The organism is Arthrobacter sp. UYP6 (genome assembly GCF_040547315.1).
Classification (GTDB): Bacteria; Actinomycetota; Actinomycetes; order Actinomycetales; family Micrococcaceae; genus Arthrobacter_B.
Map to the genome: position 1 here is coordinate 1 of NZ_JBEPPM010000021.1, position 57,059 is coordinate 57,059.

Genomic DNA, 57,059 nt, shown 5'->3' on the forward strand with positions numbered 1-57,059 from the left:
CCATACCCACGGGGTGGGCGGTAACAGCCAGTTCAACCAATTAAAATAATTGGTATCAATAAACTTGGCACACTATTGAGTTCTCAAACAACAGACTGCTTCCGGCACCAACAGGCTGAGATCCAAGGGATCTTCCGCTCTGCATCGCTCCGGAGCAACTTTTCAATCTTACCGCTCTGATCAGAGTCTGTCAAAACGGCTGTTCGTCCTTCCGGCGAACCGGATGAAGCCGAAGCTTCGTGACGCTCAGCTGTTCTCGTTGCCTCGATCAGCGCGGTTATTAACTCTAGCACGGTTTCGGGGTCGTGATGAACCTGCCCTCAACGGTTGCCTCTCGAGCAGGTTCACCACGGGGTGGGCCCCCTAGCTCAGGCGCCCTTGGGCTTCAGATACAGCACGCCCAGGGGGGGCACGGTCAGCGTTGCCGAGGCGGGCTGCCCGTTACAGGCTCCGTCTTCAGCAGTAACAATGCCCATGTTCCCGACTCCGGATCCCCCGAACTCAGCGGCGTCGGTATTGAGCGCCTCCACCCATTCGCCGGCCCACGGCAGGCCCAGCCGGAAATTCTCATGCGGAGTACCGGCGAAGTTAGCGATGCAGACCAACGGATTGCCCTGGTGGTCGAACCGGATGAAGGAGAGCGCATTGCGGGCGCCGTCGTTCTCATTGATCCATTGGAACCCGGCCGGCTCATTGTCGCGCTCCGAAAGAGCAGGTGTGCTCCGGTAGATCTCGTTCAGCTGGCGGACCAGCAACTGCACGCCCTTATGCTGCGAGGTGTCGGTCAGGAACCAGTCCAAGCCGTACTGCTCGGACCATTCCGCCTCCTGGGCAAACTCCGTGCCCATAAAGATGAGCTGTTTGCCGGGATGTGCCCATTGGAACGCCAGGTAGGCCCGGACGTTTGCCAGCTGCTGCCACCGGTCACCCGGCATCTTCCGCAGCAGGGAGCCCTTGCCGTGCACAACTTCGTCGTGGCTGATTGGCAGCAAGAAGTTCTCCGTGTACGCGTAGACCAGGGAGAAGGTCAGCTTGGCGTGGTGGTACATGCGGTTGATGGGATCCTCGGACATGTACTCGAGGGTGTCGTGCATCCACCCCATGTTCCACTTCAGCCCGAAGCCCAGGCCACCGCTGCTGGTGGGCTGTGTGACGCCCGGGAAAGCAGTGGACTCTTCAGCGATCATGACAATGCCGGGTACCCGGCGGTACGCGGTGGCGTTGACCTCCTGCAGGAAGGAGATCGCCTCAAGGTTCTCGCGGCCGCCGAAGGCATTGGGGCGCCACTGATCCGCCGGACGGGAGTAGTCCAGATAGAGCATGGAGGCAACGGCGTCCACGCGCAGGCCGTCAATGTGGAATTCCTCGAGCCAGTAGATGGCGTTGGCGACGAGGAAGTTGCGGACTTCCCGGCGTCCGTAGTCAAAAATCAGCGTCCCCCAGTCCGGCTGTTCGCCGCGGAGGGGATCGCCGTGTTCGTACAGCGTCTGCCCATCGAAGTTGGCCAGCGCCCATTCATCCTTGGGAAAGTGCCCGGGAACCCAGTCCAGGATGACGCCGATGCCGGCCTGGTGCAGCTTGTCCACCAGATAACGGAAATCGTCGGGGTGCCCAAACCGGGCAGTCGGCGCGAAGTAGGACGTGATCTGGTAGCCCCAGGATCCGCCGAACGGATGCTCGGCAACAGGCATGAACTCCACGTGCGTGAAGCCCTGCCACTTGACGTATTCCGCCAGCTGATCGGCTAGCTGGCGGTAATCCAAGCCAAGCCGCCAGGACCCGAGGTGGACTTCGTACACACTCATGGGTGCATTGTGCGGGTCTGTGGCCGCCCGAGCTTCCATCCATTCGGAGTCTGAGAAGGCATACGTCGACTCGACAACCCGGGACCCGGTCAGCGGCGGCACTTCGGTGGCCTGTGCCAGCGGATCGGCCTTCTCCCGCCAGATCCCGTCGCTGCCAAGAATTTCGTACTTGTAGCGCGCACCCGGCTGGACCCCGGGAATGAAGAGCTCCCAAACTCCGGAGCCGCCCAGTGAGCGCATGGCGTTGATCCGGCCGTCCCAAGCATTGAAGTCGCCCTTGACGCGAATTGCACGGGCATTCGGAGCCCAGACGGCGAAGCTGACGCCGTCAATATCTCCCAGGACCGACTTGTAGCGGTGGATATTGGCACCGAGCACCGTCCAGAGCTTCTCGTGCCGGCCTTCCCCGATAAGGTGCAGGTCGATTTCCCCAAGTGACGGCAGGAACCGGTAAGGATCGTCGAAAAGCTGGGCGTCAAGGCCGTCGTAGGTTACTTCGAGACGGTAATCGGGAACCTGCCCCGGCCGGTCTGCGGGTAGCGTTCCGACCCAAATCCCGTTGTGTTCGTGCTGGAGCTCAACCCGTCCCTCAGGGGTCACAGCCACTACCTTTTGGGCGAGCGGCCGCAGAGTGCGGATCGTCACGAGACCCTGGTCGTCCACATGTGCACCCAGCACCGCGTGGGGCTGGTGGTAGCGGCCTTCGGACACCGCCTGCAGGACTTCGGTGGAAACGGGCAACGGGTTCCGGTGCGCCGGCACGGGCGCCGGGGCAGCCTCGCCGGTTACGGGTACGACGACGTCGTGCGGCTGGGCAGGCAGCTCAGGTTCCGCACCTGCGCCTGCTGAATCCGGACGGGCGGGCAGCGCAGGCTCCGAAGCGGCAGTCTTGGCCTCGTTGTCGTGCTGTGGTGTCATATTCACTGAGTTCTCTTCCTGGCTGCTCGTCCCGTGGGCCTGCTTGCGCGCCTGCTCCAGAATCTGCCGGACAGCAGCTACGGGCACGCGTATCCAGTTGGGACGGTTGCGGATTTCATAAACAACTTCGTAGAGCGCCTTGTCGAGCCACAAGGCAAGGTACAGCGGGTCACTGCGGTTGATCTGTGTTCCGGTTTCTTTCTCATAGCCACGCAGGAAGGCTTCGGAGGCCGTCGCGGCCCAGCGTGCGGCCTCCAGGCTCCGGCGCTGCTGTTTCTGTCCGGTTCCGGCGGTACCGTCTGCCTCGTCGCCGGACTCCACAAGCGCCACGCCGGCCGCGTAGTCAATGGATCGGAGCATGCCCACCACGTCGCGCAGCGGGGCATCCGGAACACTGCGTTCGGCGGCCGGCCGCAGCGGCTCCCCTTCAAAGTCCAAGGCCAACCAGCCGTGGCTGCCTGATTTCAGCACCTGGCCCAGATGATAATCAGCGTGGATGCGCTGGAGGTTGGGAAGCTCCTCCAAGTTGCCGATTTGTTCAAGCAGATATTCCAGCGGTTCGTCGTACTCCCCGACATAGGCCCGGGCTTCCTTCCACGCCCAGCGAATCCGGTTTCCAAGCGACTCGAGGAATTCGGTGCGCTCCCCGGCAGTGGGCGGCCGGCTGCCAAAAGCCTGCGCCAGCTGCTGGTGGATGCGGCCGGTGACGGCGCCGAGCTCTTCCGCCTCGGCGGTGAAATCGGAGTTTTCCACAGCTGCCGCAGAGGCCGTCCGCCAAGCGTCTTCGCTGTTGGGGATGAATTCCCGCAGGACGCTGAGGTGCCCCGTAACCCAGGCATCGCCGTCGTCCGCCAGCGGATCCTGCCAGCTGCCGGTCACCCAGCCGAGGGTGGCCGGGACGTCGCGGGAGCCGGTGGCGGTGAGTTTTGCGCTCACCTCCACATCCGGGCTCACGCCGGCTGCCAGGACCCGGTAGAACTTGACGATCAGCTGGCTCGGCTCGGAGGCCACCACCACTGAAGTGTTGGACTGTTCGCCCTTCAGGAGTTTGGCGGGAACAACACCCTCAAATGGCGGCCACTGCTCGAATCCCGCCAGCGCAACTCCGTGCGTATGGCCGTCAAGCGACGCCGACTGGCTACGCATCATTTCCAACCAGGCGCACACGAACACCGGATCGGCAGCGCCGTCATACAGCCAGCGTTCCCCCAGCTCCGTGTGCTGCGCATGTCCCAGCAGCGAAGCTGCCAGTTCCGGAACCGGTGCGCTGTGGTAGCTCACCGGCACGCTGATGACATCGCTCCGGTGCCCCGAGCCCACAGCGATGAGGTGGACCTCCAGCTCCACCGCCCCGGCAGGGTCCTCCAGACGGATTCCACCCACCCGGTTAAGGACAACTTCACGACCCTTTGCAGGGAACCAGCGCTGCTGCGGCAGCCATCCGGTCAGTAGCTCCGGCAGGGACGGGGTCAGCTGGGTCATTTCTTCACGGCCTCCGAGATGGGAATCAGGGGAATGGCTTCGGTTTGGGGTGAGGACATGTTGGATTTCGGGGAGCGGAGGCGGAGCCAGTAGAAGTCGTGGCTGCCCAGCGTCAGGGTCACTGACCCGTCATCACCGAAGGCCGGGAACGGGGTGCCGCCGAAGGCGTCCCGTAGGCCGCGGCCGGCAAACTCCGGCAGACTCACCGTGGCGGAGACCGGGTGCTGGGACAGGTTGAAGATGCAGAACATGACCTCCCCGACTTCGCCTTCGGGATTGTCCGCCGGCAGCTCCCGCAGGAAGGCCAGCACGGACTCGGCCTCGGTGGGAACGTTCCGGTAGGAACCCAGTCCGAACGCGGGATGCGTCCGGCGAACCATGATCATTTGCCGGATCCAGTGCAGGAGCGAGCTGGAGCTGGCCAGCTGGGCCTCCACGTTCACATGGTTGTAGTGGTAGACCAGCGACTGCACCACCGGCAAATAGAGCTTGCCCGGGTCAGCGGTGGAGAAGCCGGCGTTCCGGTCCGGATTCCACTGCATGGGAGTGCGCGAGGAGTCCCGGTCCTCGAGCCAGATGTTATCCCCCATGCCGATTTCGTCGCCGTAATAGAGGAACGGGCTGCCGGGCAGCGAAAGCAGCAGCGCGTGGATCAGTTCCACTTCGGACCGCGAATTGTCCAGCAGCGGAGAGAGCCGGCGGCGGATGCCGATGTTGGCCCGCATCCGGGAATCCGGCGCGTACCAGCCGAGCATGGCCTGGCGCTCCTCATTGGTCACCATTTCCAGGGTCAGTTCGTCATGGTTGCGCAGGAAGGTTCCCCATTGCGCCCCCGACGGAATGGCCGGGGTTTCCTCCATGGTCTGCACGATCGGTGCGGCCTTCTGGTCCCGCAGCGCGTAGAAAAGGCGGGGCATGATCGGGAAGTGGAAGGCCATGTGGCACTCCGGTCCGGTTTCGTCACCGAAGTACTCCACCACCTCGTGCGGCATCTGGTTCGCCTCCGCCACAATGACGCGGCCGGGATAGTTCTCATCGACCATGGTGCGCAGGTCCTTGAGGAACCGGTGCGTCGCCGGCAGGTTCTCGCAGTTGGTGCCGTCCTCCTCGAACAGGTACGGGATGGCATCGGCGCGGAAGCCGTCGATGCCCTGGTCGAGCCAGAACCGCACCACGTCGAAAATTGCCTCAACCACTTTGGGATTCTCAAAGTTGAGGTCCGGTTGGTGGCTGAAGAAGCGGTGCCAGTAGAACTGGCGCCGGACCGGGTCAAACGCCCAGTTGGATTCTTCCGTATCCACGAAGATAATCCGGGCGTCCTCATATTTCTGGTCGGTGTCTGACCAGACGTAGAAGTCGCCGTAGGGACCGTCCGGGTCATTGCGCGATTCCTCGAACCAGGGATGCTTGTCGGAGGTGTGGTTCAGCGGCAGGTCAATAATCACGCGCACGCCGCGGGCGTGAGCTTCGGCCACCAGACGCTTGAAGTCACTGATGGTTCCAAATTCGTCCAGGACATCGTAGTAGTCCGAGATGTCATATCCGCCGTCCCGCAGCGGGGACTTGAAGAACGGAGGGAGCCACAGGCAGTCGACGCCCAGCCACTGCAGGTAGTCGAGTTTGTCGATCAGGCCCGTGAAGTCGCCGGATCCGTCTCCGTTTGCATCAGCGAAACCGCGCACGAGAACTTCATAAAACACCGCTTTGCGGTACCAGTGGGGATCGTTGGTAAGACCGGGAGCGTGCAGCTGAAACGGGTTGGGCACTAGGAGTTCCTCCGAACTGACAAGATGTGTGCAGGCTCAAAATGTGCATCCAGCCGAACATAGTTGTGCGCCCCCCAGCGCCAGCTTTGCCCGCTGATCAGATCGTCCACCCAAAAGGTGCCGTCCTCGTTGAAGTCCTGCGGATTGAGGTGCAGGGCGTCCAGATCCAGCGACACACCGCACTCGCGGGCGCTGTGCGGATCCGTATTCACCACAATGATCAGGGTGTCCTTGCTGGACGGAACCCCCGGCAGGACCTGCTTGTGCTTGGAGTACACCACAGTTGCTTCGTCAGTGCTGGAATGCACACTCAGGTTTTGCAGGTCCCCCAGGGCGGGATGAGAGCGGCGGATTTCGTTCAGCCTGGTGATGTAGGGAGCCAAGCTGCGGCCTTCTGCCTCGGCTGCCGCAAAATCGCGCTGCTTGTATTCAAACTTTTCGTTGTCGATGTATTCCTCGGCGCCGGGGCGGGCTACGTGCTCGTACAGCTCGTAACCGGCGTAGACACCCCAGAGCGGGCTGGCGGTCGAGGCCAGCACGGCGCGAATCTTGAAGGCCCCGGGTCCGCCGTACTGCAGGAACTCGGTCAGGATGTCCGGGGTGTTCACGAAGAAGTTGGGGCGGAAGAACGCGGCGGTCTCCGATGAAACCTCGGTGAAGTACTCCTCTAGTTCCTTACGGGTATTCCGCCAGGTGAAGTAGGTGTACGACTGCTGGAAGCCGGCCATGCCCAGAGCATGCATCATGGGCGGGCGGGTGAATGCCTCAGCCAGGAAAATCACTTCCGGATGCTTGTCGTTGACAGTCTTGATCAGCCATTCCCAGAACATCAGGGGCTTGGTGTGCGGGTTGTCCACGCGGAAGATCTTTACCCCGTGGCCGATCCACATCAGCACAATCCGGAGGATCTCTTCGGACAGACCGGTGAAATCGTTGTCAAAGTTCAGCGGATAAATGTCCTGGTACTTTTTGGGCGGATTCTCGGCATAGGCGATTGATCCGTCCACCCGAGTGGTGAACCATTCCGGATGGCTCGCGACCCAGGGATGGTCCGGTGATGCCTGCAGCGCCAGGTCAATGGCAACTTCAAGGTTCAGGTTGCGGGCCGTGTCCACAAAGGCGTCAAAGTCTTCGAAGGTGCCCAGGTCCGGGTGGATGGCATCGTGGCCGCCTTCCGCCGAGCCGATGGCCCAGGGCGAACCGGGATCGCTGGGCCCGGCCACCAGTGTGTTGTTCGGGCCCTTCCGATGGCTAAGGCCGATGGGGTGGACCGGCGGGAGATATATGACGTCAAAGCCCATGCGCGCAACACGTTCCAGGCTGCGGGCCGCAGTGCGGAAGGTTCCGGAGGTCCACTCGCGGGTGGCCGGGTCCAGGACCGCCCCCTCGGAGCGGGGAAAGAACTCGTACCAGGCCCCCCGGCCGGCGAGTTCACGCTCAACGTGCAGGGGGTAACGGGCGCTGCTGGTGACAAGATCGCGGATAGGTTCCCGGCCGACGACGGCGAGTACGGCTTCGGAGCTTCCCGCGGCCAGTCGGTCGGGCACCGGCAAACCGGTGTCGGCGAGCGCTGCTGCCGCCGCTTCGAAGACACGAGCGTCATCGCCGCTGCGCTGCTGCGCTGCATGGGTGAATAGGGCGGCGCCTTCGGCCAGCATCAGCTCAACATCCACGCCGGCGGCGATCTTCACTTCTGCGTTATGCTGCCACGTGGCGTACACGTCGGCCCAGCCCTCCACGGCGAAGCTCCAGTTGCCGGTCGACTCCGGCCGAAGCAGCCCACCCCAGCGGTCCAACCCGACTCCCACCGGGTGCAGGCGGACCCGCTGGATCTCCGTGCCTTCCGGGTCATACAGCACAGCACTGACGCCCACGAGGTCGTGCCCTTCGCGGAAGACTGTGGCTCCCACAACCAGGTCTTCACCCGGGATGGCTTTGGCCGGGATGCGGCCGCATTCCACCACCGGGGTCACATTGATGATGGGAATCCGGCCGAACCGGAGTTCCTCAGCGGGCAGGTCATTAGATGGCATCGCACTGGAACTGGTCACAGACTAGACGTTAGCGACAATCCGGGCAGAATGCTAAGGCAACGTACTTTCGGGTGTTTTCCCAAAGGTCGTACCCCGTATTGCAACATTCCGGGACGCCACCGCCAGAGAGTGAGAAGTGGCCGTCATTTCATCGATTCTTTGACTCATCCATCCCTTTGGACTTCGGTTTGCGCTAGCGTAACCGTGGTGAAGGCAATTCGAAGGTTTACCGTCCGAACCGTCCTCCCGGACAGCATTGCTCCGCTGAGCAAACTGGCCTCAAACCTGAGGTGGTCCTGGCATGAGCCGACCACCCGGCTCTTCGCCGACCTTGATCCTGCAGCTTGGCGGGCCAGCGGCCAGGACCCGGTCAAATTCCTCGGGTCGGTGAGCCGCAGCAGCCTGGAACGCATGGCGCAGGATGCCGGTCTGGTCCAACGGATCCAGGATCTGGGCTCCGATCTGGAGACCTATCTAAGCGCGCCCCGCTGGTATCAGTCTCTGGGCGAGGATGCTCCGCGCTCCGTGGCCTATTTCTCTCCCGAGTACGGAATCAGCGCCGTCCTGCCGCAGTACTCCGGCGGACTGGGCATCCTCGCAGGTGACCATCTGAAGTCGGCTTCCGATCTTGGCGTTCCGCTCGTTGCCGTTGGCCTGCTCTACCAGGCCGGCTACTTCAAGCAGGCGCTCTCCCGGGACGGCTGGCAGCTGGAGACATATCCCGTGCTGGACCCCAACGGCCTGCCGCTGACCCTGCTCCGGGAAGAAGACGGCTCGCCGGCCCGGGTGAGCCTTCCCTTGCCCAACAACCGTCGGCTCTCCGCGCAGATCTGGCGTGCCGACGTCGGGCGCGTTCCCCTGTTGCTGCTCGACTCCGACGTTACCGGCAACGACGACGCCGCCCGCGGCATCACGGACCGGCTTTACGGCGGCGGCGGTGACCACCGGCTGCAGCAGGAACTGTTGCTGGGAATGGGCGGAGTGAAGGCACTGCGTGTTTATGAACGCCTCTCCGGCACAGCGGCACCCGAGGTTTTCCATACCAATGAGGGCCACGCCGGCTTCCTGGGTATTGAGCGCATCCGCGAACTGATGGACAGCGGCCTGGGCTGGGAGGAAGCCCTGACGGCAACCCGAGCCAACACGGTGTTCACCACGCATACTCCGGTGCCGGCAGGCATCGACCGGTTTGACCAGAACCAGATCCGGCATTTCTTCAGCGCCGGACTGGCGCAGTCGGTGCCTACCGATAAGGTGCTGGGCCTGGGCGCTGAGAGCTACGAAGGCGGTGACCCGGCCAAGTTCAACATGGCGGTCATGGGACTGCGTCTGGCGCAGCGGGCCAACGGCGTGGCCAAGCTCCACGGCGAGGTCTCCCGGGAGATGTTCTCCGGCCTTTGGCCGGGGTTCGACGTCTCAGAGGTTCCCATTACGTCGGTGACCAACGGCGTGCACGTCCCCACCTGGATTGATCCGGAGGTGACGAAGCTGGCCGCGGAGAAGTTCGGCGTTGCCACCGTCCATGACCGCGACTGGAGCCGAGCTTATGAGATCAGTGACAAGGACCTGTGGGACCTGCGCCGGCGCCTGAGATCCAATCTGATCGCGGATGTCCGCCGGCGGGTGCGGGCTGCGTGGCGCAAGCGCGGGGCCACCGACGCCGAGCTGGCCTGGACCGAGAATGTCCTGGACCCGGACGTCCTGACCATCGGATTTGCCCGCCGGGTCCCCACCTACAAGCGGTTGACGCTGATGCTGCGCGATCCCGCCCGGCTCAAGGCGCTGCTGCTGCATCCCACCCATCCGCTCCAGGTGGTGGTGGCCGGCAAGTCTCACCCCGCGGACGAGCAGGGCAAGCGCATGATCCAGGACCTGGTCCGTTTCACCGATGATCCCGAGGTCCGGCACCGGATCGTCTTCCTGCCCAACTACGACATTGCCATGGCCAGGACGCTTTTCCCCGGCTGCGATGTGTGGTTGAACAACCCGCTGCGACCCCTCGAGGCCTCCGGCACTTCTGGCATGAAGTCGGCCATCAACGGCGGGCTGAACCTCTCGATCCTGGATGGCTGGTGGGATGAGATGTTCGACGGCGACAACGGCTGGGCCATTCCCTCAGCCAACCCCACCAAGGGTGCCCACACCCGGGAGGTGTACAGCCCGGATCAGCGCGATGATCTGGAGGCTTCAGCTCTGTACGACCTGCTGGAGAACTCGGTGACGCCAATGTTCTACGGCAATGAGCCCCCCACCGACGCCGGTGCTGCCGGCCCTTCGGCCGCACCGGCGGGTGCCCTGCCGAGCGAGTGGCTGGAAATGGTCAAACACACCCTGGCCGATCTGGGCCCGGCCGTCTCCGCCAACCGTATGCTGCGCGACTACGTGAACACGCTGTACCGGCCGGCCGGGCAATCCGGGCGGGCTGCAGCCGCTGACGGCTTTGCTGCGGCGAGGGAACTGGCGGCGTGGATTACGCGGATCAGGGACGGCTGGTCCGGTGTCTCGGTGGAACACGTTGACTCCATCGGCATCAGTGACGACCCGCAGATCGGTGACCAGCTGACGGTGCAGGCTTACATCTCCCTGGGCTCGCTGAGGCCGGAAGATGTCAGCGTTGAAGTTGCGTACGGCAAGGCACTGGAAAACGATCACCTGGCGGATCCCCGCACCACGGAACTGACTCAGTCCGAGGATCTCGGATCCGGGCGGCACCTGTTCTCCGGCGCAATAGGCATTGAACAGGCTGGACCGTTCGGTTACACCGTTCGGGTACTCCCGGAGCACTCGGGGCTGGCGTCCAAGGCCGAGCTGGGGCTGGTGGCCAACGCCTAAGCGCGGTAGAGGCTGACGGAGTTGGCTGGAAGGACGTCCCGCTCGCCGCCGCGCAGCCGCGCACCGGTGTGCCCGTCAGCGTCGGCCGCTGTGCTCAGCAGCAGCTCATACGAGTGATTCTCGTCGCGGACGGCGCCGGAGCCTTCCAGCGCAGGCGCGTCGGGGAGAGTGATCTCGGTGTCCTGCAGCGAGCCGTTCAGAACCAGAAGGCCCCTGAGCTCGCCGCTTTGGGAGCCGACCAGCAGCTGAACAACGCGGTTGTTGGGATCCTGCCACTGGTCCTGGGCCATGGGCTGGCCCTGGGCATCGAACCACAGCAGGGATGATTCCCGAGCATCCGCCGGGAACCGGTACGGCTGTGAGGCGAGGAACTCCCGGCGCAGGCGCAGAAGTGTACGGGTGGTTTCCAGCATCCGGCGGGCGCCGGCGTCGAGGTCCCAATGCAGCCAGGTGAGGGGTCCGTCCTGGCAGTAGGCGTTGTTGTTTCCCTGCTGGGTGCGGCCGAGTTCGTCGCCGGCAGTGATCATGGGAATGCCCAGGGACATCAGCAGAGTGGCCATAACGTTCCGTGCACTTTGGGCGCGGCGGGCTGCGATCTGCCCGTCCTCGGTGGTGCCTTCGACGCCGTGGTTATAGCTGCGGTTTTCGCTGCTTCCGTCCCGGTTGTCTTCACCATTGGCTTCATTGTGCTTGTGTTCGTAGGACGTGAGATCCGCAAGCGTGAATCCGTCATGGGCAGTGACCATGTTGACCGAGGACAGCGCTGTGCGGCCGGATCCGGCGAACAGATCCGCGGAGCCCGCCAACGAACCAGCGATCCGTGCCACAGATCCTCCCGTGCCGCCGGCAACAAGCGAGGCCTGGTCCCGCAGCCAGAAGTCCCTGACGGTATCCCGGAACCGGTCATTCCAGTCAGCCCATCCGGGCGGGAAATTACCTGTCTGCCAGCCGTCGTGGCCAATGTCCCAGGGCTCGGCAATGAGCTTGATTCCATGGAGCACGGGATCTGCCGCCACCGCCACCAGGAACGGATGCCGGCGGTCAAACCGGCCGTCCGCATCACGGCACAGCGCCGGGGCAAGGTCAAAGCGGAAGCCGTCCACTTGGTAGTCCTGCACCCAGTGCCGCAGGGAATCCAGGGCCATCTGGATCACTCGGGGTTCGCTGAAGTCCAGGCTGTTGCCGCAGCCGGTGGTGTCCAGGTAGCGGCCGTCGCCGTCGTGGCGGTAATACGTGCTGTCGCCCAGTCCCCGCCAGCTCAGCGCCGGCTGATCCTTGGTGCCTTCTGCAGTGTGGTTGTACACCACGTCCAGAATTACCTCGAGCCCGGCTTCATGCAGGGACCTGATCATGGCCTTGAGCTCATCCTGCACGGCCTTCGGCCCTTCCGCCCGCGCCGACGCAGTGGCGTAGGCGCTGTGCGGTGCAAAAAAGCCCAGGGTGTTGTAACCCCAGTAATTAGTCAGGCCGAGCTCACGCAGATGGGCTTCCTCGGCATGGAAATGCACGGGCAGCAGCTCCACCGCCGTGACGCCCAGTTCCTTGAGATAGTCCACCATGACCGGATGGCCCATGCCGGCGTAGGTGCCGCGCAGCTCTTCGGGAATCCGGGGGTGGAGCATGGTCTGTCCGCGCACATGCGCCTCATAAATGACGGTGTCCCGCCAGGGAATGTGCGGCTGTGCAGAGTTGCCCCAGTCAAAGGACTGGTCAACATGGACGGAGAAGAACAACGGTACTTCGCCGGAGCGCGGAACCTCGTCAATTCCCCGCCCGTAAGGGTCCAGCAGAAGCTGGAATGTGCCCGGCTCTCCGGGCAGCTCCCGGTCCGACGGCCAGAACCCGTATCGGCTGCCGTAGGACAGCCCCGTGACGCGGCCGTGATGGATTCCCGCCACGGACTCGTCCAGCGGCGCCGAGGACCAGACTCCCGGCGCCGTTTCAAAATGGATGTCGACGCCGGAAAGCCCCGGCGCATAAATGGAGACATTGGCGGTTCCGGGCACTTCGTCGACGCCGGGAACAGAATTCCTTACGCCAAGGGGAAAGGGCCGGGAAACCCGCCGTGCGGCGGCTTGGCCCTGCGGAACGCTGGTGAGGTCTGCCATGCTGCCTCTCGGATTACTCCGGCTTGGGTCAGGCGGAACGCTGCCGTGAAATTTCGTACAGGCTGATGCCTACCGCCATGGAGGCGTTGAGCGATTCCATGGCCGAGTCAATGGGAATAGACACGATCTGGTCGCAGTTTTCGCGCACCAGCCGGGACAGACCCTTGCCTTCAGAACCGACAACAATGCAGACCGGATCCTTGGCCAGTACGATGTCCGGCAGCGAGACGTCGCCGTCGCCGTCCAAACCGAGAACGAAGATGCCCATTTTCTTGAACGTCTTCAGCGTGTTGTTCAGGTTTCCTGCACGGGCCACCGGCACGCGGACGGCTGCACCGGCGCTGGTCTTCCACGCGGAGGCGGTCATGCCCACCGCACGGCGTTCCGGAACAACGACGCCGTGGGCGCTGAAGGCGGATGCGGAACGGATGATGGCGCCCAGGTTGCGGGGGTCCGTGATGCCGTCCAGTGCCACGAACAGCGGCGCATTGCGGATGTGGCCCTTTTTCCAGGCCTCGATGGTTTCCGCTGCCAGATCGGTGGGATCAGCGTATTCATACGGCGGGATCTGCAGGACCAGGCCCTGGTGCACGGCCTCATTGGTCATGCGGTCCAGCTCGGGCTTGTGCGTCTCCATGACGGGCAGGCCGCGGTCTGCTGCCATCTTGAGGGACTCGCGCACGCGGTCGTCCATGTCAATCCGGACGGCGATGTGCAGGGCCTTGGCCGGAATGCCTGCGCGCAGGGCCTCGACTACCGAGTTGCGGCCGGTGACGACTTCCTCAGCCACCTTGCCGCGGACGTTGGTGCCGCCGCGGCCGCCGGCAGCGCGGGTATCGCGGGTGTCGCCGCGCTTGGCAGCCGAGCGCTCGGACAGCTGCTTGTTTTTGTACGCCTTGTGATAGGGGCGCTCTTCAGCCTTGGGTGTGGGGCCTTTGCCCTCAAGAGCCTTGCGGCCCAATCCACCGGTGCCCCCGCTGGGGCCCTTTTTGGCTTTACGCATTGCGCCGGGACGTCCGTTGTTGGCCATCGATTACACCTTAAACCTAGAAGAAAGCATTACTTCTAGTCTACGCAGGGTCGCGGCCCGCCGCGTTACACGCCCGGCAGTGTACTCCGAAAGCAAAATCCGGACGGCATCTGGGGCGCGGTTCCGCCGTGGGCTCAGCTCTGGCCGAGGCTCCAGCTGGCTCCGTCTGCCGTGTCCTCCACGGTGATGCCCGCTGCGGCCAGCGAATCCCTGATGGCGTCGGCACGGGCCCAGTCCTTGGCGGCGCGGGCAGCGCGGCGCTCTTGGAGCTGCGCCTGAACCAGGACGTCCAGGGCCCGGTATTGCGCACCGCTGCCCGTTTCCGGCTGCCGGACGTCATCCAGGCCCAAAACACCAGTCATCATCAGCACCGCATGAAGCGCGTCCCGAACAGCGTCCGTATTACCCTCGGCCAGTGCGGTATTGCCGGCGCGGACGGTGTCGTGCAGCACTGCCAGGGCCTGCGGCACGTTGAGGTCATCGTCCATCGCATCGGCGAAGGCCGCCGGCATGGCATCACTGTTCAGCACAAAACCAAAGTCCCCGGTGCCGTAAACCTTGGCGTGCGCCTTGGCGATAAAGCCGTCGATGCGTTCCACCGCCGCGGCGGCTTCCTGCAGCGAGGTAGGCCGGTAATCCAGCACCGACCGGTAGTGTGCCTGTCCCAGGTAATAGCGCACCACCCGGGGCGAGGCAGCAGCGAGCATTTCCTCGGGGCTGATCGTGTTGCCGATGGACTTGGACATCTTCTCGCCCTCGAAGGTGACCATGCCGTTGTGCATCCAGTAGTTGGCAAAGCCGTCGCCGGCAGCCTGCGACTGGGCCATTTCGTTTTCGTGATGCGGGAAGCGCAGGTCCAGGCCGCCACCGTGGATGTCGAACTGCGGGCCGAGGTACTTGGTGACCATGGCCGAGCACTCCAGGTGCCAGCCGGGACGTCCTTTGCCCCAGGGGCTGTCCCAGGCGGCGGTCTCCGGCTCGCCCTCCTTGGAGCCCTTCCACAGCGCAAAGTCGCGCGGATCGCGCTTGCCGCGGGGTCCGGCGTCGGGCGCCGCCTGCATGTCATCAATGTTCTGCCGGGTGAGGGAGCCGTACCTGCTCCAGGAGCGGACATCGAAGTACACGTCGCCGGAGTCATCCAGCGCCGGGTAGGCGTGGCCGGCCTCGATCAGCCGGGCGATCAGCGCATGCATTTCCGGGATGTGGCCGGTAGCGCGCGGTTCATAGGTGGGACGCTGAACGCCAAGGACGTCGTAGGCCTTGGCGAACTCCTGTTCAAACCGGTAGGCCAGCGCCCACCAGGGCTCGTCCGGAACCACATCGGGACCCGGCTCTGCGCCCATGGAGTCCGCGGACTTGGCGAGGATCTTGTCATCAATGTCGGTGACGTTGCGGACAGTGGTCACGCGGTAGCCGCGGAACTGCAGCCAGCGGGTGAGCTGGTCGAAGGCGATCGCTGAGCGGATGTGGCCCACGTGCGGCCGGCCCTGCACCGTGGCGCCGCAGTAGTACAGGCTGACCTCGCCCTCCTTCAGGGGAACGAAGTCACGGACCTGCGCGGAAGCGGTGTCATAGAATCTCAAGCTCACCGCTCTAGGCTATCGCGCGGCGCCTGCGGAGGCCGCAAGCAGCGCAAGGCGGAGTCATCTACAGATGGACGACGACGGCGGTCGCCACGGCGGCGATGCCCTCGCCGCGTCCCGTGAATCCCAGGGTGTCCGTGGTGGTGGCCGAGACGCTGACCGGGGCACCGGCCGCGTCGCTGAGCACCGCTTCAGCCTCGGCGCGGCGCGGCGCGAATTTGGGCCGGTTGCCGATCAGCTGCACCGCCACGTTGCCGATCTCAAAGCCCGCGCTGCGGACAATCCGGGCGGCCTCGCCCAACAGCGTCAGTCCGGAGGCTCCGGCATATTCGGGCCGGTCAGTGCCGAAGTGTGTGCCAAGGTCTCCGAGTCCGGCTGCCGAGAAGAGGGCATCCGCTGCAGCGTGGGCCACCGGATCGCCGTCGGAATGGCCGGCCAGCCCCCGTTCGCCATCCCAGAGCAGTCCGGCCACCCACAGGGGGCGCGGGGCATCGATGGGAGCAAAGGCGTGGACGTCTACGCCGATCCCGGTTCGGGGCAGGTTCACTGCGGGCATGGGCTAGTCCTCCTGGAGGTGGTGTTCACGGGCCAGCACCGCTTCGGCCAGCAGCAGATCCAGCGCAGTGGTGATTTTGAGTGAGCGTTCGGATCCTTCAACGACGTAGACCACGGCACCCAGGGACTCGACGAGCATGGCATCATCGGTGACCGCTGCCGCCTGTTCGGCGTCAAAATCCTGCACTGCACGGTGGGCCCGGCGCAACAGCTCCGCCTCAAAACCCTGTGGGGTCTGAACGGCGCGAAGCGCGGCACGGTCAGGGGTACCGGTGACCGTGCGGGACGCGATGCCGGACTGCTCAGGGGCCGTCGTGGCTGTGCTCTTAATGGTGTCTGTGACGGGAACTGCAGGGATGACGGCCGCGGCGCCGGCTGCCAGCGCCTCAGCGACCCGGCGGAACACCTGCGGCGGAGTCAGCGCCCGGGCTGCGTCGTGGACCAGGATGGCGTCGAGGTCCGAGGGGAGGGCGTCAAGGGCTGCGCTGACGGACGCGGAGCGCGTGGCGCCGCCGTCAACCACCGTCAAGGGAACGGTGAGTTTTGCCTCCCGGCACAACGCGCGCATCACGGTGTCACCCGCGGGCACCGCCACACTCACAGCGGCAGCAATTCCGGATGCTTCCACCCCCTGCAGAGCCCGGGTCAGCAGCGTTACGCCGGACAGCAGTACCTGGGCCTTGGGAATGCCATAGCCGAGCCGCTGGCCGGATCCGCCCGCTACAAGAATGACGCCGATCCGCTGGTTGCGGGAAATTGGTGAAGACACTCCTTCAGCCTAATGCCCCGCCGCAGTGCGGCGTTAAAGACAAAATGCCGGTCCCGAAGGACCGGCAGCGTGCCGTGATGCTGCGTTCTACTGCTAGCTTGCCAGAACCTTGTCCAGGACAACTGCGGCCTGATCTTCGTCCGTCTTTTCGGCCAGCGCCAGTTCTGAAATCAGAATCTGCCGGGCTTTTGCGAGCATGCGCTTCTCACCTGCGGAGAGGCCGCGGTCGTGGTCCCGGCGCCACAGGTCGCGAACGACCTCAGCCACCTTTACCACGTCACCGGAGGCCAGCTTCTCCAGGTTTGCCTTGTACCGGCGCGACCAGTTGGTGGGCTCTTCAGTGAGCTCGGCGCGGAGTACGTCAAAAACGTGCTCCAGACCTTCCTTGCCCACTACGTCCCGAACCCCAACGAGGTCGACGTTCTCTGCCGGTACTTCTATGGTCAGATCACCCTGTGCCACCTTAAGCTTGAGATACATCTTCTCTTCGCCCTTGATGGTCCGCATCTTGATCTCTTCGATCTTCGCGGCACCGTGGTGAGGGTAAACAACTGTTTCGCCAACCTCAAAAACCATGTGGACTTTCCCCTTTCCCAACCGCTAGTTTAGCATGTGTGCAACACGCCGAGAAGAGTTTTCGCAGGTCAGGTACCTGATCGTGATCTGACTAGGTAACATTCGGGTTCTTCCCCTCCATCCCACCTGCGGCGATGCCCTTCCCGCGGCATCTTCGGCAACCTCGGCATGCGTCCGAAAATCCAACATTTCGGGGGTTTGCCGATAGGCTAGGCACAAAAGATAGCCGTAGGTCGAAAGACCGCAATACCCCAGGAGTTTGTGCTGTGAGATTCACACCCAAGAACCGGGCGCAGCGAGCAGCTGCCACCGGTGTAATTGCGCTGGCCGTACTGGGAGTCTCCAGCTGCAGCGCAGTGAACGAACAGGCAACAGTTCGCGAGTACTCCCCCTCGGACGGCATCGTCGAAAACGTCGGCAAGGTGGAGCTGCGCAACATCCTGATGGTCAGCAACGGCAACGGCGAAGCGGGCCGCCTGCTCGGCACCGTGGTGAACGCATCTCCGGAGGACATCAACTTCTCGCTGGCCACCGGCGGAACCACTCTGAACTGGAGCATTGCCGCCGGAGACAAAGTCATCTTCGAAGACGCCCCTGACGCCGAAGTGACAGTGCCTAACGTGGATACGCTTCCCGGCACCGGCCTGCGCGCGGACGCGGGCAACGGCACCGAAACCGTGGCAGTGGATATCCCCGTTGTGAACGGAACCCTGAAGGACTACCGCGAGTATCTGCCGACGCCGTCTGCGGTGCCCACGGACGTCGCAACCATGATTCCCTCCGACCAGGCCGCTGAGCAGGAAACCGGCGCAGAAACCGGCACCGCCGAAACGGCTCCGGCAGAATCCTCCAACTGACGTAGCGGATTCACGGCACAGCGCCGGCATGAAAAGGGACCACGGCCTCTGGCCGGGTCCCTTTTTGCTGCTCAGGTTGTTTTGGCTGCTCAGGTTGTCAACGGGTCAGGCTTCAAACTTGTAGCCCAGTCCCCGCACGGTCACCAGATGGCGGGGCAGGGAAGGATCGGGCTCGATTTTTCCGCGCAGCCGCTTGACGTGTACATCCAGGGTCTTGGTGTCACCGACATAGTCTGCACCCCACACGCGTTCAATCAGCTGGCCCCGGGTCAAAACCCGGCCTGAGTTGCGCAGCAGCATCTCCAGCAGCTCAAATTCCTTGAGCGGCAGCGGGACATCCGCCCCGTTGACGCTTACCACATGGCGGTCCAGGTCCATGCGCACCGGCCCGGCCTCAACCGCGGGACCTGTCAGCTCACCGCCGTCGTTCCGGCGGCGGAGCACGGCCCTGATCCGGGCCAGCAGTTCGCGGGAGCTGTAGGGCTTGGTGACATAGTCGTCAGCCCCGATCTCCAGGCCCACCACTTTGTCGATTTCCCCGTCCAGCGCGGTCAGCATGATGACCGGAACATCGGAGCGCTGGCGGATCTGCCGGCACACCTCGGTGCCGGACTGGCCCGGGAGCATCAGGTCCAGCAGGATCAGGTCCGCTCCCCGCCGGTCAAACTCGGAAACGGCATCGTTCCCGTTGTCCACCACGTGGACGTCAAACCCCTCCCGCCCGAGCAGGTAGGAAAGAGGGTCGCTGAAAGACTCCTCGTCTTCAACGATCAGGATCCTGCTCACGCGCTGACTCCTTGCTCATGTGTGCCGCCACCGGCTGGCGGGTCCGCCCTCCGGGCTTTCATACGTTCTGTTCCGGGGTGCTGCCGGCCCGCCGCCGGCGGCTCGGGGGCCTCCATCTCGGGCAGCCGGACGGTGAAGGTGGACCCCTGTCCCGGCTGGGACCAGAGACTCACCTCGCCGCCGTGGTTGGACACCACATGTTTCACGATGCTTAGCCCCAGGCCGGTGCCGCCGGTGTGCCGCGACCGTGCACTGTCAATCCGGTAGAAACGTTCAAAGATCCGCTCTTGGTCTTCAGGTGCAATTCCCGGCCCCTGATCCGTGACGGCCACCTGCGCCATCCCGTCGCGGGACCGTAGGCCCACACCCACCCGGCTCCCCTCAGGTGAATAACGGATCGCGTTGTCAATCAGGTTGCGGAAGGCCGTGGTCAGCATTTTGGCATCGCCGTAGACGGAGCCTTCCACGGAGCCGCCGACGACGATGGTGGTGTTCTTGTTCTCGGCCGGCAGCCGGTTGGCTTCCACCGCCTCGGTGACCAGCTGATTAATATCCACTTCCCGGGCGCGGTCCACCATGTCGGTGCTCTGCAGGCGCGACAGCTCAATGATGTCCTGCACCAGCGCGGTGAGCCGCGAGGATTCCTTGCTCATCCGGGCCGCAAAGCGGCGCACTGCCACTTCGTCTCCGGCGGCGTCGTCCAATGCCTCGGAAAGCAGCGAGATGGCCCCCACCGGGGTCTTTAGCTCGTGTGACACATTGGCCACGAAGTCGTTGCGCACCTCCTCGGTGCGGGCAATCTCGGTATGGTCGTCGGCGAGGATGAGGATGTATTCCTCCCCCACCGTGGCCACGCGAACCTGCAAAATGGTGCTGCCCTGTCCCAGTGGCCCGCGCTGCAGTTCCAGCTGGCGTTCCTCGATCACCCCGTCCCTGCGGACCCGCGCCGTCATCGCCAGCAGTTCGGCGGGAACGAGGGTATGCCCCCGGACGAGTCCCAGGGCGTAGGCGCCAGGGCTGGCCCGGACCACGCCGTCGACCGCGTCCACCACCACGTAGGCACGACCGATAACGGCCAGCACTTCAGCGGCCCCGTTGGGGAAGGCAGGGTCGTCGCTTGCGGCGAGTTCCTGGCGTTGGTGCCTGCTGGCCACATACGCAAGCACCCCGGAGACACCCACGGCCAGGCCGAGGATCCCGGCAATCAGGCCCAGCAATACAGGATTCACTCTCCTAGCTTAGGCGGAGCCCCGGGCGCGGAAGGCCCCGCGGTGGCATAAGCGCTTCCGTTAAACTAACGTTCATCAAAAGAAGCCCAACGGTTAACCCTCAGCTGAAATCCTGCCAGCACGGCTGTGACACACAGCTGTGGACACCACAGCAGAATGCTGCACAAGCGAAAGGACGCCGAAGTGCGTAAGGTTTTTCAAGCCGAGCTTCATCAGATTGGCGAAGAGCTGACCCAGATTTCCGAGCTCGTCACCGAAGCGATGCAGAAAGCCACACTCGCCTTCGAAGGTGCTGACACCGAGCTGGCTCAGGATGTCATTGCAGCTGACGCCCGGATCGATTTCCTCCAGAACGACCTCGACGAGCGAGCCATCGACGTCCTGGCCCTGCAGGGGCCGGTGGCCAGCGACCTGCGCATGATCGTGGGGTCCCTGCGGATGAGCGCCTCGCTGGAACGGATGGGCGACCTTGCCCGGCACATCGCCCAGTTGGCCCGCCTGCGCTACCCCGAGCCTGTAGTGGCGGAGCCCATGGTGGAGACCTTCAGTGAAATGGCGCGGCTGGACATCCGGATTTCCGAGCTGCTGACTGAGCTGCTTGAGACGCGCAACTTGGAGTTGAGCACGGACATCTACGCCTGCAACAACCGGATCAACGAGCTTCACGCCAGCGTTTTCAAGGCCATCGCCTCCCCCGACTGGAACGTTTCCGCTGTCAGCACCGTGGACCTTACCCTCGCCAGCCGCTACTTTGAGCGTTTCGCGGACCACGGGGTATCGGTGACCCGCAAGGTCAACTACCTGGTGACGGGTGAATGGCAGCCGATGTCGGAGTCCAGCCGGTAGGCACACCGGATACCACTGAGCAGAAAAAACTGGAGGGCGGCCCTGTGGGGCCGCCCTCCAGTTTTGCTGAGTCTGTGTGTTTGCTACTTCTTCTTGCCCTGATTGGCTACGGCCTTGATGGACGCCGCGGCGGCTTCCGGATCCAGGTACGTACCGCCGGCCTTGATCGGCTTCAGGTTTTCATCGAGTTCGTAGACCAGCGGGATGCCCGTGGGGATGTTGACCGCAGCGATATCGGCGTCGCTGATCCCGTCCAGGTGCTTGACCAGGGCGCGCAGCGAGTTGCCGTGCGCGGCGATCATCACCGTCTTGCCGGCCTTGATGTCCGCGGAGATATCTGACTCCCAGTACGGCAGGAACCGTTCCAGAACGTCCTTGAGGCATTCCGTGCGGGGCAGCTCATCCTTGGACAGATCCGCATACCGCGGATCATGCGCCTGGGAGAACTCACTGTCATCAGGCAGGGGCGGCGGCGGGGTGTCGTAGGAGCGGCGCCAGAGCATGAACTGCTCTTCGCCGTACTCGGCTAGGGTCTGAGCCTTATCCTTGCCCTGGAGGGCGCCGTAGTGGCGCTCGTTCAGGCGCCAGCTGCGCTTCACATCAATCCACATGCGGTCCGCAGCGCCCAGGGCGATATTGGCGGTGTTGATCGCGCGCTGAAGACGCGAGGTGTAGAGGATATCCGGGAGGATGTCCGCTTCCACCAGCAGCTCGCCGCCCCGGAGGGCTTCGGCCCGGCCGAGATCCGTCAGATCCACATCCACCCAGCCGGTGAACAGGTTCTTTTCATTCCATTCGCTCTGGCCATGGCGCAGAAGGATCAGTTTGTAAGTCATATATGTCATGGTATCGGAGGACCCGACGCCGGCGGCAGGCCTGCGCCGCGGCCTACACCGTTTTTGCCCCACAGTGAGGCCTGAGATCTGCTTGGATGCCGCCGCCTTGAGCCCCGCGTCCGAAGCAGTGGTGACTGGCAAGTAATATTGTTCAGTGCAAAAGCAGCAAAAACCCGTAGGTAATGTGACCAGGGGCACTACAAACCCCAATAGGCTCCGGCGGGTGGACCGCTGGCTGGCCGGCCCTCAGGGCTGGCGACTGCGCCGGGCTGCCGACCCGCTGATTATTGACCTTGGTTACGGTGCCGCACCAACCACCGCCGTCGAACTTCATACCCGGCTGGGCCGGGTCCGGTCCGATGTTGAGGTCATGGGGATCGAAATTGATCCGGCACGCGTGCGTTCGGCGAAGTCCCTGGAACGCAGCGGCCTCTCTTTTCGACAGGGCGGCTTCGAACTGCCCGTAGACGGACGGCGCCCCGTCATGGTCCGTGCCTTCAACGTCCTGCGCCAATACTCCGAGGACGAATACCGGGCGCACTGGGACATGGTGGTCTCACGGCTGGCGCCCGGCGGGATCTTTGTGGATGGAACCTGCGATGAAATCGGCAGGCGGTCCACCTGGGTGGAACTGGATTCCACCGGGCCGCTGTCCCTAAGTATCTCGCTCCGTTTCGGAGCCTTCACGCTGCCCTCGGACGTGGCCGAGCGGCTTCCCAAAGCCCTGATCCACCGTAATATTTCGGGTGAAAAAGTCCATGCCCTGCTGCAGGCCATGGATCAGGCCTGGCTCGAGGCGGCGCCACAGGCCTCTTACGGCAACCGGCAGCGCTGGCTGGCCATGTGCGAAAACCTGCGGGCGGCCGGATGGCCGCTGCTAACCGGGCCGGCCCGCTGGCGGTTGGGGGAAATCACCGTGGGCTGGGACGCCGTAGCGCCCAGCTGAGCCCGTGCGGTGTGGTTACCAGCGGCCGTACGGGCCGGAGGATCCCCGGCCGGAGCCGCTGACCGAAGGCTTGACGTCAGCCAGATAGACGCTGGCCGCCACCAGGGCGGCCAGTGTGAAGGGCAGCAGGCCGCCCGGGGTCAGGGAACTGAGCACTCCGACCGCGGTTGCGCCTCCGGTCATGCCCAGCCAGAATCCTTTGGTGCGCTTGTCGGCAGCCTCGAACACGTGGGGCTTGCGCCGCAGTGCATCTGAAAATGCCCAGGCCGCGATGATCAGCGTAGCCAGGCCGAGGGCTCGGTACAGAGTGGACTCAAGGAGGACAACGAAGATCATCACCGCTCCAGCCTACCGTGCCAGCGCCTGGGACAGGTCTGACCAGAGGTCTTCGGCGTGCTCGATTCCCACCGAGAGCCGAAGCAGGTTTTCCGGGACGGAATGCGGCTCACCCGGCTGCCGCCGTCGTCGTTCAATCAGTGATTCCACTCCCCCCAGCGACGTGGCCGGCAGCCACAGACGCACGCTGCCGGCCACGGCTTCCGCCGCCGCTGCCCCGCCGGCAACCTCAATGCAGAGGATGGAACCGAATCCGTTCATCTGTTTGGCGGCCCGTTCGTAGCCGGCATCACCCGGCAGGCCGGGATAACGCACCGCCTCCACGGCCGGATGGCCAAGCAGGCGTTCGGCGAGGAGTCCCGCGGTGGCCTGGGAGCGCTCTATGCGAAGCGCCAGGGTGCGCAGACCGCGCAGGGCCAGCCATACCTCGAAGGGTCCCGCAACCGCACCATGCAGGGACCGGTAGCTGTGCAGGCGGGCGTGCAGTTCCTCGTCGGAGGTGGCCAGTGCCCCGAGCACCACGTCGGAATGCCCGGCAAGGTACTTTGTGACCGAATGGAGTACGACGTCGGCGCCCAGTTCCAGCGGGCGGGTCACCAACGGCGTGGAAAAGGTGTTGTCCGCCACAACCAGCGCTCCGGCATCGTGTGCCGCCCGGGCCAGGACGTCTATTTCCGCCACTTCAAGCATGGGATTGGTGGGGCTTTCGATCCACAGCATGCTGGCCGGCTCCGCGCCTCCGTCCGGCCCCGCCTCCGCTCCCTGAAGTGCTCGCAGCACCTGGTCCGTGTCGGCAATATCGACGGTCCGGACGGCAAAGCGTCCGTTCGCCGCTTCTTCCGCAGCCAGCAGCAGGGAACCCTGGTAGCTGTGACGGGGCATCACCAGAATTCCGCCGGTGGGAACCAGGGACAGGGCCGCCGCCACTGCGGCCAGGCCCGAAGAAAAAACCAGCGCCGGAAGGGCAGCACCTTCAAGCTCGGAAAGCGCTGTTTCGAAGGGGTCCCAGGTGGGGTTGGAGAAGCGGCCGTACACCCGCTCGCCGGGGGCCGGGATTCCCGCACCGTGAAAGGTGGAGGAGAGCACTATCGGAGGGTTGACCGGTGCATCCGGTTCCCGCGGCGGACGGCCGGCAGCAACCACAACGGTCTCGGGGGAAAGGTTCGCGGTGGGGTGGCTCTTCGACGCTGGCATCATGTCCCCAGCCTAATGCGCGACCCCGGGACAGTGCTTTTGTTGCGTCCGCGCACCCGCAGGTTTCCCGCCCGTTCCAGCTCGCCGGACACCCCGGTTCACCGACCCTGTTCCGGCGGCCACCAGCAGGGGAACAAAAACCGTGATGATGACGGTCATTTCCATCACCGGCAGGATCCTGGTGAAGAGCGCACACAGGCCTGCCGTACCTGCTGGCCCGGCCCCGCACAGGCAGGTTTCCCCCGCATCGGCTTCCCAGCCGGACTAGGTAGGCTAGGCGGGTGAGTATTTCTGATGTTCCCGTCCGCGAGGCAGGCCTGTTTATCACCTTCGAGGGCGGCGATGGGGCCGGAAAATCGACCCAGGCCGCCAAGCTCACGGCCGCCCTTGAAGCGACCGGCCGTACAGTGGTCCGCACCCGGGAGCCCGGAGGGACCCCGGTGGGCGAGCAGCTGCGTTCACTTGTCCTGGAGCACGGCAACGGTGACATCGATGCCCGCACCGAGGCGCTGATCTTTGCGGCGTCGCGGGCCGCGCACGTTGCGCAGGTGATCCGCCCGGCCGTGGACCGCGGCGATGTGGTGGTCTGTGATCGCTTTATCGACAGTTCGGTGGCTTACCAGGGGTCGGGGCGATCGCTGGGGGCCGACGACGTCCGGCAGCTGAACATCTGGGCCACCGAAGGCTTCACCCCGGATCTGACGGTACTGCTCGATGTTGACCCCGAACAGGGCCGGCTGCGGCGCACCGCCAACCAGGCCACCGAGGACCGGCTGGAATCGGAGCCCGATGCCTTCCATCTGCGGATCCGCCGGGCCTTCCTGGAGCAGGCCCGGACTGATCCCGCACGCTATCTGGTCCTCGATGCCGGGCGGCCCGAGGATGAGCTGGCCGAAGCCATCCTGGCCCGGGTCCAGGAGCTGCTGCCGTGAGTGTCTGGGACGATTTGCAGGGCCAGGCTCCGGTGGTGGACCAGCTGCGCCGCGGAGCAGCCCAGGCCACACCCAACCATGCCTGGCTCTTCACCGGCCCTCCCGGGTCCGGACGCTCCAATGCCGCACGTGCTTTCGCAGCCGCACTGCTCTGCGACCAGCAGGATCCGGCGCTTCGTGGCTGCGGAGAGTGCAAGGCCTGCCGGACCGCGCTTGCCGGCTCTCACGCCGATGTCACCTCCGTTACGACGGAGAAAGTGACCATCAGCATCGATGAGGCCCGGGAACTGGTCCGCAAGGCCCAGGACAAGCCCTCCACCGGCCGCTGGCGGATTATCATCGTCGAAGACGCCGACCGTATGCAGGAGCGCAGCACCAACGTTCTTTTGAAAGCCATTGAAGAGCCGCCGCCGCGCACCGTTTGGCTGCTATGTGCCCCCAGTCCCGGCGATGTCCTGGTCACCATCCGGTCGCGCTGCCGTGCCGTGAGCCTGCGGCTGCCGCCGGTCGAGGATGTGGCGGAGCTCCTGATCCGCCGGGACGGCATTGACCCCGATGTTGCCCGTGACGCGGCGCGGGCCGCGCAGAGCCACATCGGCATAGCCAAGCGGCTGGCCACCGACGAAGGTGCGCGCAGCCGGCGGGAGAGCATTGTTCGGCTGCCGTTGTCCCTGCGAAATGTCTCAGGGGCCATGAAAGCGGCGGCGGACCTGGTGGCCTTGGCCGAAGCCGAAGCCACCAGCTCCTTTGAACAGCGCGACGCCGCCGAGCGGCAGTCCCTGCTGGCCTCTCTGGGCGCGGCGGAAGGCGGCACGCTTCCGCCGTCGATCCGCAGCCAGGTCAAACGCCTGGAAGAGGATCAGGTGCGGCGGGCGAAGCGTTCCAAGAACGACTACTTCGACCGGGCCCTCACCGATCTGCTCTCTTTCTACCGGGACGTGCTGATGCTGCAGCTGGGCAGCAGCGACGCCCTGGTCAACGAGTCCCTGCGCCGCGAGCTAACCGAGTATGCCTTGCACGGCTCACCGGAACAGACTCTGTTGCGGATGGAGGAAATCAATCTGGTGCGCAGGCGGCTGGTGTCCACAAACGTGGCACCTCTGCTGGCCATCGAGGCAATGGCGGTTAGCCTGTTATAAGGCTTGCCGGGGCCAAGACGCCGTCCGGCCCGCCAGATCGACACCACGCCACAGGAGCAATAATGACCCCAGCCCGCCGCCGTTCTCCCCGATTGGCGCTGGCCGCAGCGTCCGCCGTCGTTCTACTCTCCGGCGTCGCCGCCTGTACAGGGGACACAGCGCCGGAGGATACTGCCGCGTCGTCGTCGTCGGCCGCGCCCACCTCCGCCGCGGCGGAGGTGATTGGCGAGGTTCCCGAGGATCTGCTGCCCTATTACAGCCAGGAAGTGACCTGGGGAGAGTGTGCGGACAGTTCACCGACGGGCTTGAAATGCGCCACCGTGGACGTTCCGATGGACTACGCGGACCCGTCCGGCGAGAGCATTGAACTGGCTGTCATCCTGGCGCAATCCAGCGACGGCGCGCAGGGCACTATCCTGCTTAATCCCGGCGGACCCGGCGGTTCGGGCTACGACATTGTCAGTGAATCCGTGGACTACGTGACCACAGACCGGCTGCGGGAGAACTTCAATGTGCTGGGCTTTGATCCGCGCGGCGTTGGCCGTTCCACCCCGGTGGAATGCCTCACTGATGCCGAGATGGATGCCCTCCGCGAGGAGTATTACGACCCCGCCACGCCGGCCGGGTTGGAAGCCGCACGTGCCGATGCGCAGGAGCTGGCGGATAAGTGCGCGCAGAAGACGGGCGAGCTGCTCGGTTTCGTGGACACCGTCAGCGCGGCCAGGGACATGGACATCCTGCGGGCGGTGGCCGGCGATGAGCAGTTGAATTATCTGGGTTTCTCCTACGGCACCTTCCTGGGAGCCACCTACGCCGAACTGTTTCCGGACAAGGTGGGCCGCATGGTCCTCGACGGCGGACTGGATCCCTCCGCCAGTAACGAAGAAATCACCCTCGGTCAGGCGGAAGGTTTCGAAAACGCCATCCGCGCCTATGTGGAGGACTGCCTGAGCTCCGCCAACTGCCCTCTCTCCGGCACCACGGACCAGGCCATAGAGACCATCCGGGACCTGATTGCCTCCGTCGAGGCCAGTCCTATGACCGCCAAGGACGGACGGACCGTCACAGTGTCCACCTTCGTCACCGGTCTCATTGTCCCGCTGTACAACTCCGACAACTGGCCGGTCCTCACCCAGGCGCTTGAGGCCGCCCTGCAGGGAGACCCGTCGGCCATGTTGTATCTGGCCGATCTCAACGCCGACCGGCAGCCCGACGGAACCTACGCGTCCAACACCACGGTGGCGTTCAGCGCCATCAACTGCCTGGATTATCCGATGACCGCAGATGATGAGCAGATGGCGCTGGACGCCAAACGGTTGGAAAAGGCCTCCCCCACCATCGGCAAGTTCCTGGGGTACGGCGGCATCACGTGTGAGCCCTGGCCCTATGAACCGGTCAACACTCCGCACGAAATCAACGCACCCGGTGCCGCTGATCTGCTGGTTATCGGCACCACCGGAGACCCTGCCACCCCGTACCAGTGGTCCGTTGCCCTGGCCGAGCAGCTTGAATCCGCCACCCTGGTGACCTGGGAGGGCGAGGGCCACACCGCGTACGGGCGGGGCGACGAGTGCATCGCGAACACGGTGGACGACTACTTCATTGACGGCACAGTCCCCGCCGAGGGCAAGGTCTGCTCCTAGCCCTTCCCCGAAGAGCTGCCCCGCCGATCTGCGGCCGGTCAGCTCTTGGCCTGGAGCGGTGGCGTCCGTAGTGTTCTATGCGGCGCCCAGGTCCTCGTTTTGACCAGTCGCCCTGCGGCATATAAAGTAGTTCCTTGTGGATTCTGCCCGTTAGCGGACGGGTGAAGCCCGCCTCCTTAGCTCAGTTGGTAGAGCGTCTCACTCGTAATGAGAAGGTCGCCAGTTCGATTCTGGCAGGAGGCTCCACAGGAAAAGACGAAATATCCCCTGGAACTCTTTGGAGTTCCAGGGGATTTTTTGTTGGGGACAGCCCGGGTTATTCCCTGCCGTTTCAGGCCAGCTGGCAAAGCTAAACGCTAGGAGTCCCTCACGGCTGATCGAGTGGCGCGGAGGGTTTGGAGGCCACCGGCCTGGCTGCAAGCATGGCCTTAATCCGCTCTTCGGCGTCGGGTGCCGTATCCACAGCAGCCACATTGGCTTCTTCCACGGCACGCAGGACTTCCTGCCGCTGGATCTTCACTCCGCGGGGAGCATCAATGCCGATGCGTACGCCGTCGCCCCGCCCTTCAAGGACGGTGATGACGATATCGTCTCCGATCAGGATCTGTTCGCCTGATTTGCGCGTTAGGACCAGCATTGGCCCACTCTATCCCACGCCTCTGCTGACGCCCCGGACAGTGACTTCCCCCGTGACCTCCCCAGCGTCCTTCCCCGTCCCGCCTCCCGAAGCATCATGACAGCACCGGAGCAGGAGCAGGTCCCCCGTCGAGCCATCCGATGGGCAGGCCAAGCGCGTTCACGGTCTGCGGAGTTGCCGTCGCTTCGAGGCCTTCCACCGCCAGCGCCTCCACGTTGGCGGCGGCCCTAACCGCCCCCACCCACGCAGCCGTATCGTCAGGTTTTCGGCCGGCGTCGGCCACCACCCATAGCTGGTCCGCAGACAACGCCGCAACCAGCGTCGTATGCCTCCCCAGTTCAGTGGCACCCCGGCCCAGGCTGTAGGCCAGGAAGATGCCGTAGCCGCCCATCACCCCGGCGGCCCGCGCTGCAGCCACCGCACGCCGGTCGCCGGCCATGACGACGTCGTCGGGAGTCACCAGTCCGGCGGCGCGAACACCGGATGCCCCCGCACCGACGGCACGGGACATGGATCGGCACACTTCAAGCGCGTCCTCCCCCAGCCCCACCACCATTACCAGGTCACCTGCTCCGGACAGCGGGGCCGGCGCTGAGCGGATGCGCTGCACTGGCTCCGGAACCGAAATCAGGGCCACCGGATTTGCCGGAACGTCAGCGGTTTCGGTGCTGAAGGTCAGCGTGTCCATGAGTTCCGCAAAGGCAGGCGATGCCGTGGACACAGCGGCGGAGCCCTCGCCGGCGGGATCCTGAAGGCGTGCTTCAGCCTGCTCGGCCCGGTCCAACAGCGCCGATATCCCGGCATCCTTACGCGCGTCGGGCTCTCCTGGTGCACGACGGCGGCCTCGGGGCGGCAGCTGAACCGTCACCTCATAGTGGTGGCGGGCGAGAAACCCGCCGATGCCCCCGATTGTCACCTTTTCGGCGGCAATGATCCGCGCAAGCGGGCCGTGCTCGGCCAGCACCTGTGCCTTCAGCGCGTCAATCGACGGGCCTTCAAGCTGAAATCGTCTCGGTTCCACGGACCACCCCCACTGTCTCAATGTTGACGTTAGCCGCTGTGACCTCCGAATACGAAAGAACCGGCAGTCCTCCCGTTTGCGGCGCCACCATCCGGCGGATGGCCGGGCGCAGGGCCGGCGCACACACGAGCACCGCCGCATAACCGGCGTTTTCCGCCCCCGCAACAGCAGCCTTGAGCGATGCCATGACCGCGTCGATGCGCGCCGGATCCAGGAGGATCTGGGTCCCCTGGTCCGATGGACGCAGGGCCTCCAGCATGGTCTGTTCCAGTCCCGGGTCGATCATAATCACGCGCAGCACGTTCCGGTCGATGTACTGGGCGGTCAGGGCCGGACCCAGCGCCTGGCGCGCAACTTCCACCAGCTGCTCGGGATCGGGGGAAATCTTGGCGCGCAGCAGCAGCGACTCGTAGATGCGCGGAAGGTCGTTGATGGGGATCTGTTCCGCCAGCAGCCCCTGCAGCACCCGCTGCACCTCGGCCAGCGACATCACCCCGGGAATAAGTTCGTCCACAGCGGAGGGGTTCACCTGTTTGACCCCTTCGGTCAGTATCCGCACGTCCTCGCGGGAAAGCAGCCGGGCGGCATTGGCGGTGATGACGGCGGAAAGGTGCGTCACCAGAACCGAAACCCTGTCGATCACCGTCGCTCCGGACATTTCCGCCGCGTGGCGCATCTCGTTCGGCACCCATTTGCCGGCCAGGCCGAAGACCGGCTCAACAGTGGCGGTTCCGGGCAGGCTTTCGAGGTGATCGCCCAGGGCCAGGACCTTACCGGCCGGCGCTTCGCCGCGCCCCGCCTCCACTCCCGCAATGCGGATGACGTAGGTGGCGGAGGGAAGGTCCACGCTGTCCCGGGTGCGCACGGGCGGAACCACGATGCCAAGTTCCAGAGCGATTTTCCGCCGCAGCGAGCGGACCCGGGCCAGGAGGTCGTCCGAACCGCCGGTGACAATGCCGACCAGATCCGGAGCCAGCATGATCTCCAGCGCATGGACCCGCATCTGTTCGATCAGGTCCTCCGTGGTTTCCGCCGGTGGTTCGTTGAGCTGGGCCAGCGCGGTTTCCTTGCTGGCTTCCTCGGCGGCCTCGCTGACCTTGATCCGCTGGGAGATAAAGATGAGCAGCGCACCGATGATGATGAACGGGATCTTCGGCATCCCCGGAATCAGCGCCATGACGATGGCCGCGCCGCCGGCAATCATCAGCGCGTTGCGGGACTGGCTCAGCTGTGCCGATGCCGTCGATCCCATGTCCGCTTCGGCATTGGACCGGGTAACGATCATGCCGGTGGAAACGGCCATCAGCAGGGCCGGTATCTGGGTTACGAGACCGTCGCCGATGGTCAGGAGGCTGTAGGTGCCCACTGATTCGCCAATGTCCATGCCCCGCTGGAGCATGCCGATGGCGATGCCGCCGATGAGGTTGATGATGATGATGATCAGGCCGGCGATCGCGTCGCCCTTGACGAACTTTGAGGCACCGTCCATGGCTCCGTAGAAGTCCGCCTCGGCGGAGACCTCAGCCCTTCGCTCCCGTGCCTGCGTGTCAGTGATCAGCCCTGCGTTCAGGTCGGCGTCGATGGCCATCTGCTTGCCCGGCATCGCATCCAGGGTGAAGCGGGCGCCCACTTCGGCAACCCGCTCCGCACCCTTGGTGACAACGACAAACTGGATGACCACCAGGATCAGGAAGATCACGGCACCGATAATCAGCGAACCGCCCACAGCCACGTGCCCAAAGGCCTCAATCACCTGCCCGGCGTATCCCTCCCCCAGCACCAGGCGCGTGGACGCAACGTTCAGGCCCAGCCGGAACAGTGTGGCCACGAGCAGGAGCGAGGGGAACACGGAGAAGTCCAGCGGCTTGCGCACGAACATCGTGGTCAGCAGGATGACCAGGGCCAGCAGGATGTTGATGATGATGAGGATGTCCAGCAGGCCGGCGGGAATCGGAACGACCAGCAGCAGGATGATGCCGATGACGCCTACTGGTACTGCAATTTTGACGAGGTTCGACTTCACGTCGCCGCCTTACGGTGGATGGGTCTGGAAGTAGCGGGTGGTGTCTGCGGGGCCGCCATGGTGTGCACTCCGGATGTTGAACCGCGGCTCTTCAGGGCCATGACGAATGCCAGGATCCGTGCGACGGCGTTGTAGAGCTCCGGCGGGATCTCTTGGCCCAGGTCGCATGCCGCGTGCAGCGCGCGTGCCAGCGGTATGTCGCGGACCATGGGGACCTGCTGTGTTTCAGCTTCCTCGCGGATGCGGGTGGCAATGGTGCCGGCTCCTTTGGCCACCACCCGCGGTGCTGATTTGCCCGGCTCGTATTTCAGGGCCACTGCCACGTGCGTCGGATTCACCAGAACGACGTCGGCGTCGGCAACCGCGGCAATCATGCGGTTTCTACTCATGGCCAGCTGCCGCGAACGGCGCTGGGACTTGATCAGCGGGTCGCCTTCCATGTTCTTGTTTTCATCCTTGACCTCCTTCAAGGTCATCCGGGTCTTTTTCCGGTTCCGCTTCTGGACCACGAAAATATCCGCAACGGCCAGAACCAGGCCGGCGGCAACAGCGGCCTGCAGCAGCGAGCCCGTTCCCCCGGCGGCGGCTTCCAGCACCGAGGACACCGGCAGTCCACCGGCGGTGGTGAGCACCGGCATCAGCCCCTGGATCACCATGTACAGGACCAGTCCAACGACCGCGGTCTTCAACAGGGCCTTCACTCCCTGCCACAGTGCCTGCGTGCCGAACACGCGCTTCATCCCGTTGACCAGGTTGAACTGCTCGAACTTGCCCTTGAACTTCTTGAAGTGGATGCCGCCCTGCAGGGCTGCGGTTAGGAGGACCGCGGCCGCGACAACGCCCAGCAGCGGCCCCAGAATGAATCCGAGCGCGCCCAGTCCCTCGCCGAGCAGGGTCAGCGCCAGCAGCGGATCCGGGTTTGCGGTGATGGCGTCCACTCCCAGCAGTCCTTCGGACCCGGCCTGTGCGCCGCGGTTGATGGTCATCGGAATCATCAGTGCCGCGACTCCGACCCCAATCCATGCCGTGAGGTCCTCCGAGCGGGACAGCTGCCCCTTGGAGCGCACTTCCTTCATGCGCTTGGGAGTGGCTTGTTCAGTCCGTTCTCCGGTGCCTTCCTCAGCCACCTAGCCCACTCCCGTCAGGGCTCTGACGGCCTGCTGTGTGATGGCAGCAACGAGGCGCGGCAGGGCAACAAAGACCACCCCGGCCAGCGTGAGCGTCAGCAGGATCTTCAGGGGGAAGCCCAGGGCAAAGGCGTTCAGCGCCGGTGCCACCCGTGTCAGCAGCCCCAGCCCGGCGTCCGCCAGGAACAGGACCACCAGCAGCGGACCGGCAATCTGCACGGCTGCCACGAACATTTGGGACACCCCGGACACCAGGGTGGACACCGGATCGGCAAGAGCTATTCCTCCTCCGAGCGGCAGGGCCGTGAAGCTGCGGACCAGCCCGCCGATGATCAGCTGGTAGCCGTCAGATGCGAAGAGGAGCGCCAGCGCCGTCAGCTGGAAGAGGCGGGTGAACTGGGCGCCGTTGACCATGGACTGCGGGTCGAAGGCTTGGGCGAGGCTGAACCCGCCAAAAAGGTCAATCAGGTTTCCCGCGGACTGCAGGGCGGCGAAAATAACGAGCACCAGGAATCCCAGCACGAATCCCACCCCCAGTTCCAGGATCAGTGCCGTGAAGTAGGCGGCCGTGCCGAGCGATGTGTAGCCCTCGCTGGCCACCGGTGCGACGGCAAGGGCGAGGCCGATGCCCAGCATGGCCTTTACCCGGGCGGGGAAGGCGTTGTAGGAAAAGGGCGGTGCCACCACCAGGAACGCGACCATTCGCGCGCCGGCCAGCATGACCGCCTCCAGCCACTCCTGGTTGACGCTGATGCCCATCAGCCGCCGCCCAGCAAGTGCGGAATTTTGGCGAACATTTCGTTGGTGAAGGAGACCATCTCGGAGATCATCCAGTGCCCGCACACGAGCAGGGCGATGCCGACGGCGATGGCCTTGGGCACGAAGGAGAGCGTGACTTCCTGGATTTGGGTAATGGACTGGATCAGGGACACCGCAAACCCCACGACGAGCGCCGTGATGAGCACCGGTGCCGACAGTTTCGCGGCGACCCACAGTCCCTGAAGCCCAATGTCCAGGACCGAATTGGTATCCATCAGGTACCGCCCTGATAACTGTTGATGAGGGATGTGATGATCAGTCCCCAACCGTCAACCAGGATGAAGAGCAGGATCTTGAACGGCAGCGAAATCATCACCGGCGGGAGCATCATCATGCCCATGGACATGAGGGCCGCGGACACAACCAGGTCAATGACCAGGAACGGAATGAAGATGACGAAACCGATGATGAAGGCTGCGCGCAGCTCGGAAATCATGAACGCGGGAATCAGCGTCAGCAGCGGAACGTCCTGCGGGCTCTCCGGGTTCTCACGGTTCGCCGCGCGGGTCATGAGCGCCACGTCTTCTTCTCTGGTGTGGGCCAGCATGAACTGCTGCAGGGGTCCGGAGCCGGTGTCCAGTGCACCGTCGAAGGTGAGGTCACCGTTGAGGAAGGGTTGCACGGCAAGCGTATTAATCTCCGCCAGGACCGGCCCCATGATGAACAGGGACAGGAACAGTGCCAGTCCGGTCAACACCTGGTTCGGCGGGATCGACGGCAGCGACAGGGCGTTGCGGGTCATGGCCAGCACCACGAAGATCTTCGTGAAGGACGTCATCATCAGCAGCAGTGCCGGGGCCACTGACAGCAGCGTGATCCCGATCAGTGTGACCACCGCGGTGGATGGTCCGCCGTCGGCACCGTTGATGTCGATGCTCAGGCCTTCGCCGTCGTCGGGCGCGGAAGGGTCGGTGGGGGCCGCTGGGTCCGCGGGCGGCAGCGGGTCGAACGTCACAGCGTGCGACGGCGCCGCAGCGGCCAGCGAAAGTGCCAGCAGGATGCCGAACACAAGCAGGGCGAGGGCAAGGAATCCGGCAAGCCGTGGACGGTGGAGTGCGGTCTTCACCCGTTCCTGCCCCGGCGGAGGGCAGCGGCGGTTTGCCGCCAGGTGGCGGGCGAAAGGACGGAACCGGCTAGGAGCGGATTCGCGGCGTCCGGCTGGCCGTTCAGGGCGTGGGCGGGCCCCTCGGCGCGGCGCCGCGGACCGGCGCTGCGCTGGCCCGGGTTGTGGACTGCCGCTTCAAGGTGCGCCTCGAAGCTGGCCTGCGGCAGGAGTTCCGCCTCGGAGGTGTGCAGGACGTTCACGGAAGCTTCAGTGACACCGAGCAGGAAGCGCTGCCCGCCGGTCTCCATCACCACTACCGATGCCTTGGGCGTGATGGCCTGCCGGGACACGACGCGGACCAGCGGCTCGGCGCCGGAGGCCCGCGCGCTGCGGGTCAGCCGCCGCTGAAACCACCAGACCAGGGCCAGGACCGCACCGAGCGAAACCACGACCCGGAGGATCAGGGCGAGTGTTTCCACCTAGCTGAGGCCTTCGGCAACGTCGAGGATCTTGGTGATGCGGACGGCGTAGTCCTGGTCAATGACCACCACCTCGCCGTTGGCGATCAGACGCCCGTTCAGGAGGATGTCGGCGGGTGCTCCGGCGGAACGGTCAAGCTCCACCACCCGTCCCGGTTCCAGGTTCAGGACGTCGCGGACGGCCATCCGGGTGTGGCCAATGGCCACGGTCAGAGCCATTTCGACGTTGTTGATGCGGCTGAGCTTGCCGGCCATGGCGGCGTCGTTGGCATTTCCGTGGGGAGTGTCGCGCAGCCGGATGGCAAACCATCCGGCTCGGCCATCGGGCCCGTGCAGTTCAAAAACCACGGTGGACGGGTGGCTGAAGAGCGCTGAGGCGTCATCAATATGGGTGTCGCCCAGGACTCCGACGCCGAGCGTTGAACCCGCGGCCTCCAGTGCCGGACGCAGGATGTCCGCTTCCGATAGGAACGGGGACGGGGAGCCGGCGATGTCGGCGAGGGGGGTGCTGCTGTCGAGCACCAGCGCCAGGTCCGCTGATTCGGACCCCACGAAGGACGCTGTGACGGCCTGGGCCACTTCCTCGAGCGGCATGCCGCTGCCGGGAAACGGCAGCGGCTCCAACACGATGGAAGTGGGCAGCAGACGGACAAGTGCCGATGCGGCGTCTGTGTGCAGGGATGTGGCGATGCTCATTTTTTACTCTCCTCGGTACTGACGATGACGCCGGCCAGGCGTGACCCGCTGGATCCTGCCGCGGCCTGGGCCAGGCGGTGGCCTCCGACCGTTACGTTCAGCGGGCGGTGACGGGGATGGCCAAGGTTCAGGACATCGCCGACGGCAAGGTTCAGGACCATTGCCGGTTTCACCGGGATGGAATCCAGCTGCAGCAGGACCTCCACCGGGACGTGGGCGAGTTGCCCGCGGATCAGTTCCGCCGGCGGCGCGGACGATCCGGCGCTTCCCACGGGGTCGAGCTGCGGCAGCAGGGCGCCGGCAGGAATGGCAACGGTGGCCGGGGCCACATTGTCGCCCACCACCATTTCGAAGGTCGCCACGATCATGGGGTCGGCCGATGCCGCCGCCTGGGCGAACTGGGAGTTGTACTGAATGGATGCCGGGGTCATCGGCGAGCGCAGCAGTGTTCCCAGGGAATAGTGCAGTCCGTCCAGGGCGTCATCCATGATGCGCCCAAGGAGCGCCTGTTCGATTTGCGTGAACTTCCGTTCCGGCGCCGCCATGGCTCCGGTGGCCCCGAGCATGTGCCCCACCCAGGACAGAGCGGCTGGGGTAGGGAACTGGATAACGGCCTTGGCCCCGATGTTGGGAACGTTGAACAGAACCATTCCGGTGACGGCCGGCAGCCCGGCGGCGTATTCGTCGTAGCTGAGGATCTCCACCCGTTCGCTGGTCACCTGGGACAGCACCCGGATCTTTGCGGTCAACTGGGTGCCCCATTGGCGGGCAAAGGTGTCGAAGGCCATCTCCAGCACCCGGGCGTGCTCCCGGGCCAGGGTGGTGGGACGGCGGAAATCGTAGGCCTCCGGAGAGGCGGCGTTTGCGGGCACGCCAAGGGCAGTTGTTTCATGATGGACCGTCACAAGTGCCACTATCGGCAGCGGGTCCGGAGGCGTAAGCCGTTCGCACCCGCTTTCGGGTGCCCCGCCCGGCTAGTGCTGCCCGCCGGCCGGCTGGACAGCGGGTTGAGTAGCCGGCGGGGTAGCGGACGGCTGCGGGGCCGCAGGCTGTCCGGCCGGCCCACCCGAGACGATTCCCGGGATCAACTGCCGAACCTCCTCGGTCTGTCCCGACAGCACCACAATGTCCACCCGGCGGTTTTGAGCCAGTTCAGCCGATGAAGTACCCGGCGTCAACGGGCGGGACTCTCCGAAGCCGACAGCCTTGACGCGGCTAAAATCCACGCCTGATTCCTCCACCAGATAGCGCAGCACCTTGACGGCGCGGGATGAGGAGAGCTCCCAGTCCAGGGCATCATCGGTGATCTGACGCACCTGTGCGGTGTGACCCTCCACGGAGGCGTGGTAGGAGGTGGGGGCGACAATGGGGCCGATCGTCTCCAGAACCGTAACGGCCTGATCGGTGAGATCGGCGGCGTCAGGGGCGAAGAACATCTCTGAACTCACAAGCCGGATGGTCAGGCCGCGGTCATCGATTTCGAACCGCACCGTGTCCTGCAGGCCCTTTTCCTGGAGCCCTGCCCTAATCTGTTCCTGGAGCTCGGTCAGGTCCTGCACCTCCGCGGCGGCAAGCGCTGCGGGATCGGCGGCGTCAGGAATTTCCAGTTCCGATTCCCCCGCCCCGGGCAGGCCGGCATCCGGCTCAACGATTTCCTTGTCGTCCACCTGCTCCGGCGATGCGATGATCCCGACGGCGGTGTCCACTGTGTTGGATTCGACCGCACCGAAACCGGTGGCCAGGGACTCCCTGAGCTGTTCGAATTTCTCCTGATCCACGGTGGACATGGCGAACAGGACAATGAACATGCACATGAGCACCGTCACCATGTCCATGTAGGACGCCATCCAGCGTTCGTCGGGGTGGTTCTCCTCATCCTCTTTGGGCCGACGGCGCCGTGGGGCGCTCATGCCGCCTCATTGGTGTCTTTGATCTTGGGTTCTTTCGGCTCCTTGGCGTCGGCCAGAGCGTGAGCCGGGACCATGGCCCGCAGCCGCTCGCCGAGCAGTCTCGGCTGGCTCCCGGCCTGAAGGGCCAGGACCCCCTCCATGAGCAGGACCATTTCATCGGCTTCCAGGTCAGCCAGCCGCTTCAAACGGGTACTGATCGGCAGCCACAGGAAGTTGGCGGAAAGCAGGCCCCATAGGGTGGCGACAAAAGCGGTGGCAATCATCGGCCCCAGCGTTGCCGGCGTGTCCAGGTTTTCCAGCACGTGGGTCAGCGATACCACGGTGCCGATGATGCCGATCGTCGGGGCGTACCCTCCGAGCGCGTTGTAGAACTTGACGGGCACCTTGTCGGTGGCTGTCTTTGTGGCGATCTCGTCTTCGAGCAGGACCCGCAATTCCTCGCCGTCGGTGCCGTCGGCAATGTTCTGGAGGGCAGTCCGCAGAAAGGGGTTTTCCGCTTCGCCGGCGTCCTTTTCCAAGGCCAGCAGGCCCTCGCTGCGTGCCTTTTCGGCCAGTGAGACCACCGAGGCTATGGTTACCCGAGGATCGGGTGTCTTGCCCGTGAAGGCTCGGGGCAGGGCCCTAATGGACAGGATGAAGTCCTTGAGTGTCCCGCCGGCCAACCCCACGGCAAGCGTCGCCCCGAACACCAGGATCATGGGTGCCGGAAGAAGGATGGCCGTGATGTGGGAGCCCTCTAGGGTGATCATCGCGTAAAGCGACCCAAAGGCCAGAACCAGCCCGATGATTGTTGCGGGATCCATTACATTTTCCTAGGACGAAGTGGCACGGTAACGCCTGCCGGCCGGCTCTCGCCGGAGCGTTCGGTGTCGGAGGCGGAGGGAACGAGACCCAGGGGCTGTCCGGGGCGGAAGTCGCCAGGCAGGATGTCCCGTGCCATGGAGATCACCCGGGCACGGTAGCCGGCGATCAGCTCGATGACTTCGGCGAGGCTTTCTGTGACGATGTACTTGGCGCCGTCGACCATCACCAGAGTGGTATCCGGGGTGGAGTGGATCCGCTCTATGAGGTCCGGATTGATGGCGAACCGGGCATCGTTCAGCCGTGTAAGAACAATCATGAGCCCGTCCCGATCGTAGAGCTGGCTTCAAGAGCCATCACTTCTACATTCGGCTTCCCGACGCTGTTCGTTAGGAAGAGAAAAGCCTCACCGGTCCACTGATGCGGATGGACCGGTGAGGCTTGTCACTTAGCGCTTGAGGTTTGTCAGTTCCTGCAGGACCTCATCGGAGGTGGTGATGATTCGTGCGTTGGCCTGGAAACCACGCTGGGCAACGATCAGGTTGGTGAACTCCTGGGAAAGGTCCACATTGGACATTTCCAGGGAGCCGGACGCCACGGCGCCGTTGCCGCCCACACCGGGACCGCCCACCACGGCTGCACCTGAGTTGGCAGTGGCGACATAGGATGAGCCGCCAACCTTCTCGAGCCCGCCCGGGTTGGTGAAGCCTGCGAGCACAATGCGTCCCAGCGCCTGCTTGGATCCGTTGGAGAAGGACCCAATGAGCGTGCCGTCGGCCGCCATGGCCCAGGAATCCAGGGTTCCAGCGCTGCGGCCGTTCTGGGACGCGACGGCAACCGTGTCGACGTCGGCGTAACCAGTGATCGCGGCGAGGTCCACTGTAACGGCCCCAATGGTGAGGACCGCACCTGCCGGAGCGTTGAGCTTACCGGCGGTGAAGGTCAGGGAGACCGGCGCTGCACCCTCTGCGGCGACGTCCCAGCCGCCGGCCGAGCGTGTGAAGGTTACCTGCACCGGTTCGGAGTTACCGTTGGCGTCGAAGACCTCCAGGTCCCGGACGAGCTTGGTACCAGTCGCGGCGTCTTCGGGCAGGTTTCCGGTAAGTGCCGCATTGGTGGTTGCGGTTGCCGGGGCAATGGCACCGGAGGGAATGGTGAGGTCGGTTAGCGCGCCGCCGGCTGCCACCACGCCGTTTTCCGCTCCCCAGCCCTGGACCAGGCTGCCGTCGGCGGTGACCAGGCGGCCGTTCGCGTCAACGTTGAAGGCGCCGGCACGGGTGTACTGGGTCTGTCCTCCCTGCCGGGTCACGAAGAAGCCGTCGCCGTCGATCATCATGTCGGTCCCTCGTCCGGTCGCCTGAGCCGACCCCTGCGCGAAGTTGGTGCTGATGCCGGCTACCTGCACGCCGAGCCCAACCTGTGCTGGATTGCCGCCACCGGCGTCCACAGCCGGTGCCGTGGCGCCCTGGGTGAGCTGGGACAGCGTGTCCTGGAACTGCACTGCGGTGGCCTTGTAGCCGGAGGTGTTGACGTTGGCGATGTTGTTGCCGGTGACGTCAAGCATGGTCTGGTGCGAACGAAGTCCGGATATGCCGGAGTACAGGGAACGGAGCATGGGAAACGCCTTTCAGCTATTGAGAACGGGAGGTAGGGAAGAACCGGGCGCTGCAGCGGGAGTTTCCCCGTCAGGATCCGGAGTTGGAGCCGGTGGTAGTTCAGGGGGTGGTTCCGCAGGCGGAACCACCGAGGAGTCGACGACGCCGGAGATCCAGTCAAGCTGGATTTCCTTGCCGCCCACGGTCACGGTCGGCACTGCGTTGACGAAGGAAACCGAAGTGGCAACCCCGGTCACTTCCACACCGTCGGGACCCGTGTAGCTAACGGTCCGGCCAATGAGCGCGGCCGCGGAGGTCCTCATCTGCAGGGAGAAGTTTTCCTCGTCCAGCCCGGCCATGGTGGTCAACTGCTCCATCATGGCCAGTTCCGTGGTCTGGGAGATCATCTGGTTGGTGTCCATGGGGGAGCTTGGGTCCTGGTTGCGCAGCTGGGTCACCAGAAGGTGCATAAAGACCTCGCTGTCCATGGTCTGTTTCGGGTTACGGGTAGCTTCAGCGGTTTGGACCCCGCTGGACGCTGACACTGCCTCAATGGGCACGGGCGTTTCTCCTCTTCGTGTTCATGCCATGACATCCAGGGCGGTCGTCGTGCCGGCTAACCCGGAACGTGGGGGTGAAGTTTCATGGCGGCCGGCCGGGACCGGTGCGTTCGCCTGTTCCTCAGCCGGAGCGGCGGGTGTCCTGCCGCTGCGCTCATCAGCCTGCGCCGCGCCGCCGCCGGGGCTGTTCCCCGGGAAGTTCTGGTCAGCAAGCGTCAGCGTTGCCGTTGCCCCGGGGCTGCCGCCGGCCAGATCCCGCCGAAGATCCACGAGAATATGCCGCAGTGCGTCCCGAGCCGTTTCCGTGGGGGCGAACATTTCCACGCGTACGCCATCGCTGCTGATCACGGCGCGGACCGTCACCGGCCCCAGGTTCTCCGGGGTCACGCTGAGCGTCATCACGTGTTCGCCGGCGCCGGCCGCGGCCAGCCGGACCAGCGGCTGGGAAACCTGGTTCAGCAGTTGCTGCGGAGGCGCGGCTGCAGGCGCGTTGGCAGCCGGGGCTGCGGCTGGGACGGCAGCTGGGGCCGACATGGGTGCAGGGGTAATCGGCGGCTGCACCACTGACGCATCCTTGGCTGAAACCTCGAGCCCGGCAAACCCGGATGCATCGGCAGCCGATCCCGGCGCCATGCGTGCGGTGCCGGCCGCAGCCTGAGGTGCGCCGCCGGACAGGACAGTCGCGCCGCCCGGAAGTGCAGTCTGGCCCGGCAGAGGTGATGCTGCCGGGGCCGCCATGGGAGCGGGGGCAACAGGCGGCTGCACCACTGCTGCGTCCTGGGCCGAAGCTTCGAGCCCGGCAAACCCGGATGCTGCGGCGGCCGATACCGGCGCCATGCGTGCGGTGCCGGCCGCAGCCTGAGGTGCGCCGCCGGGCGGGACAGGTGCGCCCGGAAGTGCTGTCTGGACCGGCGGGACAGACGCAGCAGGCGGTGTGGCTTCGCCCGGCAGCGCGGGTGCCGCGGGTGAGGTGGGTGCCGTAGCCTTCGCGGTCACCGCCGAATTGCCCGTAGGGGCGGACCCGGTCGCCGCCGGAAGGAGAACGTCTGGCAGCGCCGTGACCGACGGTGAAGCTGACGGCAAAGCTGACGGTGCACTTGACGGCACCGTTGTGGCTGCTGCGGCGGCCTGCGGGTGGGGCGGAGCGGGAAGAAGGGGTGCGGCCGTATTCGGGGTCGAATCCGTGGTGTTTACTGCGGCCCCTGCCCCGGCCGGGGCGAGGGGACGGTCTTGGCCTGCGGATGCGGGAGCAAGCGCAGCTTCGGAGGCTTCGGCAGCTGTGGGAAGGACAATGGACGGGTTTGAAAGAGCCGGTTCCTCGCCGGCAACGGTCAACGCGGAACCTGCCGCACCGGATGCTGCAGCAACGGGCTCAGGGCCGGAGCCCGGAGCGGGAGGTGCTCCCGGCAGTCCGGTCTCACCCTCCAACATCTGCATCGGCGGCAGCGGCTCGCGGAAGTACCAGCCGATCAGCGACCGGGCCGGGTTGACCAAGGACCCGTCCCAGTTTTCCGTGGCAGGTTTGGCCCCCATTACATCAGCGGATTCCGGCTGAGATGACGCAGCCTCGGGAGAGGCAGATACGGATGCAGAGGTGAAGGCAGTCTCGGATGCAGGTGCAGCGTGTTCCCCCGGTGCCCCAGCTCCTGCCCCGGCACCGGATACGGCTCCGGCAGCCAGTTCCTCTGCAACAGCGGCAAAGGCCGCCGCGGAGGCAGCTGTTCGACCCGAAGGTGCCGAACTGCCTGAATCAGCGCGGGGCGGTACCCCGGCAGCGGCCATGAATCCTGTGGTCAGGCTCATGAGAATGCTCCTGTCAGTGAGGCTTGGGCCGCGCGTGCAGCTGCCACGACGTCGGATACTCCTGCGGGGGCAGCGGAAACCGGCGCCTCGGTCGGCAGGATCCGCCGGATGGTTGTCAGGTTGGCGTCGGTTTCCCATGCATCACGGATTTGGATGGTCTGCCCCGGCTGGGGAGCATCAACAACCTTGCCGTTACCCAGGTAGATCGCCACGTGGCCGCCGTCATGGCTGATCAGCAGGTCGCCCGGCTGGGCCTGGGCCATGGAATCAACCTTGGTGCCGGAGTTCATCTGGTCCCAGGTGACTCGGGGCAGCGAATAGCCCAGGTCCTTGTAGACGTTCTGGACGAACGATGAGCAGTCCAGCCCCACGGCCGGATCATTTCCGCCCCAGACGTACGGCAGTCCCAGGTACTTCTGCACAGCATCCAAGACCTCGCCGGCGGCAGCCGAACCGTTCCCGGATACGGCACCGGTTGCTGAGGCAGCTGTGGCACCTTGGGCGCCCGATGTGCCGGCGGTCAGGGCAGCCAGTGTTGCTGCGAAATCCCCGCTGTTTCCACCGGCGGGCGCCGTCGTCAGATTCACCGGGGCGGCCGGCGCCGATACTGTGGCGGCGGGCACGGCGGAGAGCTGCTGCAGCGTGCTGCGGATTTCCGCTACGCGTCCTATCGCGTCGGTCATGCTCATGACATGGCTTCCTTCTGCCGGCGCTGCCAGGCGGTTCCCGCCAACTCGTCCAGAACGGTTTGTTCCGTCCGTTGATCTTCTGCAGCGACAAAGCCTGCGTGCCGTGCTTCCAGTTTTTCCAGTCCGACGGATTCGGCACGCGCAGCCGAATAAACGTTCTGTGCCGCTCCCGCGTCGGTTTCCAGCCGGGATCCCAATGCGGCGAAATCCGCCAACATGGCCCGGGATGAGGCCCGGGCTGCTGCGACGGCATGCAGCGTGGCACTGTCGGTGGCCATCAAAGGGCTCTCCGTCAGTGACAGGTAGGCTTCTGCCCGCTCTTCAGCGGTCTCCCGGACACGGGTGTTGGCAGCCGCCAGCTTTGCGGCCGCCGCCTCTTCCTGGAGCCGCCGCAGCCTCAGCAGCCCGGCCAGGGGAAAGACGCGGCTCATCGCGGGCTCTCCAGCATCCGGACCAGTTGATGAAGCTGGACCCATGCAGCGTCAGCAGGGGTCTGCTCATCCATGCCCTGCTGAAGGAAGGTGTTGATGGCATCCTGATGGTCCACCGCGGCATCAACCAGCGGGTTGGAGCCGCGCTGATAGGCACCCACATCCAGCAGATCCTGTGCTGCGCGGCGGGCGGCAAGGACCTTTCGAAGTGTTCCGGCCGCCTGCCTGTTCTCCCGGGCGGCAACGCGTGATGCAACACGGGAGATGGAGCCCAGCGCGTCAACGGAGGGAAAGTGGCCGGACACGGCCAGCTTCCGGTCCAGCACCACGTGGCCGTCGAGGATCGATCGGGCGGCGTCGGCGATCGGCTCGTTGTGGTCATCGCCGTCCACCAGGACGGTGTAGATTCCCGTGACTGATCCGTGTTCGCCGGTGCCCGCCCGTTCCAGCAGCTGGGCCAGGAGGGAAAAGGTGGAGGGCGGGTAGCCCCGGGTAGCCGGGGGCTCGCCCGCGGACAGGCCGATCTCGCGCTGCGCCATGGCGACGCGGGTCAAGGAGTCCATCATCAGGACGACGTCGGAACCGCCGTCGCGAAACGACTCAGCAATGCGGGTGGCCAGGAACGCAGCCCGCAGCCGCACCACGGCTGGCTCATCGGAAGTGGATACGACGACGACGGACCGGGCCAGGCCCTCCGCGCCGAGGTCGTCTTCGAGGAACTCACGGACTTCACGGCCGCGCTCCCCCACGAGTGCAATCACGGAAACCTCGCCATCCGTGCCCCGGGCGATCATGGACAGGAGAGACGACTTGCCGACTCCGGAGCCGGCGAACAGCCCCATGCGCTGTCCCTTTCCGACGGTCGTCAAGGTGTCCATGACGCGCACACCCAGCTGCAGGGGGGTGGTGATCCTCGCCCGCTGCATGGCATGCGGACTTTCGTTGTCGAGCGGAACCCGTGGTCCGCTGATCAGCGGCCCCTTACCGTCAATGGGATTACCGAGTCCGTCGATGACGCGGCCCAGCAGGCCGCTCCCGGTCGGAACCAGCAGCGGCCGGCCGAGGGACCGGGCCGGAGTACCCGCGGACAACCCAACAACCCGCCCATACGGCATGCAGCGGATGCCGTCTCGGCTTGCCGCAACGACCTCGGCATGAATGGCCGTGGTTCCCTCACCGACAGTCACAATGTCACCGACACCGGCGTCGAGCCCCGTAATATCCAGGCCAAGCCCCAGGACGGAGGCGACCGAACCCACGCGGGTGGGAGCGGCAGCACGCAGCGCCTCGGCGAAACGCGGCGAGTGGCGGTAGGCAGTGTGAATCATGACGTGCCGCCTGCGAGTGCGGACCGTGCCCGGGCAACGGCGGAGGCCAGTGTGGCGTCCAGGTAGCCATGGGTGAAATCAGTGATGGCGTCCCCGGGGTTCAGTGAGGGGTCCGCCTTTAGCCGGACGTCGGCGGCGGAGATCGTTTCCAGGTCCAGGGCGGCAAGATCGCTCGGATGCAGGCGCACGGCGCGGACCTCGGTGCGGGGCACGTTGACCAGGGCACGTGCCAGAGCGGCCCGGGCCGATGTCTCGGAGTCATCCAGTTCCTGGCCGAGCAGGGCTTCGGCCAGTTCAATTGCCGCTGCTTCCAGATCCTCCTGGATTGTTGCGGCCGCCGGAAGGACGGACTGTTCCAGGCTGCGCACCGCCCGGTTTAGCGCGTCAACGGCACGGCGGATCTCGTCCCGCCCGGCGGCCAGCGCAGCTTCGTGGTCGGCAACCAGCCGGGCACGCAGGAGCTCCGTTTCGGCGGCGGCGGCACGGAGTCCCGCGGCATACCCCGAGGCGTGCCCGCGGGCCTGTTCCTGAGCATTGCCCCGGGGAACGCTCAGGTCCTCCAGCGCGGGGTACGTCATACGGGAATAGGCCGGAGCCGGTTCAACTAACATATTCTTCCTCATCCGCGTGGCGCACGGTAATGATGCCCTGGGCCTCAAGGTCACGGATAACGCGCACAATGGTGGCGCGCGCCTCCTCCACCTGAGACAGCCGGGCCGGGCCCGAGGCGTTGATCTCGTCGTCGAGCATCTCCCGGTTGCGTTCGGAAACGTTGTTGCGGATGCTGTCGGTGACGTTGTCGGGGGCACCCTTCATGGCAAGCGCCAGAATGGTGACATCGATGCCCCGCAGCACGAGCTGGACGTCGCGGCGTTCCAGCTTGACCAGGTCCGCAAAGGTCAGCATCCGTGAACGCACTTCCTCTGCCAGTTCAGGGTCGCGGGTCTCGAGGGCCTCCAGGAGTGCACGCTCTGTCACTGCGTCCGCGCGGTTGATGATGTCCACCAGCGGCTGAATGCCGCCAACGGCATTGGCGGTGTCGCGTGCCGCGCCAACGGCGGCGGCGCGCTCGCGTAGCGTGTCTGCGACGATGCGGACGGCTTCGGGGGTTGCACGGGACATCGTGGCGATGGCCTGGGCAACGTCGGTCCGCAGCGCGCTTCCCAGGCCCGCGAGGATGGCTGATGCATGCTGCGGACGCAGATGTGCCAGAACGAGGGCCACGGTTTGGGCCAGCTCCCCCTCCAGAAGGGAAACGATCTGTGCCGGTTCTGCCCGCTCCAGGAAATCGAAGGAAGCCCCGGCCAGGGACGACGCGAGCCGGTCCATCACGCCGGAGGCACGTTCGCTGCCAAAGGACGCTTCCAGGATCCCCATGGCGACATCCCGTCCTCCGTGCGCCAGATGCTTTCCTTCGGCCGTAAGTTCGTGGAAGTCCAGCAGGATCCGTTCTGCGACGTCCGGAGACACCCGCTTCATCCGCACGATTTCTGCGGCAATCTCCTGGGCCTCGGCTTCGGTGAACTGCTTCATCACACCGGCTGCGCGGCCGGTATCCATCTGCATGAGCACGATGGCAGCCCTGCGGGCCCCGGTCATGGCAGCCACGGCTGCGGCTGCGGGGTCGATGGCGGCATCCGGTCCCGGCACCTGCGCGACGGAGGTGGTTATCGGTTCGGCGGTTGTCGTATTGTTCATGCGGGCTGTCCTTCATCCATGAACGTGCGCAGGTACTCGGCGGTGCGGGCGGGGTCCTGTCCGGCGAGGGCATCGACCTCCGCGCGCTTGCGTTCCGTAGAATCCCTGGTGATGGGCAGGATGGGAATGCCCGCCGTGTCCGTGGACACGCTGATTGCCGTGGTGGCCGGTTCGCTCTGGCCGATCATGGCCAGCTTGGTGGCAGGCGCCAGTGGATCGAGCTCCGGCAGTTCGCCAATGTCGATGGTTTCCCGATTTTGGCGGCGGGAACGCACCGCGTAGAAAACCATGAGCAGCAGCACGGCCAGAACAATTCCGGCGGCTTGGATGATGTTATTCACCAGCTGCGCCTGGCGTTCCGCCTCCGCGGCTTCAGCTGCGGCAGTCAGCGCATCCTGGGCGGCCTGGGCTCCCCCGGTGTTGAAGGCCACCATTTCCACTGTCAGCTGGTCTCCGCGCTCAGCGTTAATGCCTGCAGCCGTAGCCACCAGGGCTTCAACGTTGCCCAGGTTCAGGCCGGCGGCCGCCTCCGCGTTCAAGGCAACTGACACGGTCTGGCGATTAAGGGCACCCGCTGGGATTTCACGGGTTTCGGTGACCTTGTTGACCGCATTGTTGCGGGTGCTGGTCTCTGAATTGAAGGTTCCGTCGCCGTTGCCATCGTTGGGGACGGCGATGTTGTCCGGGCCCAGGACGCCGGCGGCGCCGCCTGCCGCCCCACCGGTGTAAGCCTCAGTGGTGGTGGCTTCATTCAGGGCGGGGGCGCTCTCCGGGCTGACGAAGGACTCCTCCACGCGGTTGGCGGACTCGTAGCTCATGTCCGCGGCGACAGCCACGGTGGCGTTTCCGGGACCCACCACGCGGTCCAGCATGGTCTGCACCGATGCCGAGACGCGTTCCTCGTAGTCCGAGGACTGTTTGTCCGCCGACCCGGTGGCGCCCACGCCGACGGCGGAAAGGACGGTTCCGGCCGAATCGATCACTGCCACGTTGGTGGCGTCCATGCCGTCGATCGATGCGGAGGTCAGGTGGACAATGGCCTGGATCTGGTCAGCGCCAAGTGTCACGCCGTTCTCGGTCTCCACGAACACCGAAGCGGTCGGATCCGCCTTTTCGGAGACAAAGACGGTGTCTTCCGGAATCGCAAGCTGGACTGTCGCCGCTTTCACGCCGTCGAGCGCTCCCACTGTTTTGGCCAGCTCGCCCTCGAGCGCCCGCTTGTAGGTGACGGACTGCTGGAATTCGGAGGACGTGACGCCCATGTCGTCCAGCAGCGAGTAGCCGCCGGTCGACGACGCCGGGAGGCCGGCGCCGGCGGCTTTCAGCCGCTGGTCATAGACGTTGGCTTCGGGCACCATCACTGTGCCGCCGCCGTTGGCGATCTCGTAGGGGACGCCGTCGGTCTTGAGCTGTTCCACAATGGTGTTCGCGTCGGCTGCCGACAGGCCGGAAAAGAGCGGAGTGTAAGCCGGTTTGGTGAGCCAGCTGGTCAGCAGGGCGATCCCCAGGGCCAGTACGGCAACACCGATGATGGTGATCGTTTTCTGCGCCAGGGAAAAGCTGCGCACCGTATCGCCGATCCGTCCGAACGCGGCGTTCATGGTGCGTGCCATCAGGCCTGCATCCGCATGATCTCGTTGAACGCGTCAACGGCCTTGTTGCGTACTCCGGCCACCAGCTCCAGCGTTACCTGGGCGCGCGTGGACGCAATGGTGGCGCTGTGAATATCGTCAAGGTCACCGGTCACGGCCTGCACTGCGAGGCTCTTCGAGGTCGCCTGCAGCTGAGAGATGTTGTCCACGGCGCCGGTCAGCGACGCGGCGAAGGCCGATCCATCCGTGGACGCCGTCGCCGGTACCGCGTCAAGATAGCTGGTGGGGGTTACACCGGAGATGGCCGGAATGGGGGGAACGGGCATCAGGAGCGTCCAATCTGGAGAGCAGCTTCATACGTGGATTTGGCGCGGTCCACCACGGCGGCATTTGCTTCGTAGCCGCGCTGCGCCAGGATGAGGTTGCTCATCTGTTCGGACATGTCGATGTCCGGGTAGCGGACATAACCGTCAGCGTCCGCAAGAGCATGGTCGGGCTGGTAGACCATCCGGCCCTCGGCGTCTCCGTACTCAACACCTGAGACGTAGACTCCGCTGACGCCCTGGCCTTCCTGTGCCACTACGTAGCGGGCTTGGAAAGCGGATCCGTCGGTACGGGAGACATTGTTGGCGTTGGCCAGGTTGTCCGAAACGGCGTCGAGCCACTTGCGATGAGTCGTCAGCCCGGTGGCGGCAATGCCGATGGCGTCGAAGGTCATGAGGAGGTCCTCAGCGCGGTCCGGAGGGAGTTCGCTTCTCCGCCGACCGCCTGGGAGGCGAATTGGTACCGCAGCACGGTGTCGATGTTGGAGAGGGTCTCGGTGTCGAGGTTGACGTTGCTGCCGTCCAGCCGCGTCGGTTCCATCGAGCGTTCCGTGGTGGCCTTTGCGACGCCGGAACCGGCGCGGACGGAGCTGGCCAGGGCGTCTTCAAAACTTACTCGCTGGGCGTGATAGCCCGGGGTGTTCACATTTGCAATGTTGTTTGCAATGGTGCGCTGACGCAGAGCCAACCCGTCAAGGGCGCTTTGCAGCGCAATTGAGGACACGGAATCGAACACGGAAAACCCGCTTCTCGCTGAGGGACAGTGCGGCCGATCCGTGGCCTGGAAATGAGCATTCCTTGCTCGATAGTTGTTATCGGCCTGCCCGACAGGTATGTAAGTAGTTTTTCCGAGTAATTAAGCTACGGCTGCAGGTAGTTTTAGTTTTGCTTCCGAGTACTTAGCGGATGCCCGGATTAACCCGCCACATCCAAATAAACAGCGGCCGCCGAAGGACCTGGAACGCTGCGGATTAATTCGGACTGCCGCCGGTTTGTCCGAGCCTCGCCACGGAGCTGGATGTAGGCCCTTTCCTGGGCCTTGGCCAGAAGGCGTGCACGCGGCATCAGCTCTGCGGGCAGCGGCCCCAGATTCAGTGCAGGCTGCCATGTCAGTGCCAGTTCACGTGCCTGGAAAGAGACCATTTCGGTCGGCTCCCGGAAGACCTCCAGATTGTCTTCAAGTTCGGTGAGCACCCGCTCCCACAGGGCCAGGTTTTCGGCGGCTTCGTCGGAGAGGTCCGGGCCGATCGCTTCAGCCGACACCGAGGGTGCCTCCGGCGTTCAGTGGCGCTGAGGTTTGTGCCGGCACCTGTGCCGCGGCTTCGTGCCATGCCAGGCGCAGCGGTTCCAGCAGGTCGATGCACTCGCGGGTCCGCTCGGGGCTGCGGTGGATGTTGGCGTCCATCATGGTGGTCAGGCTGTAGGCGTAGAGGGCCTTGAGGTTTTCGGCCCCGTCCCAGATGTCAGTCTTCAGCGTGCCCGTGAGCTCCGAGACGATGGCCTGCGCATGCACCAGGTTCTCCGATGCCACCGCCCAGTCGCCGGAGAGCTGGGCCGCTTCGGCGCGGCTCAGATCCAGCAGGAGGCGGTCGTAGAGCATGGTCAGCAACCGTGCGGGTGTTGCGGACATGACGGCGTTGCGGGCGTATTCGGCGCGCTTGGCGGCCATTCCGTAGGTCAGGTTCATTTCTTGCTTCCTGAAGTGAAGTTCAGCGAATCGATCTGGGATGTCAGCCATTCCTGCTGTGACTGCAGCTGGCCCAGCTTTACTTCCAAGTTGGACCACACGCTCTGCAGAGTGGACTGGCGGGATGCGAGTCGGCGGTCCCAGTCCTCGATCTGAGTGGTGAGGGACCGGACTTCGGATTCCTGGCCCTTGATCCGCTGGGTGATCGTGCCGTCGTATTTATCCGATGCCGTTTTGCCGGCCGCTTCCACCCGGCCGGCAATGGTTTGCAGAGTCGCCTGGGTCTTGCCCGGATCGGCGGCCAGGGCTGCGGCGAACTTCTCGGCGTCGAACTCCACCGTGCCGTCCTTGGTGATCACAATGCCGATCTCCGACGGCGACCGGCCGTCCACCGGAGACGTCGCGGCGGTCATCATGCTCTGCTTGATGTCGCGGACGCCGGAGTCGCCCGTGAAGAGGCCGCCGGTGGCCTTTGTGGTGCCCGACGACGTGGAGGTGGTGACGGCAGCATTGCGGTTGATGTAGGAAAAGATATCCACGAGGCCGGCCACCAGTTTGGAGGCGACGTCGGTGACGGCCTTGTCATCGCGGACCACGGTCAGCGTGACGGGCGTTTCCGAGGCGGATGTGACCGTCACGTCGACGCCCGGCATGAGGCCGGTGAAAGTATTGGTCGCGGAGGAAATGGTGGTTTCAGCACCGGGAACGCCGGCCCACAGGGTGACTTCGGCGTTGCGGGCGGCCTTCAGCACCATTCCGCCGCCGGCGGTGCTGAACGGGTCGGCGCCGTTGGCTGTGACGCTGAACCCGGCGTCGGCGCCGGTGGCGGTGGAAGTGAGCTGGATGCGGTACTGGGCGGTCCCGGCGGCGTCTACTCCGGCCGCGATCTTGACGGCGCTGACGCCCTTGTTGGCTTTGTTGACCTCGGAGACCACTTCGTCGAGGGACTTACCGCCCACGTTGAGGGTGGTGGAGGTTCCGGCCGCGTTGATGGTGATTTCGGTGGCGTCCGTGGGCCAGGAAGTCAGGGCGGCGGAGAGGCTGACCTGCGCGGACGCGGTCTGTTTGACCACCATGTCGAGCGATCCCGCGGCTGCGCCGGCTGTGACAGCGGCGGTGACTTTGTCCGAGCTGCTGGCGGCGGAGTAGAGGTCGGTTCCGGCCGGCTTGGCGGTTTTTCCGGCAGCCTCGGCCATGGCGGCCATCTTGGTGTTCAACTGCTGCAGGGCGCTGACGAAGGTCTGGCTGGCGGCCACCTTGGTCTTCAGGATGTTCTGCGGGCGCGCTTCGATCTGCATGAGACTGGCGATCATCTCACTGGTCTTCAGGCCGCTGATCAGGCCGTCGATTCCTGCCATGTGTGCTGATCTCCTAGGACGGATACGGATGAGGCAGGCGAAAAGCCGGCGGCGAAGAGTGTGAGGTCCAAGTCAGTTTCTCCGCCGCCGGCGGTCATTCACCTGCCGGTGCTGCTGGTGGTGCTGTTACTGCTACTGCAGGAGCTGCATCACGCCGGAGTTCATCTGGTTGGCCTGGGACAGCATTGCGGTGCCGGCCTGGGACAGGATCTGCGAACGGGTGAAGTTGGCCATTTCCGAAGCCATGTCAGTGTCACGGATACGGGATCCGGCGGCGGACAGGTTCTCGATGGACACATTCAGGCTCTTGATCGTGGATTCCAGGCGGTTCTGGGATGCACCGAGATCGGAGCGTGCGGTGGAGATGGCCTTGATGTCGTCGTCGAGGCCCTTGATCGTTTCCAGGGCAGCTTCGGACGAGCCGAAACCAGTCAGATCAGCATCTGCGGCTGCGGCAAAGTTCGAGACGGTAGTACCAATGGCGGTAATGTCCACCAGCTTGATATTGATCTGGTCGTTGGCGCCCGTGCCACCGGCACCGATCTGGAAGGTGAGACCGCCGGTGGTGGGATCTGCAGCTGCTGCAGTCAGCAGATCGATGCCATTGAAGTTCGTGGACGTACCAATGCGGGTAAGCTCTGCGCCCAGAGCAGCAACTTCGGTCTTAATGGCTGCGCGAGAATCAGGGTTGTTCGAGTCGTTACCGGACTGGACAGCCAGGTCGCGGACGCGGTTCAGGATGGAGTGGACCTCGGTCAGGGCGCCTTCAGCGGTCTGGATGACGCTGATGCCGTCCTGGGCGTTGCGCGCTGCAACGGTCATGCCGGAAACCTGGTTCTTCAGGCCTTCGGAGATCGCCAGACCGGCTGCATCGTCAGCTGCACGGTTGATGCGCAGGCCGCTGGACAGCTTCTCCAGGGACTTGGACTGTGCATTCTGGTTCAGCGTCAGGTTGCGGTACGCGTTGTTTGAAGCGGTGTTGGTGTTGATTGTGAAACCCATGATGTATTCCTCCGTGAGTGGGCTGTACTAACCAGCCCATCCGTGGGCCGGCAACCATAGCTATCGGCGGAGGATCATCAGGTGTTAGGAGTTCTGCGAAGTTGTTTTTGCTCCGCTGCCCAAGGCCTACGCAGGCATGCGGCCGGAATCGGCAAGCGGAGCGCGCGGCGGAAAATGCTCGCGGGTGATGCCGCCGATGGTCCGGTCCGCCATGGTGGACAGATAGGCGGCCCGGCGTGCCGGCGCAATACGGGACTGCACTGGAGCAACGACGTCGTCATCCGTGTAATGGGCGCCCAGACCGTCGCGGAGGAGGCGGACAGCCTCGGCGCGCTGCTGGGAAACCGCGGAATGGGTGGCACCCAGTTCCGCCGCCAAATCCTTGACGCTGCGGTCATGAAAGTAGACTTGTTCCACGATGTACCGCATTTTGGGCGGCAGCGCGGAGACGGCGGCCTGCAGATATTTCAGCCGCTCCGCCGCCAGGAGGGATCCCTCGGGTGACGGGAGCGTTGTCGCCAGGAAATCGGTGGTGGACGCATCGAGGCTGGATACGGTGCGTGATGCGTCCGCCAGAGCGTCCTGCGCCACCGAAGGCTCCACGCCAAGGGCTGATGCAATTTCGCCGACCGCGGGGATGCGGCCCAGGGCGGCAGTGAGGGTCTCCTTGACGGCCAGGGTTTCCTTGATGCGGCGACGTGCGGTTCTGGTGGCCCAGTCCACCGAACGCATTTCATCGGCAAAAGCGCCAATGATGCGGCGGCGCGCATAGGCACCGAAAGGAACACCCAATTCGGGATTAAAGGAGTCGGCGCACATGATGAGCGCCACCGATCCTGCCGAGGCAAGATCATCCCGTGAGAGATGAGTTGCTTTTGCGCATGTTTCAGAGACCAGATAACCAACTAAGGGAAGATTTTCCACCACTAGCCGGTTGCGTTCGAGACGGTTCAATTTTTGCGGACCCCCAAGCCCTTGTGACAGACATATTTGTACCTGGCACATGGCTTAGGGCTGAGACCCACTAAAAACCCCACGCGCGAGCGTATACCGTGAAAGATACCACTAACATTGCAGACAAAGTTGCCGATAGTGACGGACAACGGATGAATCGTTATGTTTCGCCGGAAATTTTGGACATTAGAAGATCAATTTAAGGAGGTGAGTGGAGATGGGTACCCAGAAATTGTCTGCACTTCTCTGGGAAGAACGCGAGTTGCTGGAGCTGCTCGTATTCAAGCTTGAAGAAGAACAGCTTCTGCTCACCTCCGGCAAAAGCCGTTGGCTGCAGCACGCCACCCGTGAAGTCGAGCAGGTGCTGGAGCGCCTGCGGGCGGCGGCTCTCGGCCGGACAGTGGCAGTGGCAGCGCTGGCTCAGGACTGGGGGACAGCTGAGGACGCCACTCTGCGGGAGCTGGTGGCCGCGGCTCCCCCCGGGCCGTGGACCGAGATCTTCGCCGGACACCTGCAGGCCATGACGGACCTAACCATCAAGATCCGCGAGCTAAGGGACACCAACGAGCAGTTCCTGCGGGCCGCGGCACGGTCCGCCCAGGAAACGCTCGCCGGCCTGAACGCCGAAAACGGCACCTACACGGCGTCGGGTTCCGCCGCCGTGCCCACCGCCGGTGCCCGCCTCGTTGACCAGCAACTTTAACCCCGAAGGACCCTACTCCCGATGAGCACATTCAGCGGCCTGAATACCGCATATACGGCATTGACGGCTGCCCGCAGAGGGCTGGACGTCATCGGGCAGAATGTTGCCAACGCCAACACGCCCGGGTACACCCGGCAGCGGCTGGAAACATCAGCCACGGCGCCGCTGTCATCCACCGGGTTCAGCACCGGCCCCCGGGTGGGGCAGGGCGTCACAGTGGACGGCATTGCCCGGCTCGGGAGCATGCAGCTGGACGCCCGCGTACGCGCCACCACCGCAGTTTCGGGCTTCTCAGCGGTCCGCGCTAACGCGCTTTCCGCCCTGGAGGTCAGCCTCAACGAGCCCGGCGACAACGGCATCTCGGCGTCCCTGGACGATTTTTGGTCCGCGTGGCAGGGCGTATCGAACAAACCGGGCGACCCCGCCGCAGCGGAAGTCCTCCTCAATGAAGCCGCGACCGTGGCCAGCCGCATCTCCTCCGGGTATCTCTCCGTGGCCAACCAGTTCAAGGACGTACGCTCAGACCTGACCTCCATGGCGGATGAGCTGAACACCGCCGGAGCACAGCTTGCCGGACTCAACGGAGCGATTCGTTCCGCGTTGTCCAACGGCGGCTCCGTTAACGAACTCCTGGACCAGCGGAATGCCCTGGCCTCTACGGTGGCCGCCTTGGCCGGCGGAACCGTCCGCGAGGGCGCCGACGGGATGGTGGACATCCTCGTGGATGGCAATGCCTTTGTCACCGGCGAGGTCTTCCGTCCGGTTGAAGTTGCCGGCGGAACGGCATTGGGCGGCGACCCGGTCCGGGTGGTGTGGAGCCACCGGCCCGGTGACTCCGTGGCACTGTCCAGCGGGGAAATGGCCGGAGCCCTGAGCCTGTTGGCACCGGGCGCCGACCTGGACAAGGCCGCGGCCTCCTACAACTTGCTGGCCGAGAAACTGGCCTCGACGGTCAACGCCGTGCACCGCACCGGAACCGCTCCCGGCGACGGAACACCGGGCAGCACCACCGGGCTGGACTTCTTTGGCCTCGACGCCGGGCAGCCGGCGCTGAGCCTGCACATCATTCCCACCAGCGCGTCCGGGATTGCCGCCGGAAACGGCACCGGCGGGTTCGACGGGTCCATTGCGGACAAGATCTCCCAGCTGGGAACCTCCGCCGACTCCCCCGACAAAATGTGGTCAGCCTTCGTCTCGGGCACCGGCGCCGCAGCCCGCAGCGAACTGCAGCAGGCCAAGCTCGCCGGCGTTGCCGCATCATCCGCCGTCGGGCTGCAGCTGGCCAATTCCTCGGTGGACCTGGACGAGGAAAACATGAACCTGCTGGCATACCAGCATGCTTATCAGGGCGCCGCCCGCGTCATGAGCGCCATTGACGAAATGCTTGACACCCTGATTAACCGCACCGGAATTGTTGGAAGGTAACCCGTGATCACCCGCACCACCAACCAGACCCTGGCCCGCAACGCCCAGCAGAACCTGCAGGCCAACATGTCCCGCATGGCCAAGCTCCAGGAACAGGTTTCTTCCTCCACCGCCATCACCCGGCCGTCGGACAACCCGGCCGGAACGGCGGATGCCCTGAAGGTCCGGGCCGAAATCCGGGCCAATGCCCAGTACAGTTCCAACATCAACGACGCCGACGGGTGGCTCACCACTGTGGATTCCGCACTGGACAACACCACGGACCTGATGCGTCGCATTAAGGACCTGGCACTGCGGGGCGCCAGCGCCGGGTTGTCTCCCGCGAACAAGGACGCCGTGGCCACTGAGCTTGAGGGCCTGAAGCAGGATCTGCTCAAGGAAGCCAACACCACGTTTGCCGGGCGGAGTGTCTTCGCCGGAAACTCGAATGCCAAGGGTGCTTTCACTGAGGTAAACGGTGAATTCGTCCACAGCGGTTCGGGTGCGGGAGTGATGCGCCGGGTGGACGGCGGCGCGCCGGTTCGGGTCGACGCCGACGGCTCGGCCGTTTTCGGCTCCGGTGCCGGTTCCGTCTTCGCACTGGTCGACAGCCTCGCGGCTGACCTGCGCTCCGGAGCGGATGTGACGGGGCATCTTGCGTCGATAGATGCCCGTGCCAACACGATCCTTTCGCGCCATACCGAAGTGGGAGTGCGGCATGCGGCCGTCCTGAAGGCCCGGGACACCAATCTGGAGCAGACCGTGAGCCTGGAGGCACGGCGCTCGGGCATCGAGGACCTGGACACCGCCAAGGTGATCCTGGACCTGAAGCTGCAGGAGCTTTCCTACCAGACGGCCCTCTCGGTCACCGCACGGGCGCTGCAGCCCACCCTCATGGACTTCCTGCGATGAGCGTGCGCACAACGTTCCTAGCTCCGCCGCCGGGCTTTGCCCCCGAGGTGGACTTTGTCCTCTCGGCCGTGGACGGCGCGGAGGGGCTGTACTCGCTGAAGTCGGAACGGAGCGGCGACGCCGAGGGCCTCCGGCTTTTCGTGCTGGACGCCGCTGTATACCTGCCCGGATATCAGCCGGAAATCAGCGAAGATCAGCGGCATCAGCTCGACCTTGCCGACGCCGGCGAAGCCCGGGTCCTCGTCGTCGCAAACTCCACGG

At 64.7% G+C, this 57,059-nt stretch carries 55 protein-coding genes and 1 tRNA gene (1 of these 56 running past the window's edge); 12 read left to right on the forward strand and 44 right to left on the reverse strand.

Going from position 1 to position 57,059, the window contains the following annotated elements:
- Positions 1-368 precede the first annotated feature (368 nt).
- The 3 genes from glgB to ABIB35_RS15825 are packed head-to-tail and all read right to left on the reverse strand — an operon-like array spanning position 369 to position 8,004.
- A complete protein-coding gene (gene glgB, locus ABIB35_RS15815; protein WP_354182684.1) occupies positions 369-4,205 on the reverse strand; it encodes a 1,4-alpha-glucan branching protein GlgB in 3,837 nt (1,278 codons plus the stop codon).
- The gene (treS, locus tag ABIB35_RS15820; RefSeq protein WP_354182685.1) at positions 4,202-5,971 is read right to left on the reverse strand and encodes a maltose alpha-D-glucosyltransferase; all 1,770 of its coding nucleotides are present in this window, start codon (positions 5,969-5,971) and stop codon (positions 4,202-4,204) included. The genes glgB and treS overlap by 4 nt, the downstream gene beginning before the upstream one ends.
- Complete coding sequence (locus tag ABIB35_RS15825) at positions 5,971-8,004, reverse strand: alpha-1,4-glucan--maltose-1-phosphate maltosyltransferase (RefSeq protein ID WP_354182753.1); 2,034 nt, start codon at positions 8,002-8,004, stop codon at positions 5,971-5,973. Before ABIB35_RS15825 ends, treS begins: the two co-directional genes overlap by 1 nt.
- A 207-nt stretch (positions 8,005-8,211) precedes the next feature.
- Here ABIB35_RS15825 and glgP point away from each other — a divergent pair, with 207 nt between their 5' ends.
- A complete protein-coding gene (glgP, locus tag ABIB35_RS15830) occupies positions 8,212-10,836 on the forward strand; it encodes an alpha-glucan family phosphorylase (protein WP_354182686.1) in 2,625 nt (874 codons plus the stop codon).
- On the opposite strand, the gene glgX is transcribed toward glgP, so the two are convergent.
- The 6 genes from glgX to ABIB35_RS15860 all read right to left on the reverse strand — a co-directional run bounded on the left by glgX (position 10,833) and on the right by ABIB35_RS15860 (position 17,457).
- Complete coding sequence (glgX, locus tag ABIB35_RS15835; protein WP_354182687.1) at positions 10,833-12,944, reverse strand: glycogen debranching protein GlgX; 2,112 nt, start codon at positions 12,942-12,944, stop codon at positions 10,833-10,835. The two genes, glgP and glgX, sit on opposite strands and share 4 nt — an antisense overlap.
- Before the next feature lie 28 nt (positions 12,945-12,972).
- Positions 12,973-13,974, reverse strand: coding sequence for a 23S rRNA (guanosine(2251)-2'-O)-methyltransferase RlmB (gene rlmB, locus ABIB35_RS15840; protein ID WP_354182688.1), 1,002 nt, complete (start codon positions 13,972-13,974; stop codon positions 12,973-12,975).
- A gap of 134 nt (positions 13,975-14,108) precedes the next feature.
- Positions 14,109-15,563, reverse strand: a complete 1,455-nt coding sequence (gene cysS / locus ABIB35_RS15845; protein ID WP_354182689.1) for a cysteine--tRNA ligase — start codon at positions 15,561-15,563, stop codon at positions 14,109-14,111.
- 58 nt (positions 15,564-15,621) lie between these two features.
- Positions 15,622-16,113 carry a 2-C-methyl-D-erythritol 2,4-cyclodiphosphate synthase gene (gene ispF / locus ABIB35_RS15850; protein ID WP_354182690.1) on the reverse strand — a complete coding sequence of 164 codons (492 nt, stop codon included), beginning with the start codon at positions 16,111-16,113 and terminating at the stop codon, positions 15,622-15,624.
- A gap of 3 nt (positions 16,114-16,116) precedes the next feature.
- Positions 16,117-16,881 carry a 2-C-methyl-D-erythritol 4-phosphate cytidylyltransferase gene (gene ispD / locus ABIB35_RS15855; RefSeq protein WP_354182691.1) on the reverse strand — a complete coding sequence of 255 codons (765 nt, stop codon included), beginning with the start codon at positions 16,879-16,881 and terminating at the stop codon, positions 16,117-16,119.
- Between the two features lie 93 nt (positions 16,882-16,974).
- The gene (locus ABIB35_RS15860) at positions 16,975-17,457 is read right to left on the reverse strand and encodes a CarD family transcriptional regulator (RefSeq protein ID WP_104055910.1); all 483 of its coding nucleotides are present in this window, start codon (positions 17,455-17,457) and stop codon (positions 16,975-16,977) included.
- A 266-nt stretch (positions 17,458-17,723) separates the two neighbouring features.
- Between ABIB35_RS15860 and ABIB35_RS15865 the strand changes: the two genes are divergently transcribed.
- The gene (locus tag ABIB35_RS15865; protein WP_354182692.1) at positions 17,724-18,314 is read left to right on the forward strand and encodes a hypothetical protein; all 591 of its coding nucleotides are present in this window, start codon (positions 17,724-17,726) and stop codon (positions 18,312-18,314) included.
- 105 nt (positions 18,315-18,419) lie between these two features.
- Here ABIB35_RS15865 and ABIB35_RS15870 read toward each other — a convergent pair whose 3' ends face one another.
- Complete coding sequence (locus ABIB35_RS15870) at positions 18,420-19,100, reverse strand: response regulator (protein WP_354182693.1); 681 nt, start codon at positions 19,098-19,100, stop codon at positions 18,420-18,422.
- Positions 19,097-20,329: a sensor histidine kinase gene (locus ABIB35_RS15875; protein ID WP_354182694.1), complete on the reverse strand. Its 1,233-nt coding sequence runs from the start codon at positions 20,327-20,329 to the stop codon at positions 19,097-19,099. Before ABIB35_RS15875 ends, ABIB35_RS15870 begins: the two co-directional genes overlap by 4 nt.
- A 183-nt stretch (positions 20,330-20,512) precedes the next feature.
- Here ABIB35_RS15875 and phoU point away from each other — a divergent pair, with 183 nt between their 5' ends.
- Positions 20,513-21,175, forward strand: a complete 663-nt coding sequence (gene phoU, locus ABIB35_RS15880; RefSeq protein WP_354182695.1) for a phosphate signaling complex protein PhoU — start codon at positions 20,513-20,515, stop codon at positions 21,173-21,175.
- Between the two features lie 83 nt (positions 21,176-21,258).
- On the opposite strand, the gene ABIB35_RS15885 is transcribed toward phoU, so the two are convergent.
- Positions 21,259-22,011, reverse strand: coding sequence for a phosphoglyceromutase (locus ABIB35_RS15885; protein ID WP_354182696.1), 753 nt, complete (start codon positions 22,009-22,011; stop codon positions 21,259-21,261).
- 223 nt (positions 22,012-22,234) lie between these two features.
- On the opposite strand from ABIB35_RS15885, the gene ABIB35_RS15890 reads away from it, so the two are divergent.
- Complete coding sequence (locus tag ABIB35_RS15890; protein WP_502915816.1) at positions 22,235-22,957, forward strand: class I SAM-dependent methyltransferase; 723 nt, start codon at positions 22,235-22,237, stop codon at positions 22,955-22,957.
- Positions 22,958-22,972: 15 nt separating this feature from the next.
- On the opposite strand, the gene ABIB35_RS15895 is transcribed toward ABIB35_RS15890, so the two are convergent.
- Positions 22,973-23,293, reverse strand: a complete 321-nt coding sequence (locus tag ABIB35_RS15895; RefSeq protein ID WP_354182754.1) for a DUF2516 family protein — start codon at positions 23,291-23,293, stop codon at positions 22,973-22,975.
- A 12-nt stretch (positions 23,294-23,305) separates the two neighbouring features.
- Entirely contained in the window at positions 23,306-24,487 is a 1,182-nt protein-coding gene (locus tag ABIB35_RS15900) for a trans-sulfuration enzyme family protein (protein ID WP_502915818.1), read from the reverse strand.
- Positions 24,488-24,768: 281 nt separating this feature from the next.
- Between ABIB35_RS15900 and tmk the strand changes: the two genes are divergently transcribed.
- From tmk to ABIB35_RS15920, 4 genes are all read left to right on the forward strand, one after another.
- Positions 24,769-25,419, forward strand: a complete 651-nt coding sequence (tmk, locus tag ABIB35_RS15905) for a dTMP kinase (RefSeq protein WP_354182699.1) — start codon at positions 24,769-24,771, stop codon at positions 25,417-25,419.
- Positions 25,416-26,558 carry a DNA polymerase III subunit delta' gene (locus ABIB35_RS15910; RefSeq protein WP_354182700.1) on the forward strand — a complete coding sequence of 381 codons (1,143 nt, stop codon included), beginning with the start codon at positions 25,416-25,418 and terminating at the stop codon, positions 26,556-26,558. The genes tmk and ABIB35_RS15910 overlap by 4 nt, the downstream gene beginning before the upstream one ends.
- Before the next feature lie 62 nt (positions 26,559-26,620).
- Positions 26,621-28,201: an alpha/beta hydrolase gene (locus ABIB35_RS15915; protein WP_354182701.1), complete on the forward strand. Its 1,581-nt coding sequence runs from the start codon at positions 26,621-26,623 to the stop codon at positions 28,199-28,201.
- 170 nt (positions 28,202-28,371) lie between these two features.
- A tRNA-Thr gene (locus tag ABIB35_RS15920) sits at positions 28,372-28,447 on the forward strand.
- A gap of 121 nt (positions 28,448-28,568) precedes the next feature.
- On the opposite strand, the gene csrA is transcribed toward ABIB35_RS15920, so the two are convergent.
- The 30 genes from csrA to ABIB35_RS16070 form a co-directional block, all read right to left on the reverse strand.
- On the reverse strand, positions 28,569-28,838 hold the full coding sequence (gene csrA / locus ABIB35_RS15925) for a carbon storage regulator CsrA (RefSeq protein ID WP_354182702.1): 270 nt from the start codon (positions 28,836-28,838) through the stop codon (positions 28,569-28,571).
- A gap of 94 nt (positions 28,839-28,932) precedes the next feature.
- Positions 28,933-29,859, reverse strand: coding sequence for a hypothetical protein (locus tag ABIB35_RS15930; protein WP_354182703.1), 927 nt, complete (start codon positions 29,857-29,859; stop codon positions 28,933-28,935).
- The gene (locus ABIB35_RS15935) at positions 29,834-31,882 is read right to left on the reverse strand and encodes a flagellar biosynthesis protein FlhA (protein ID WP_354182704.1); all 2,049 of its coding nucleotides are present in this window, start codon (positions 31,880-31,882) and stop codon (positions 29,834-29,836) included. The genes ABIB35_RS15930 and ABIB35_RS15935 overlap by 26 nt, the downstream gene beginning before the upstream one ends.
- Positions 31,879-33,009 (reverse strand): EscU/YscU/HrcU family type III secretion system export apparatus switch protein, encoded by a 1,131-nt coding sequence (locus ABIB35_RS15940; RefSeq protein WP_354182705.1) that lies wholly within the window; start codon positions 33,007-33,009, stop codon positions 31,879-31,881. The genes ABIB35_RS15935 and ABIB35_RS15940 overlap by 4 nt, the downstream gene beginning before the upstream one ends.
- The gene (locus ABIB35_RS15945; protein WP_354182706.1) at positions 33,010-33,768 is read right to left on the reverse strand and encodes a flagellar biosynthetic protein FliR; all 759 of its coding nucleotides are present in this window, start codon (positions 33,766-33,768) and stop codon (positions 33,010-33,012) included.
- Positions 33,768-34,043, reverse strand: coding sequence for a flagellar biosynthesis protein FliQ (gene fliQ / locus ABIB35_RS15950; RefSeq protein WP_354182707.1), 276 nt, complete (start codon positions 34,041-34,043; stop codon positions 33,768-33,770). Before fliQ ends, ABIB35_RS15945 begins: the two co-directional genes overlap by 1 nt.
- On the reverse strand, positions 34,043-34,894 hold the full coding sequence (gene fliP / locus ABIB35_RS15955; protein ID WP_354182708.1) for a flagellar type III secretion system pore protein FliP: 852 nt from the start codon (positions 34,892-34,894) through the stop codon (positions 34,043-34,045). Before fliP ends, fliQ begins: the two co-directional genes overlap by 1 nt.
- On the reverse strand, positions 34,891-35,352 hold the full coding sequence (locus tag ABIB35_RS15960) for a FliO/MopB family protein (RefSeq protein WP_354182709.1): 462 nt from the start codon (positions 35,350-35,352) through the stop codon (positions 34,891-34,893). The genes fliP and ABIB35_RS15960 overlap by 4 nt, the downstream gene beginning before the upstream one ends.
- Positions 35,353-36,048, reverse strand: a complete 696-nt coding sequence (gene fliN, locus ABIB35_RS15965; RefSeq protein ID WP_354182710.1) for a flagellar motor switch protein FliN — start codon at positions 36,046-36,048, stop codon at positions 35,353-35,355. It lies immediately after the preceding gene.
- A complete protein-coding gene (locus ABIB35_RS15970; RefSeq protein WP_354182711.1) occupies positions 36,045-36,953 on the reverse strand; it encodes a flagellar motor switch protein FliM in 909 nt (302 codons plus the stop codon). Before ABIB35_RS15970 ends, fliN begins: the two co-directional genes overlap by 4 nt.
- Before the next feature lie 69 nt (positions 36,954-37,022).
- Complete coding sequence (locus tag ABIB35_RS15975; RefSeq protein WP_354182712.1) at positions 37,023-37,958, reverse strand: OmpA/MotB family protein; 936 nt, start codon at positions 37,956-37,958, stop codon at positions 37,023-37,025.
- Positions 37,955-38,761, reverse strand: a complete 807-nt coding sequence (locus ABIB35_RS15980) for a motility protein A (protein WP_354182713.1) — start codon at positions 38,759-38,761, stop codon at positions 37,955-37,957. Before ABIB35_RS15980 ends, ABIB35_RS15975 begins: the two co-directional genes overlap by 4 nt.
- A complete protein-coding gene (locus ABIB35_RS15985; RefSeq protein WP_354182714.1) occupies positions 38,761-39,078 on the reverse strand; it encodes a flagellar FlbD family protein in 318 nt (105 codons plus the stop codon). The genes ABIB35_RS15980 and ABIB35_RS15985 overlap by 1 nt, the downstream gene beginning before the upstream one ends.
- A gap of 129 nt (positions 39,079-39,207) precedes the next feature.
- Complete coding sequence (locus ABIB35_RS15990; protein ID WP_354182715.1) at positions 39,208-40,374, reverse strand: flagellar hook protein FlgE; 1,167 nt, start codon at positions 40,372-40,374, stop codon at positions 39,208-39,210.
- 12 nt (positions 40,375-40,386) lie between these two features.
- Entirely contained in the window at positions 40,387-40,914 is a 528-nt protein-coding gene (locus ABIB35_RS15995) for a flagellar hook assembly protein FlgD (protein ID WP_354182716.1), read from the reverse strand.
- Positions 40,915-40,935: 21 nt separating this feature from the next.
- The gene (locus ABIB35_RS16000; protein WP_354182717.1) at positions 40,936-42,717 is read right to left on the reverse strand and encodes a flagellar hook-length control protein FliK; all 1,782 of its coding nucleotides are present in this window, start codon (positions 42,715-42,717) and stop codon (positions 40,936-40,938) included.
- A complete protein-coding gene (locus ABIB35_RS16005; RefSeq protein ID WP_354182718.1) occupies positions 42,714-43,406 on the reverse strand; it encodes a C40 family peptidase in 693 nt (230 codons plus the stop codon). Before ABIB35_RS16005 ends, ABIB35_RS16000 begins: the two co-directional genes overlap by 4 nt.
- Positions 43,403-43,837: a flagellar FliJ family protein gene (locus ABIB35_RS16010; RefSeq protein WP_354182719.1), complete on the reverse strand. Its 435-nt coding sequence runs from the start codon at positions 43,835-43,837 to the stop codon at positions 43,403-43,405. The genes ABIB35_RS16005 and ABIB35_RS16010 overlap by 4 nt, the downstream gene beginning before the upstream one ends.
- Positions 43,834-45,165, reverse strand: coding sequence for a FliI/YscN family ATPase (locus ABIB35_RS16015; protein ID WP_354182720.1), 1,332 nt, complete (start codon positions 45,163-45,165; stop codon positions 43,834-43,836). Before ABIB35_RS16015 ends, ABIB35_RS16010 begins: the two co-directional genes overlap by 4 nt.
- Positions 45,162-45,776, reverse strand: a complete 615-nt coding sequence (locus ABIB35_RS16020) for a FliH/SctL family protein (protein ID WP_354182721.1) — start codon at positions 45,774-45,776, stop codon at positions 45,162-45,164. Before ABIB35_RS16020 ends, ABIB35_RS16015 begins: the two co-directional genes overlap by 4 nt.
- Positions 45,766-46,764, reverse strand: a complete 999-nt coding sequence (gene fliG / locus ABIB35_RS16025) for a flagellar motor switch protein FliG (protein WP_354182755.1) — start codon at positions 46,762-46,764, stop codon at positions 45,766-45,768. The genes ABIB35_RS16020 and fliG overlap by 11 nt, the downstream gene beginning before the upstream one ends.
- Before the next feature lie 95 nt (positions 46,765-46,859).
- Complete coding sequence (fliF, locus tag ABIB35_RS16030; RefSeq protein ID WP_354182722.1) at positions 46,860-48,476, reverse strand: flagellar basal-body MS-ring/collar protein FliF; 1,617 nt, start codon at positions 48,474-48,476, stop codon at positions 46,860-46,862.
- On the reverse strand, positions 48,476-48,781 hold the full coding sequence (gene fliE / locus ABIB35_RS16035; protein ID WP_354182723.1) for a flagellar hook-basal body complex protein FliE: 306 nt from the start codon (positions 48,779-48,781) through the stop codon (positions 48,476-48,478). Before fliE ends, fliF begins: the two co-directional genes overlap by 1 nt.
- On the reverse strand, positions 48,781-49,173 hold the full coding sequence (gene flgC, locus ABIB35_RS16040; protein WP_152222517.1) for a flagellar basal body rod protein FlgC: 393 nt from the start codon (positions 49,171-49,173) through the stop codon (positions 48,781-48,783). The genes fliE and flgC overlap by 1 nt, the downstream gene beginning before the upstream one ends.
- Positions 49,170-49,514, reverse strand: a complete 345-nt coding sequence (gene flgB, locus ABIB35_RS16045; protein ID WP_354182724.1) for a flagellar basal body rod protein FlgB — start codon at positions 49,512-49,514, stop codon at positions 49,170-49,172. Before flgB ends, flgC begins: the two co-directional genes overlap by 4 nt.
- Positions 49,515-49,693: 179 nt before the next feature.
- On the reverse strand, positions 49,694-50,041 hold the full coding sequence (locus ABIB35_RS16050) for a hypothetical protein (RefSeq protein ID WP_354182725.1): 348 nt from the start codon (positions 50,039-50,041) through the stop codon (positions 49,694-49,696).
- Positions 50,031-50,465 (reverse strand): flagellar export chaperone FliS, encoded by a 435-nt coding sequence (gene fliS, locus ABIB35_RS16055; protein ID WP_354182726.1) that lies wholly within the window; start codon positions 50,463-50,465, stop codon positions 50,031-50,033. The genes ABIB35_RS16050 and fliS overlap by 11 nt, the downstream gene beginning before the upstream one ends.
- On the reverse strand, positions 50,462-51,823 hold the full coding sequence (gene fliD / locus ABIB35_RS16060; RefSeq protein WP_354182727.1) for a flagellar filament capping protein FliD: 1,362 nt from the start codon (positions 51,821-51,823) through the stop codon (positions 50,462-50,464). Before fliD ends, fliS begins: the two co-directional genes overlap by 4 nt.
- Before the next feature lie 132 nt (positions 51,824-51,955).
- Entirely contained in the window at positions 51,956-52,825 is an 870-nt protein-coding gene (locus ABIB35_RS16065) for a flagellin N-terminal helical domain-containing protein (protein WP_354182728.1), read from the reverse strand.
- A 126-nt stretch (positions 52,826-52,951) separates the two neighbouring features.
- Positions 52,952-53,779 (reverse strand): sigma-70 family RNA polymerase sigma factor, encoded by an 828-nt coding sequence (locus tag ABIB35_RS16070; RefSeq protein WP_502915817.1) that lies wholly within the window; start codon positions 53,777-53,779, stop codon positions 52,952-52,954.
- 217 nt (positions 53,780-53,996) lie between these two features.
- Here ABIB35_RS16070 and ABIB35_RS16075 point away from each other — a divergent pair, with 217 nt between their 5' ends.
- The 4 genes in view from ABIB35_RS16075 to ABIB35_RS16090 are tightly spaced (at most 21 nt apart) and all read left to right on the forward strand, a layout consistent with a single transcriptional unit that may run on beyond the window.
- Positions 53,997-54,482 (forward strand): flagellar protein FlgN, encoded by a 486-nt coding sequence (locus tag ABIB35_RS16075; RefSeq protein ID WP_354182730.1) that lies wholly within the window; start codon positions 53,997-53,999, stop codon positions 54,480-54,482.
- Between the two features lie 21 nt (positions 54,483-54,503).
- Positions 54,504-55,907: a flagellar hook-associated protein FlgK gene (flgK, locus tag ABIB35_RS16080; RefSeq protein ID WP_354182731.1), complete on the forward strand. Its 1,404-nt coding sequence runs from the start codon at positions 54,504-54,506 to the stop codon at positions 55,905-55,907.
- Between the two features lie 3 nt (positions 55,908-55,910).
- The gene (gene flgL, locus ABIB35_RS16085) at positions 55,911-56,798 is read left to right on the forward strand and encodes a flagellar hook-associated protein FlgL (RefSeq protein ID WP_354182732.1); all 888 of its coding nucleotides are present in this window, start codon (positions 55,911-55,913) and stop codon (positions 56,796-56,798) included.
- A protein-coding gene (locus ABIB35_RS16090; protein ID WP_354182733.1) for a flagellar assembly protein FliW crosses the window boundary here: on the forward strand, positions 56,795-57,059 show its 5' portion. It continues 131 nt past the right edge of the window; the window shows 265 of its 396 coding nt (coding positions 1-265); the start codon lies at positions 56,795-56,797; the stop codon falls past the right edge of the window. Before flgL ends, ABIB35_RS16090 begins: the two co-directional genes overlap by 4 nt.

Excerpts from the sequence above, each read along its gene's own strand:
- glgB (WP_354182684.1), bottom strand. The coding sequence starts at position 4,205 with ATGACCCAGCTGACCCCGTCCCTGCCGGAGCTACTGACCGGATGGCTG.
- ABIB35_RS15825 (WP_354182753.1), bottom strand. The coding sequence starts at position 8,004 with ATGCCATCTAATGACCTGCCCGCTGAGGAACTCCGGTTCGGCCGGATT.
- glgX (WP_354182687.1), bottom strand. The coding sequence starts at position 12,944 with ATGGCAGACCTCACCAGCGTTCCGCAGGGCCAAGCCGCCGCACGGCGG.
- rlmB (WP_354182688.1), bottom strand. The coding sequence starts at position 13,974 with ATGGCCAACAACGGACGTCCCGGCGCAATGCGTAAAGCCAAAAAGGGC.
- ispF (WP_354182690.1), bottom strand. The coding sequence starts at position 16,113 with ATGCCCGCAGTGAACCTGCCCCGAACCGGGATCGGCGTAGACGTCCAC.
- ABIB35_RS15860 (WP_104055910.1), bottom strand. The coding sequence starts at position 17,457 with ATGGTTTTTGAGGTTGGCGAAACAGTTGTTTACCCTCACCACGGTGCC.
- ABIB35_RS15885 (WP_354182696.1), bottom strand. The coding sequence starts at position 22,011 with ATGACTTACAAACTGATCCTTCTGCGCCATGGCCAGAGCGAATGGAAT.
- ABIB35_RS15895 (WP_354182754.1), bottom strand. The coding sequence starts at position 23,293 with ATGATCTTCGTTGTCCTCCTTGAGTCCACTCTGTACCGAGCCCTCGGC.
- ABIB35_RS15900 (WP_502915818.1), bottom strand. The coding sequence starts at position 24,487 with ATGCCAGCGTCGAAGAGCCACCCCACCGCGAACCTTTCCCCCGAGACC.
- ABIB35_RS15915 (WP_354182701.1), top strand. The coding sequence starts at position 26,621 with ATGACCCCAGCCCGCCGCCGTTCTCCCCGATTGGCGCTGGCCGCAGCG.
- csrA (WP_354182702.1), bottom strand. The coding sequence starts at position 28,838 with ATGCTGGTCCTAACGCGCAAATCAGGCGAACAGATCCTGATCGGAGAC.
- ABIB35_RS15945 (WP_354182706.1), bottom strand. The coding sequence starts at position 33,768 with ATGGGCATCAGCGTCAACCAGGAGTGGCTGGAGGCGGTCATGCTGGCC.
- fliQ (WP_354182707.1), bottom strand. The coding sequence starts at position 34,043 with ATGGATACCAATTCGGTCCTGGACATTGGGCTTCAGGGACTGTGGGTC.
- fliN (WP_354182710.1), bottom strand. The coding sequence starts at position 36,048 with ATGAGCATCGCCACATCCCTGCACACAGACGCCGCATCGGCACTTGTC.
- ABIB35_RS15975 (WP_354182712.1), bottom strand. The coding sequence starts at position 37,958 with ATGAGCGCCCCACGGCGCCGTCGGCCCAAAGAGGATGAGGAGAACCAC.
- ABIB35_RS15980 (WP_354182713.1), bottom strand. The coding sequence starts at position 38,761 with ATGGATCCCGCAACAATCATCGGGCTGGTTCTGGCCTTTGGGTCGCTT.
- ABIB35_RS15985 (WP_354182714.1), bottom strand. The coding sequence starts at position 39,078 with ATGATTGTTCTTACACGGCTGAACGATGCCCGGTTCGCCATCAATCCG.
- ABIB35_RS15990 (WP_354182715.1), bottom strand. The coding sequence starts at position 40,374 with ATGCTCCGTTCCCTGTACTCCGGCATATCCGGACTTCGTTCGCACCAG.
- ABIB35_RS16000 (WP_354182717.1), bottom strand. The coding sequence starts at position 42,717 with ATGAGCCTGACCACAGGATTCATGGCCGCTGCCGGGGTACCGCCCCGC.
- ABIB35_RS16005 (WP_354182718.1), bottom strand. The coding sequence starts at position 43,406 with ATGAGCATGACCGACGCGATAGGACGCGTAGCGGAAATCCGCAGCACG.
- ABIB35_RS16010 (WP_354182719.1), bottom strand. The coding sequence starts at position 43,837 with ATGAGCCGCGTCTTTCCCCTGGCCGGGCTGCTGAGGCTGCGGCGGCTC.
- ABIB35_RS16015 (WP_354182720.1), bottom strand. The coding sequence starts at position 45,165 with ATGATTCACACTGCCTACCGCCACTCGCCGCGTTTCGCCGAGGCGCTG.
- ABIB35_RS16020 (WP_354182721.1), bottom strand. The coding sequence starts at position 45,776 with ATGTTAGTTGAACCGGCTCCGGCCTATTCCCGTATGACGTACCCCGCG.
- fliG (WP_354182755.1), bottom strand. The coding sequence starts at position 46,764 with ATGACCGGGGCCCGCAGGGCTGCCATCGTGCTCATGCAGATGGATACC.
- fliF (WP_354182722.1), bottom strand. The coding sequence starts at position 48,476 with ATGGCACGCACCATGAACGCCGCGTTCGGACGGATCGGCGATACGGTG.
- fliE (WP_354182723.1), bottom strand. The coding sequence starts at position 48,781 with ATGCCCGTTCCCCCCATTCCGGCCATCTCCGGTGTAACCCCCACCAGC.
- flgC (WP_152222517.1), bottom strand. The coding sequence starts at position 49,173 with ATGACCTTCGACGCCATCGGCATTGCCGCCACCGGGCTGACGACTCAT.
- fliS (WP_354182726.1), bottom strand. The coding sequence starts at position 50,465 with ATGAACCTGACCTACGGAATGGCCGCCAAGCGCGCCGAATACGCCCGC.
- fliD (WP_354182727.1), bottom strand. The coding sequence starts at position 51,823 with ATGGCAGGAATCGACGGCCTGATCAGCGGCCTGAAGACCAGTGAGATG.
- ABIB35_RS16065 (WP_354182728.1), bottom strand. The coding sequence starts at position 52,825 with ATGGGTTTCACAATCAACACCAACACCGCTTCAAACAACGCGTACCGC.
- ABIB35_RS16075 (WP_354182730.1), top strand. The coding sequence starts at position 53,997 with ATGGGTACCCAGAAATTGTCTGCACTTCTCTGGGAAGAACGCGAGTTG.
- flgK (WP_354182731.1), top strand. The coding sequence starts at position 54,504 with ATGAGCACATTCAGCGGCCTGAATACCGCATATACGGCATTGACGGCT.